A 57,671-nucleotide genomic window follows, 5' to 3' on the forward strand; every position below is an offset into this window, starting at 1 on the left:
ACCCCCATCCTGCACTATGACGACGACCAGGGCTATATCCTGGATCTGGCTCCCCGCAACAACCGCACCACCGAGCAGTATCCCGACGGTATCTTCCATCCCCACAAGGAATACCACAACATCAAGAAAGAAAATATCGGCCTCATCGAGGTCATGGGCCTGGCCATCCTGCCCGCCCGCCTGAAGGATCAGGGTGCCGCCATCGCCGACATCCTCTCCGGCAAGGCTCCCAACACCAGCCGCGAGGAGGGCAGCTCCCTGGCCATCCACGCCGATTGGATCGACTCTCTCGTCGCCAAGTACGGCACCGCCCTTTCTCACGACAAGGCGGAAAAGGCCGTCCGGGACGAGATCGGCATTGTCTTCAGTCACGTGCTGGAGAATGCCGGTGTCTTCAAGCAGGATGCAGCCGGTCAGGCAGCCTTCCTGCGCTTCATGAAGGCAGCAGGCTTCGCTCCCGTCAAATAATCATCATCGCTTTCCAGGCGAAAACGCCCGCAGGGTCCGGCTTCAGCCCCCTGCGGGCGTTTTGTCTGCATGAAAGGATTCGTCTCCAAAGGGCGGTTTCCAGGGAATTTACAACTTCGGAGGCGGTTCCACAGTTTACAATATATGGGAAAAGGTATAAAATGATGGATATCATTTTGCGGGGATTTTGCCCGCTTCACCTCTGACCGTTACGGGAGGACAAACGTCATGTCTTTCAACCGCTTTCCGTCCCAACGCTCACTGTCCCGCCTGGCCGCCGTCGCGCTGGCCGGCTGTTTCCTGCTGACCGCCTGTCAGAAAGAGTCCGCAGGCCCGGCCACAGCAGAGACCGCCACCCGGGAGACCTCCGCCACTGCCGAAACCTCTGTCCCCTCCGGCACGCCCACACCGGCTCAGACGCTGGCCACCCAGGACGGCACCATTCTGGCCGAGACGGAGGACGCCGGACGCAGCTATGTGGACGAGACCCTCTTCATCGGAGACTCCAACACCGCGCGCTATATGATGTATGCCGACGAGACCGGCCGTGCCTTCACCTCGCTGGACAACAACATCGGCGTGGTCAGCATGGGGGCGGGCTCCATCACCACCCTCAAGTGCGAACAGTTTGTGGGATACAGCGACATGTACACCATTCCCGATGCTGTGGCCATGCTCAAACCCAAACGCATCATCATCGGTTTCGGCACCAACAATCTGTCGGGCACTTCCACCGACGCCTCCTCCTTCATCAAGTCCTATCTCACCGGGCTCAAAGCCATCCAGGAGGCCTGGCCCTATGCCGACATCATTGTCAATGCCATCCCTCCCCTGGACAAGCAGCGGGAAAACCAGAACCTCAACATGGTGCAGGTCGATGCCTACAACGCCGCACTCGTGGAAATGTGCGAGGAAAACGGATTCAAGTTCCTCAACTCGGCGGAAGTGCTGAAAGACGCCTCCACCGGATGGGCCAAAACAGACTATACTCTGTCCGACGGCGTGCATCTTTCCAAGACGGCAGTCACCGCCTTCTTTGATTATGTCCGTACCCACGCCTACATCACCGAGGATCGCCGTCCTCAGCCGTTAGGAGACATCCCCAAACCCAACGGTACGCCAGTAGGCCTGATCTCTCAGGACCCCATTGCCGTGCGCGGCGCCAAGGTTCCTGTGGAATTCGTCGCCTCCACCGGCGGCAGTCTGCAGGGCTCCACCAGCCAGCTGGTCAAAAAGGGAGGCACCTGCTCCACCGTCACTGCCGTACCCGACGCCGGCTGGAAGTTCGCCGGCTGGACGGCATCCCTGGGTTCGGCGGGCAGCAGCGCCAGCCTGACCTTTACCGTCCCCTCCAACGCCGATGCGGGCGGCGTGGTCCTCACCGCTCACTTCACCCCCGACGAGCACGAGCACGACTGGGTGGAGATCGAGGGTTCCCGCCGGGAGCCCACCTGTCTGGACGCAGGGTACGCCAAATACCAGTGCAGTATCTGCGGTGCCTACGGGGAGAAAGACCTTGCCGCTCTTGGGCATCAGTGGGATAACGGCGTGGTGACCAAAGAGCCTCAGGCAGGTGTGGCGGGCGAAAAAACCTTTACCTGTACCCGTTCCGGCTGCAACAGCGGTCCAGACGGCGGCCCTGCCCAGCGCACCGAACCTGTCGCTGCGCTGGCCACGCCGACTCCCACTCCGGTCCAGCCCACCCCCAGCCCTACTCCCATTCCCACACCCACTCCTCATCTTCACAGCTACACCCAGACCAGCCATACCCCCGCAACCTGCGAGGTTCCCGGCAGCACCACTTATACCTGCAGCTGCGGTGACAGCTACACCGAGGACGAACCTGCTCTGGGGCACAGCTGGGACGACGGCACGGTTACGCAGGAACCCGGTCCCGGCACGCCCGGCATCCGCACCTATACCTGTTCCCGCTGCCATATCACAAAGACCGCGGGAATCCCCGCGCTTCCAGTCCCTGATCCCACCCCGGAAGTACCTGAGCCACCGGTGGAAGGCGGCGAGAGCGGCGACAGTTCGCAGGTGCAAAATAACACCGAACCCCTTCCGGAAGAAACCGTTCCGGAAAACTGACCTTTTCTTTTACATGACTTCCCCGCCCCGGGGCCATTCTTTGCGGTGCTGCCTGTTTTGCGGGCGGCAAATTCACAGCAACACGGAGGAACCTATGGCAAGCGATACGACACAAACTGCAAAAAAGCCCATGCTGGCACGCTTTCTTCCCTATCTCATGCGGTACCGGGGCATCCTGTTCTTTGATCTGTTCTGCGCGGCACTGACCACTTTGTGCGACATTGTGCTGCCCAAGATCATGAGCTATCTGACCAACGCCGCCACCGACACCACCGTGGCCCTGACGGCAGGCGTCGTGCTCAAACTGGCGGCGCTGTATCTGGTGCTGCGGCTGATCGACGGTGCAGCCAACTACTATATGTCCAGCACCGGGCACATCATGGGAGTCTACATTGAGACCGACATGCGGCGGGATGCCTTTGCCCATCTGCAGCGGCTGAGCGACACCTACTATTCCAACACCAAGGTAGGCCAGATCATGGGGCGCATCACCAACGACCTGTTCGACGTGACCGAGTTTGCCCACCACTGCCCGGAGGAATTCTTCATCGCCGCCATCAAGATCACGGCCTCCTTTGTCATTCTCTGCACCGCCAGCGTGCCCCTGACCCTCATCGTCTTTGCCTGTGTGCCGCTAATGGGCGTCGTCTCGGTGACCCTAAACCTCAAGCTCCGGGCAGCCTTCCGGCGGCAGCGCTACCAGATCGGTGAGCTCAACGCCGCCGTGGAGGACAGTCTGCTGGGTGAGCGGGTCATCAAGGCCTTTGCCGCCGAGGAGCGGGAAAAGGAAAAGTTCGAGGCAGGCAACCGGGCCTTCCAGGAGATCAAAAAAACCACCTATCACTTTATGGCGGCCTTCAACACCTCCACCCGGCTGTTTGACGGCCTGATGTATCTTGTGGTCATTGTGGCGGGCGGCCTCTTCCTGGTCTACGGCCGGATCAGCGCCGGTGATCTGGTGGCCTACATTCTCTACGTTTCCACCCTGATTGCCACCATCCGCCGCATCGTCGAGTTTGCCGAGCAGTTCCAGCGGGGCATGACCGGCATCGAGCGCTTTTATGAGATCATGGATACCCCCGTAGACATCACCGACGCCCCCGATGCCAAGCCGCTTGTGGTAACCGAAGGCGGTATCGAGTTCCGGGATGTCAGCTTTGAGTATCCCGACGACCACAACAAAGTCCTGCGCCACGTGGACCTCAAGATCCGCCCCGGCGAAAATCTGGCACTGGTGGGGCCCTCCGGCGGCGGCAAAACCACCCTGTGCAATCTGATTCCCCGCTTCTACGACGTGACCGACGGCCACATCCTCATTGACGGGCAGGACATCCGCAAGGTGACGCTGGAAAGCCTGCGCAATGCCATCGGCGTGGTACAGCAGGACGTTTACCTGTTCAGCGGCACCGTGGCCGAGAACATCGCCTACGGCAAGCCCGGCGCCTCCCGGGAGGAGATCGAAACCGCCGCCCGCCTGGCGGGAGCCGACGGTTTCGTCAAGGCCCTCAAGGACGGGTACGACACCTATGTGGGCGAGCGCGGCGTCAAACTGTCCGGCGGACAGAAGCAGCGCATCTCCATTGCACGGCTGTTTCTGAAGAATCCCCGCATCCTGCTTCTGGACGAGGCGACCAGCGCTCTGGACAACGAGAGTGAGGTCCTGGTGGGCCAGAGTCTGGACGCACTGGCGAAAGGCCGAACCACCCTGACCATCGCCCACCGGCTGACCACCATCAAAAATGCCGACCGCATTCTGGTGCTGGGCAAAAACGGCATCGAGGAGGAAGGCACCCACGCAGAACTGCTGGCCAAAAAGGGCATTTATTACCGTTTGTGGAATGGGTTGGTATCCGGTCAGACGCTGTAAGGCAGCATTCTTTACGGTACAACATTGATTTTCCTGTTTTTCCCGCGCATGCTTTTCCCGGCCTTGACCGTCGTGGAGTGTGCGCGGATTTGTTTTTGCGCTTTGTTGAACCGTTTCCAACTAGATTGCTTTTTTATTTGAAAATGTGTTCAAAGAATGACAAAAAGGTTGCTCGCAATTGCATAAAATTGCCGGCTTTATTTTATCTATTTGAACAATTCTATAAAAACTTTTCTATTTTTTATTGATTTTTAGGCAAACATACGCTATGATATAGGCACAGAGCAAACGGAAACGGTTCCAATTCATTTTGGAACCGGCACAACAAGAAGAGAAGATCGAACATCCACCATTCAACCCAATTTCAGGAGGAAAAACACAATGAAAGCCAAAAGAATCCTCGCTTTGACCATCGCGTCCGCCATGGCCGTCAGCCTGCTGGCAGGATGCGGCAGCACCTCTTCCACTTCCACGGGGGACAGCTCCACTTCCACCACCACCAAAGAAACCAGCGACACCCCCGCCGCTGCCGGGGAAGTCTACTATCTCAACTTCAAGCCCGAACAGGATAAAGACTGGCAGGCCCTCGCCGCCACCTACACCGAGCAGACCGGCGTCCCCGTCACCGTCGTGACTGCCGCTCAGGGTCAGTACGAGACCCAGCTCATGTCCGAAATGGCCAAGAGCGACGCGCCTACCCTTTTCCAGGTCAACGGCCCTGTGGGTCTTGCCAACTGGAAAGACTACTGCTACGACCTGTCCGGCACCGAACTCTACTCTCATCTGACCAGTGATTCCTTTGCCCTGAAGGACGGCGATACCGTTCCCGCTATCGCCTACGTCATTGAGACCTACGGCATCATCTATAACAAGGCCCTGCTGCAAAAGGCCGGCTACTCTGCCGAGGACATCACCAACTTCGAGTCTCTGAAGAAGGTCGCCGACGACATCCAGGCCCGCAAGGATGAGCTGGGCGTCAAGGGTGCCTTTACCTCCGCCGGCATGGATTCTTCCTCTGACTGGCGCTTCAAGACCCATCTGGCCAACCTGCCCATCTACTATGAGTACAAGGCCGACGGCATCACTTCCACCGATGCCATCAAGGGAACCTACCTGGACAACTACAAGCAGATTTTTGATCTGTACATCACCGACTCCACCTGCGAGCCCACCCTGCTGGCCTCCAAGACCGCAAACGACGCGACCGCAGAGTTCGTCAACGGCGAGGCTGTCTTCTATCAGAACGGCACCTGGGAATACAACAACATCAGCTCCATCGGCGACGAAAACCTGGGCATGCTGCCCATCTACATCGGTGCCGAGGGCGAAGAGAACCAGGGTCTGTGCACCGGTTCCGAAAACTACTGGTGTGTCAACAAGAACGCCAGCGAGGAAGACATTCAGGCTACCATCGACTTCCTGACCTGGGTCATCACCAGCGACGAAGGCCGCAAATCCATGAGCCAGGATATGGGCTTTGTCACCCCGTTCGACACCTTTACCGGCGAGTACGCCGCCTCCAACCCGCTGCTGGAGGATGCCGACGCTTACATCGCCGCGGGCAAGACCCCTGTTGACTGGTGCTTCTCCACCATGCCTTCCGAGAACTGGAAGAACGGCGTTGGTTCCGCTCTGACCGCCTATGCGGCCGGCACCGGCACCTGGGATGATGTAGTGACCGCCTTCGTCGACGGCTGGGCTACCGAATATCAGCTGGCCAACGGCTAAGCCTCATCCTGAACGCCCGACTGCAAGCAAAAGAGTTCACACGGGAGAGGGCGATCACCATCCGATCGCTCTCTCCCCTTTTTTCTGGGTTCCGCTCCCGGGCGGCCGGGGCTTCCTACCATGCATAAGGGGGATCGATATGCAGAAAGCAATCAAAAAATACTGGCCGGTCTTTGTGCTGCCAACGCTGGCTGCCTTTATCATCGGCTTTATCTGGCCGTTTTTGTGGGGCATTTACCTTTCCTTCTGCCAGTTTACCACAGTGCAGGATGTCACTTTTGTCGGCCTGTCCAACTACGCAAAAATCTGGATTGATGACACCTTCACCCACGCCTTTTTCTTTACGGCTGCCTTCACCGTCGTATCGGTGGTGCTGATCAATGCCTTCGGTTTCGGGCTGGCCCTGCTGCTGACCCGCAAGCTGCGCGGCACCAACATTTTCCGCACCGTCTTTTTCATGCCCAACCTGATCGGCGGCATCGTCCTGGGCTACATCTGGAAGACTCTGCTCGACGGCGTTCTGACTCTGTTGAGCAAGCCCCTGCTCTCTCTGGATGCCACGTACGGCTTCTGGGGCCTGATCATCCTCATGTGCTGGCAGCAGATCGGCTACATGATGATCATCTACATTGCCGGACTGCAGAATGTCCCGCTGGACCTCATTGAGGCTGCCCGCATCGACGGCGCCTCCAATGGCCAGATTCTCTTCCGCGTCAAGATCCCCATGGTCATGCCCAGCTTTACCATCTGCCTGTTCTTGACGCTGACCAATTCCTTTAAGCTCTTCGACCAGAACCTCTCCCTCACCGCCGGCGAGCCCGCCAAGGCATCCCAGATGCTGGCCCTCAACATCTACGATACCTTCTACGCCCGCAGCGGCGCCCAGTGGAAGGGCATCGGCCAGGCAAAGGCCGTCGTCTTCTTCCTGCTGGTCGTGGTGATTGCTCTCGTACAGCTTCGTTTCACCCGTTCCAAGGAGGTGCAGCAGTAATGACCTTCAAAGCAAAACGGCGCACCAATACCATCCTGTCCATTCTTTTGGGGATTCTGTGCCTGATTTATATCTATCCCATCGTGCTGATCCTGCTCAACTCCCTCAAGGAAGAACGGGCCATCTCCACCACCCGCGTGTTTGAGCTCCCCACCGCCGAGACCTTTACCTGTTTGACCAACTACATCTACGGCATCCAGGAGATGGATTTCCTCAAATCCTTCGGCTACAGTCTGGTCATCACCGTATCCTCCGTGGTTCTGATTCTGCTGTGCTGTTCCATGTGCGCCTGGTACATCACCCGCGTGGCCGGTACTTTGTCCAAAACCATGTACTATCTCTGCGTGTTCAGCATGGTCGTTCCCTTCCAGATGGTCATGTTCACCCTGGCAAAGACCGCCGACACCCTCAAGCTCAACAATCCCTTCAACATCTGCATCATCTACCTGGGCTTCGGTGCAGGACTGGCGGTGTTCATGTTCACCGGCTTTATGAAATCCATGCCCATTGAGATCGAGGAAGCCGCCATGATCGACGGCTGCGGCCCGCTGCAGATCTTCTTCCGGGTCGTACTGCCCATCCTCAAACCCACCATGATTTCCACCGCCATTCTGGAGACCATGTGGGTCTGGAACGACTATCTGCTGCCCACCCTAGTCCTGGATATCCGGGAATACCGCACCATCCCCATGGCCATTCAGTATTTCCGCGGCAGCTACGGCAGCGTTGAGATGGGCCCCATGATGGCCTGTATCATCATCACCGTCCTGCCCATCATCATCCTGTACCTGCTGTGCCAGCGGTACATCATCGACGGTGTCGTTGCAGGCGCGGTCAAAGGCTGATATACTTGTCTATGCATCATCTTGTTATGAAGGAGTGACCGGCCATGACGATCCGGGACATTGCACGGGAGTCCGGCTATGCCATCGGCACCGTATCCCGCGTGCTCAACAACAGCCCCAACGTCAGCGCCGCCGCGCGGACCCGCATCATGGATGTCGTGCGGCGCCACAACTTTCAGCCCAACGTCAACGCCAAGCATCTGAAGCTGCAATCCAGTTTCGGCATCGCCATTATCATCAAGGGTATCCAGAACATGCTGTTCACCGGTATTCTGGAACACATGCAGTCCCTCGTCGAGGCCCACGGCTATGTCTGCATGCCCTACTATATCGACGAGGAAGCCAACGAAGTGGAGCAGGCCATGCTGATCTGCCAGGAGCGAAAACCCCACGGCATCGTCTTTCTCGGCTCCAACCTGGACCATTTTTCCGATGATCTGGCCGGGCTGGGCGTGCCCTGTGTCCTTGTGACCAACAGTGCCGCCAGCCTCGACCTGCCCAATCTTTCCAGCGTCAGCGTGGACGACGCGGTGGCCGCCGCCAGCATGATCGAGTTTCTCTACGCGCAGGGACACCGCCGCATCGGACTGATCGGCAGCAACCCCGGCATCTCCCGTCCCAGCTTTGCCCGTTTGGCCGGATGCCAGCAGACCTTTCTGCGGCTGAACCTTCCCTTTGACCCGTCCAAACAGTACGCCTACGCGCGTTATTCCATGGAAAGCGGCTACGCAGCCATGGAATGGCTGCTGAAGCACTGTCCCGACCTGACGGCCGTCTTTGCCTTGAGCGACCTGATGGCCGTGGGTGCGCTGCGGGCCTTGAAGGACCACGGACTGCGGGTGCCTGAGGACATCTCCGTTGCCGGATACGACGGCATTGAACTGGGCCGCTACTGCATTCCCAGTCTGACCACCATTCGCCAGAACACCGACCGTCTGGCGTCCCGCGGCATCGAGATCCTTCTGCACTGCATTGAGGAAAACAGTTCGGCGGTGCACGAGATCGTTCCCTTTGAGCTGCTGCAGCGGGAAAGCGTCGGCCTTGCCCACAGCTGACTTTACGTTACCCGCGGTTTTGTGTAAACCGCACCAATCCAAGTTTTTTGAAAAGGTGGAATCACACATGCGAGCCGGCGGTATTTTGATGCATCTGTCCAGCCTGCCCTCCCCCCACGGGATCGGCACCATGGGCGCTGCGGCAAGGGCTTTTGTGGATTTTCTGACGGCGGCGGGGCAGCAATACTGGCAGATCCTGCCGGTCTGCCCCACCAGCTACGGCGATTCGCCGTATCAGTCCTTCTCAACCTTTGCCGGCAATCCTTATCTCATTGACCTGGACGATCTTGCGGCGGACGGGCTGCTCTCCCCCGAGGAATACCGTTCCGTTGACTGGGAAAGTTCCCCCGACCGGGTCAACTTCGGCGTACTGTACCAGAAACGGTATCCCATCCTCCGCCTTGCGGCGGCGCGGCTGCTGGCCGACCCTCCCGCCGGGTATCTGGAATTCTGCCGGGCTCAGGCTGCCTGGCTGCCCGATTACGCCCTGTTCATGGCTCTCAAGGACGACCACAGGGGAGCCCCTTGGTCTGCGTGGGAGCCGGCTCTGCGGCGCCGGGAGCCAGCGGCCCTGGCCGATGCCCGTACCCGCCTGGCCGGAGACATTGCTTTCTGGCAGGCGGTCCAGTATCTCTTTTTCCGGCAGTGGGGCGCGCTCAAACAGTACGCCAACCGCCGGGGCATCCGGATCATCGGCGACCTGCCCATCTATGTAGCGCTGGACAGTGTGGACGTGTGGGCTTCCCCCCAGGAATTCCAGCTGGACGGGGAGCTTCGTCCCATTGATGTGGCGGGCTGCCCGCCGGATGGGTTCTCCGCCACGGGACAGCTCTGGGGCAATCCCCTGTTTGACTGGGATGCCATGGAACAGGACGGCTACCGCTGGTGGATCGAGCGCATCCGCCATGTCTGCGGCATTTATGATGTTGTGCGCATCGACCATTTCCGCGGGTTTGCGGGATACTATGCCATTCCCGGCCAAAGCAAGGATGCCTGCGGCGGGACCTGGCGCACCGGCCCCGGCATCAAGCTGTTTGCCGCGGTGGAAAAAGCGCTGGGCAAGCGCAGCATTATTGCCGAAGACCTGGGTTTTCTTTCTGAGGACGTGTACGCCCTGCTGCGGGATGTGGGGTATCCCGGCATGAAAGTGATGGAATTTGCCTTTGACAGCCGCGACGGTGGGGAATATCGTCCCCACACCTATCCCCGCAACTGCGTGGCCTACACCGGCACCCACGACAATGAGCCTCTGCTGGGCTGGTTTGACACCGCCCCCGCCGACTGTGTGGAGAATGCCGTGGCCTACCTGGGCCTCAACCGGGAGGAGGGGTATCACTGGGGCATGATGCGCGGCGTCTGGTCCAGTGTGGCTGATCTTGCCATTGTGCAGGCTCAGGACATTTTGGGGCTCGGGCACGAGGCCCGCATGAACACTCCCTCCACCCTGGGCGGCAACTGGTGCTGGCGCGCCCTGCCTGATGCTTTCTCCCCGGCCCTGGCCCAAAAGCTCCGCCATTGTATGGAACTGTACCAGCGGCTGGGATGAGTTCCGCGCCATAAAGCCAAAATCAACAAAAGCCCTCTCCGGGCCTGTGCGGAAACAGGTCCCGGAGGGGGCTTTTTGGATTGTATTCAGGGGGATGGTTCTCCCCGCCAGTAGGCCAGACGGGGACTGCCGTCCGCCACATGAATGATGCCGCAGCGGATAAATCCGTTTTTCTCCAGAAGATGCTGCATCACCTGGTTGTCGGCGTGGGTGTCTGCCCGCAGGGTATGACTCTGCCCGGCACACCACCGGATACAGGTTTCTGCAATGCCATGTACCCGCCCCGCCGAAGCCAGGCGATGGATGGTGGCATAGGGGGCATCATCCAGCCAGGCCCCCTCCTCAATCACCGCATAGGTGGGGTCGGGGCCGAAAATCAGGCAGAAGGTCCCCTCCACCCTGCCCTGTTCGGTGCAGACATGGCAGACGCCCCGGGCGATCTGCTGCTCTATCAGAGCCCGGCCCGGGTAATCGGGCTTCCACTGGGTGGGGTTACCGGTCTGTGCCATGAAGCGCCGCGCCCGGGCAAAAATTTCCATGAGCTGCGGCAGGTCCTCTGTTGTTGCTTTGCGGATTTCCACGCGATTTCCTCTCTTTTTTCTCGGATTATTTGCCCGAATCGCCGTAGTTTTTCAGCACGCGGGCGGACGGGTCATCCACATCACAGCCGGGCCATGCACGGTTGGGCATCCAGTAATCCACGATCATCTCGGCCTGACCGGGATAGTACTTTTCAAACAGCTCGCGGTAAAGCAGGCTTTCTTTGGTAAAGGGACGGGCATAGGTGTAGCGGCCGCACTTTTCCGCAAATTCCTGATCGGTGTAAAGGGTGTCCGCATATTCCTTGATGTCATCCACCATGGAGTGCCCCACTGCGTCGGAGAAGGCAGCTTTCTCGCGCCAGAGGATGTTTTCGGGCAGCCAGTCACCTTCAAAGGCCTTGCGCAGCAGATACTTGCCCTTGCCGTAGGTGTTGAGCTTGCGGGCCGGGTCGATGGACATGACATAGCGCACAAAATCCAGATCGCCGAAAGGCACACGGGCTTCCAGACTGTTGACGCTGATGGAGCGGTCGGCGCGCAGCACGTCGTACATGAACAGCTCCCGGATGCGCTTCTGGCTCTCGGCCTGGAAGGCGGCGGCGCTGGGGGCGAAGTCGGTATATTTGTAGCCGAACAGCTCATCGGAGATCTCACCGGTGAGCAGCACCCGGATGTCGGTATGCTCGTGGATATACTTGCAGACCAGATACATGCCCACCGAGGCGCGGATGGTGGTGATGTCCCAGGTGCCCAGCATGGCCACAACCTCCTCCAGGGAAGCAATGACCTTGTCCCGGTCAATGATGACCTCAGTGTGGTCGGCCCCCAGATACTCCGCCGTCTGACGGGCATATTTCAGGTCAATGGCGTCGGTGTTCATGCCGATGGCAAAGGTGCGGATGGGTTTGTTCAGCTTTTTGGCCGCAATGGCACAGACCAGGCTGGAGTCCAGGCCGCCCGAAAGCAGAAAGCCCACCGGGGCGTCGGCGTCCAGGCGCTTGTCCACGCCGGCCACCAGCTTTTCCCGGATGCTGGTCAGAATTTCGGGCATGGAATCCCGGTTGTAGGCGGGGGTGTCCGCAATGTCACAGTAGCGCACAAACCGGCCGTTGCAGTAATAGCTGCCGATGGGGAACGGATACACCTTTTTGACCAGCCCTACCAGGTTCTTTGCCTCCGAGGCAAAGGCAATGGCGCCGGACTCGCTGTAACCGTAGAACAGCGGGCGGATGCCGATGGGGTCCCGGGCGGCAATGAGCCACTTGCGGCGGCTGTCGTACAGGATCATGGCAAACTCGGCATCCAGGTGGGAGAACATCTCCAGGCCGTACTTGTAATACAGCGGCAGGATGATCTCGCAGTCGGAGTCGGAGGCAAAGGTGTAGCCCTCGGCTTCCAGCCCTTTTTTCACCGGGCGGAACCCGTACAGCTCACCATTGCAGGCCACGCAGTCGGCCCCCCGGAAAAAGGGCTGCATGCCCTCCTCCGTCAGGCCCATGATGGCCAGACGCCCGAACCCCAGAAGGCCGAACTCGGTCTCGACGACGCGGTGATCGTCCGGCCCCCGGGAGGCGGTGCGCAGAAGATAGGACTGAAATTGTTCCCTGGACAGATCTCGTCCGGCATACCCCATGATACAACACATATTGGCGGCTCTCCTTCCCATTCTCAGCCCGGTTCTGCGCCGGGCCCACCAAATTCCGGAGAGACGGATATAAAAACAGACAGCCATTCGTCCCTCTTGTAATTAGGACGAATCACTGTCTGACTGATCCGCGGTGCCACCTAAATTATCGCGCGGTTTGGCCGCACGATCCCCTCGATTTTACGTTCACCTTTGAAACGCTGCCGCTCTAACGCACGGCCTGCGGCGCCCATACTGCCGCGCAAAACCTGCGCGGGTTCCGTTTGCAGCTGGCGGGTGTTCTTTCCCGTCAAGGCTCCGTCCCGGCTTGCAGCAGTTGTCGGGCTCTCTGTGCGGCGGCCTGTTTGACGGTACTTTTCCCGTTCATTGCCTTTGATTGCTAAAATATTAGCACTCTAAAGCGCTGCTGTCAAGATGGTTTTTCTTTTCACAGTCCGGATTTTCTTGCCCCGGGCCGCATCCGTCCGCAAAGCAGTTGCCCCATGCGGCACAGAGAGGGCACGGGGAAAAATTATTTCCTACTTTTTTAATATGAATACTTGTACTTTGTCGTCTCCCGTGCTATAATGTCGGTGCCACGAAAAAGCCGTCAGGGCTTTCCCCGCCGTTTCTTCGAATGGGTTTCGTGGCATACTGAATTTGCATATTGCCGTTTCCATGCTGTCACAAACGGCATTTATCATTGTTTCGGAGGGAGATTATGCTTGAACTTCAGCACATCGGTTTCGAAACCGACGATAACAAGGAGATTCTGCACGACATCAGCCTGACAGTCAGCGAGCGTTTTGTCGCCGTGACCGGCCCCAACGGCGGCGGCAAGTCCACGCTGGCCAAGGTCATTGCGGGTATTTACAAGCCCACATCCGGCCGTATTCTGTTGGACGGGCAGGACATCACCGATCTGAGCATCACTGACCGTGCCAATCTGGGCATCAGCTATGCCTTCCAGCAGCCGGTGCGCTTCAAGGGTCTGCAGGTCAAGGATCTTCTGAGCCTGGCCGCCGGCAAGAACACCTCGGTCACCGAGGCCTGCAGCTACCTGAGCGAGGTCGGCCTCTGCGCCCGGGACTATGTGGACCGTGAGCTGAACGACAGCCTGTCCGGCGGCGAGCTCAAGCGCATCGAGATCGCCATGGTTCTGGCCCGCGGCTCCAAGCTTTCCGTCTTTGACGAGCCGGAGGCAGGCATCGACCTGTGGAGCTTCCAGAATCTCATCCGCGTGTTTGAAAACATGTATGAGCAGACCCGCGGCAGCATTTTGATCATCAGCCACCAGGAGCGCATTCTGAACATTGCAGACAAGATCGTCGTTGTCAAAAACGGCGGCATTGACAAGATCGGCACCCGCGACGAGATTCTGCCCGCCATTCTGGGCAGCGCCGACGCCGGTTCCGCTGCCTGCAGCGTCCTGGCCGACAAAGTAGAGGGGGTGCGTGCCTAATGTTGGACGCCATTGAAAAGAATCTGCTGAAAGAAGTCGCCGAGCTGGACAGCCTGCCCGTCGGCGCCTACAACATCCGTGCCAACGGCCAGCTGGACGGCCGTCACACCACGGCAAACATCGACATCGTCACCAAGACCGACAAGCCCGGCATTGACATCTACATCAAGCCCGGTACCAAGAACGAGAGCGTTCACATCCCGGTCATCATCAGCAAGGCCGGGCTGAAAGACCTGGTCTACAACGACTTCCACATCGGCGAAGGCGCCGACGTTACCATCATTGCGGGCTGCGGCATCCACAACTGCGGCGGCGACTCTCAGCACGACGGCATCCACACCTTCTACCTGGCCAAAAATGCACGCCTCCGCTATGTGGAAAAGCACTACGGTGAGGGCGACGAGACCAGCAAGCGGGTCATGAACCCCACCACCATCGTCCACCTGGAGGAAGGTGCCCAGATGGAGATGGAGACCACCCAGATTGCCGGCATCGACGACACCATCCGCAAGACCAGCGGCGACCTGGCCGCAGGCGCCAGTCTGGTGGTCCGGGAAAAGATCATGACCACCGGAGAGCAGAATGCCGTCACCGACTTTGTGGTGGACATGAACGGCGAGGGTTCCTCCGCCAACATCATCAGCCGCAGCGTGGCCAAGGATCACAGCCGTCAGGAGTTCATCAGCCGCATCAACGGCAACTGTGCCTGCGCCGGCCACAGCGAATGCGACGCCATCATCATGGACGATGCCTGCGTCCTGGCCAGCCCTCAGCTGACCGCCAACAGCGTGGACGCCAGCCTGATCCATGAGGCTGCCATCGGCAAGATTGCCGGTGAACAGCTGATCAAGCTCATGACCCTGGGCCTGACCGAACAGCAGGCTGAGGAGCAGATCGTCAACGGATTCCTGAAATAAGATACACAGATGCAGACAGCCCCCGCGGGAAAGATTTCCGCAGGGGCTGTCTTTTATTTGTATGATTTTTGTCCGGCCACGCCGTGGGTGTCAGGCTTCTTCGCTGTTTTGGCCCGCATCCTCATCCCCATGGATGTGCACGGCCTCCAGGTCGTCCTCTTCCCTGACGATACGAACTCCCTCCGAGTCGATGCCGCGGCGGTCCAAACACCACTGAATCAGTTCTCCGGCCAGTCCGTACAGCGTGGCAAAGAGCGGCACACCCATGACCATGCCCACAAGTCCAAACAGATTGGCCCCCAGCACCACGGCAAACAGCACCCACAGTGCCGAAATACCGATGGAGCGGCCGAGGATCTTGGGCCCGATGAAGTTGCCGTCCACCTGCTGCAGGCAGACAATGATGATGAGGAATTCCAAAGCCTGCAGCGGACTGACAAACAGCAGGATCAGCAGGCTGGGAATGGCACCGATAAACGGCCCGAAGAAGGGGATCACATTGGTCACTCCCACCAGTACACTGATGAGCGGCGCAAAGCTGATGCCCAGGATCTGCAAAATCACAAACAGAATTCCGCCCACAATGGCAGAATCAATGACGCGGCCGACATAAAAGCCGGTAAAGTTTTCATTGGCAATGCGGCAGATACGCAGGGTGTTCTCCGCCAGATTCTGGGGCAGAACCGCGTGAACCACTGTGCGCAGCTGGCGCAGCAGCTTTTCCTTGCCGGCCAGCATGTAAACGCTTCCCGCCACCGCGGTAAATACTCCAACCACGTTGGAAACCACCGCCTGAAGGTATGCGACGATTTCAGGCGTGGCTTCCAGGGCCATGGTGTAGGCACGGCCAATCAGCTGCTCGTAATTATCCAGTGCAAGGATCAGTCCCTGCAGATTGATGCCATAGGCTTCCTCCACATACAAAAGGGTCTGCTGCACATTTTCAATGTATCCGGGAAGGCTGGCAACCAGCGTTCCAATGCTGGCTGCCACCTGGGGAACAATGAGCCAGACCAGCAGCACCAGCAGAAGAATAAACAGTATATAGGCACACAGAATGGCAATCCACCGGAGGTTTTTTCTGTCCTTCAGGATAGAATGGGACATCCAGCGGACAAACGGGTCCAGAATATAGGCCAGTGCGATGCCGCCCGCAAAAGGCGACAGCACCGCCATGACCTGCCCCGCGGCCCCTGCCAAAGCATTCAGACTGCGCAGCACTGTATAAAACAGGATACCTGCACAGATAATTGCCAGCCAGTCCCGGTTTGTCTCCGGCTTTTTATCCAACCATACCTTTCCCGCCATCTGTGTTCTGCCTCTTTGCGCAAAGCGCATACTTTCCGGGCCACAGGCCCATATTCCGGATTGATTTCACTTGATACACTATCATTGTAGTAGGCTTACCCATTCTCTGCAAGTAAACTTTTTGTTACCTTTGGGTCAGTTTTTGTTCTTCGGCAAGGGCGGATCTTTTGGCAAAGGGTTTCCCTCTGCGTCAATGCCCCGTCCGGTCAGACCGGCCGCCACCAACTGACGGGTCAATGCATACAGCACGCCGAAAAGCGGTACTCCGATCACCATGCCGGGCAGTCCGAACAGGTCGCCGCCCAGAATAATGGCCATCAGCACCCACAGGCCGGACAAACCGATGGCATCGCCTACAATGCGGGGGGCAATAAAGTTGCCGTCGATCTGCTGTACCACCAGAATCAGGATCACAAACTCCACCGCCTGGATGGGATCGGCAAAGAGTAGGATCAGGGTGCCGGGCACCGCACCGATAAAGGGTCCGAAAATCGGGATAATATTGGTCACTCCCACCAGCACACTGATGAGCGGTGCAAAGTTCAGCCCCAGAATGGACATGAGAACAAAAGTCTCAATGCCTACCAGAAGGGCATCGATCATCTGGCCGCCGATATAACCGCTGAAGGTCTTGTTTGCCATGGAGAAAACGCCCAGCACGCTCTTGGCCACATGCGGCGGGACAGCCGCGCGCAATGCCGCACGCAGGCTGTGCAGAAGCTTTTCTTTGCTGGCCAGCATATAGATGCTGCCCGCCACCGCAGTGAACACGGTGACAACGCTGCCCATGGCATTGGCCGCATAATTGGCTACCGTGGGCATGGTGCTGACCAGAGCACTGAGCACACGGGAGATCATCTCGCTGGAATCGTCCAGAAATTCATTGGCTATGGAGAGGTTCAGGCCAAACTTGTCCTGAAGCATATCGAGAATTCCCTGCAGATTGTCGGCATAGGCGGGCAGATTGGTGCTGAACATCCGAATGCTGGCACCCAGCTGGGGCACCACCAGACTGACCAGCACTACAATGGCCAGGATCGCCACTGCATAGGACAAGATCATGGCCGGGATGCGTTTGCCTCCGAACAGCTTTTGGGCAAAAAAGCGTGTTGGCATATCCAGCAGGTAGGCCAGAACAATCGCCCCCGCAAAGGGAGACAGAATATCCAGCACACGGCCGACGCCGTTCCAGATATCCGGCAAATGATCAAACAAAAAGTAGGCCGCCACGCCGGCTACTATCAGAAAAAGCCAGTCCGAAACCATTTCCGGTTTCCGGCTCAACCATTTTTTCATTCCGTTCCTCCGTTTTTCCGCCGCGCATGGCAGCAGGGCCGGGTACTCCTCCGGCAAGGTTCTGTTAGTGTATACGATTCCGGCAGATAAAATTCCCCGCCTGATTTTCAAAAATCATGCCGGTACGGAAAATTTACACGATCGTATCCGGGCGTGTTCCCGGTACAGCTCTATTGTAATATATTCCGCCGGGTGCCGCAAGGGACAGAACGTTATGCATGTTCAATGCCGTAGGGCCACGCCGCAAGACTGCCCATATCCCACACGTTGCGCCAGCCGTGGCTTTTGAGCCACTGTACCGCCCTGGCCGACCGCGCACCGCTGGCACAGTAAACCACCAATCCGTACTCCTTGTTGGGAAACATGACCGATGCAATATCCGCCAGCTGGTCCAACGGCAGGTTGGTCGCACCGGGCAGGTGGCCGGAAGCAAACTCCTGCGGCTGACGAACATCAATAGCCTCTGCACCGTTTTCCAAAAGCTGCTTTGCTTCGCTGGGCTGAATGATGGGCATGGTTCTCCCCTCCTGTTGCTGTGCGGTTGCGGCGTCTCCGCGGATTCGGAGCGTCTTCTTTCATTGTATGCATCCCGCCTTAGGGATATGATGCCAACTTGCCGCAGGACTTTTCTTTCCCCCAAAATCCTGCTATATTGGATGCAGTGCACCACCTCAATCACTGGAGGCCATCTATGAAACTGCTTGTCAGCGCCTGTCTGCTGGGCATCGACTGCAAATATTCCGGCGGCAACAATCTCTGTGCCGATCTGCTGGAGGCCTTGCGCCGGGCCGGGCATATCCTGATCCCGGTCTGTCCTGAGATATACGGCGGGCTTTCCACGCCCCGTCCCCCTGCCGAGCGCCGGGCCGGGCGGGTGGTCACCGAGGCCGGCACCGATGTGACCGCCCAGTACCGCAAGGGTGCCGAGGCTGCCCTGCGGCTGTATCGCCTGTGCGGTTGCGAGGCAGCCCTGCTCAAGGCAAACAGCCCCAGCTGCGGCAGCGGCACCATCTACGACGGCAGCTTCTCCCATGTCAAAATCGACGGGGACGGCGTGACTGCCCAGCTGCTCAAGGAAAAGGGCATTCCGGTGTATACCGAGAAGGACTGCGGCCCGCTGCTGGGATGAATTTTTCCCCTCCCCCGCTGCAGTTTTGCCCTGGGGCGGGCATTCTGCGCGTTCCCCGAGGTTGGATTGCTTCAGCAGCTTATTTTTATCTTTCCGCATTTCTGCACACAAAAAGGTCCCCGGCATAGTTTGCCGGGGACCTTTTGCTGGTCTGTATCGGAAAAATCAGTTGTTCTTGTAGTAGTTGATGAGGCAGCCGTCGGCCAGAATCTGGCGCTCGTCGCTGGTCATGTCGCCCAGGCGCACGGTGAAGGGCGTGACCTTGCCGTCTGCCGCCACAGCGTAGGCGGTCATCTCGGGGGCTGCATCCAGCAGAGCCTTGCGGGCGCCGGGCACAAAGACGTAATCGCCCAGGGCAAAGACCGAGGGGTCCTCCACCAGGAAGGGCAGCATGCCCCAGTTGATGCAGTTGGAGCGATACCGCTTGGTGGCATACTCCCGGGCAAAGTTTGCCGCGCCGCCCAGCACGCGCTGGCAGCTGGCAGCCTGCTCACGGGCAGAGCCGTCGCCGGGCTTGTTGGCAAACACCGCAGAGCCCACATTGGTGGCCTGGGTGTCGGCCTGGACGCCTGCCTTGGCCAGGGCATCGTAGACAGCCTGGACCTCGGCGGGGACGGTACCGGCCTTGCGCTCCTCATCCAGAGCCTTGACCGCCTTGGCACGACCCACATAGCCGGGGTCCTTGCGGGAGAGGGTGAACTCTGCCAGGCGCAGGGGGTTGGAGCGGAAGGACGAAGTCTCGCCCGAGGGAATCAGCTCGTCGGTGGTGGTGACGGGGTCGGTGATATAGCTGACCACCTTGAGCAGCAGGTCCTCGCTAAGAGAAGGCTGCTCCGGCCAATCCTTGATGTTGGGGCCGAACTTGAGCTCATGCTTCGGCTCGGGATGGCCCCAGCCGTTGTAAACGCGCTTTTCATACACGCCCATGTCGAAGTGATACTCCGGGGTGGGCAGCTGCTCGTTCAGCACCTCGCTGGCCGCGGTGAGCACGCCGCCGTTGGCCGCAGTGGCCGCGATGGAACGGGCATCCATGAGGGCCACCGCCGAAATCTGGCCCTCGCCGGGCTTGGAGCCTTCCCGGTTGGGGAAGTTGCGGGTGGTGTGACGGATGGAGAACTCTCCGTTGGCCGGGGTGTCGCCCGCGCCGAAGCAGGGTCCGCAGAAGCACTCGCGGAAGATGCCGCCTGCCGAGACGATATCGGCCACAGCACCGTTTTTGACCAGTTCCAGATAGGTGGGCATGCTGTCGGGATAGACGCTGATGCGGAACTCCCCTGCCCCGCAGTTCTTGCCCTTGAGGATCTGTGCCACGGCGCAGACATTTTCAAACGTGCCGCCGCTGCAGCCTGCCACAATGCCCTGATCCACACGGATGGTGCCGTCGGCGGCGATCTTGCTCACCAGATCCATATGCACCTTGCCGGAGAGCTGCTCGTTGGCGCGGGTCTCGATCTCATGCAGAATGTCTTTGGCGTTGGCCTTGAGCTCCCGGATGGGATAGGCATAGCTGGGATGCATGGGCAGGGCGATCATGCACTCGATAGTGGAAAGGTCCAGCTCGATGCAGCCGTCGTAATAGGCCACAGGGGCGGGCTTGAGCTCTTTATAGGCCTCGGGACGGCCGTGGATCTCAAAGTATTCCTTGGTGACCTCGTCGGTCTCCCAGATGCTGGACCAGCAGGTGGTCTCGGTGGTCATGACGTCGATGCCGTTGCGGAAATCGGCGGAGAGGCCTGCCACGCCGGGACCCACAAATTCCATGACCTTGTTCTTGACGTAGCCGTTGGCATAGGTGGCGCCCACCAGGGCCAGGGCCACGTCCTGGGGGCCGACGCCCGGATTGGGCTTGCCGGTCAGGTAGATGGCCACCACCCCGGGGTAGGCCATATCATAGGTGCGGCCCACCAGCTGCTTGGCCAGCTCGCCGCCGCCCTCGCCCACTGCCATGGTGCCTAGAGCGCCGTAGCGGGTGTGGGAGTCGGAACCCAGGATCATGCGGCCGCAGCCGGACATCATCTCCCGGTTGTAGCTGTGGATGACGGCCATGCTGGGCGGCACATAGATGCCGCCGTATTTGTGGGCCGCCGAGAGGGCGAACTGGTGGTCGTCCTCGTTGATGGTGCCGCCCACCGCGCAGAGGGTGTTGTGGCAGTTGGTCATCACGTAGGGCAGGGGGAACTTGTCCATGCCCGAGGCCCGCGCCGTCTGGATGATGCCCACATAGGTGATATCGTGGCTGGTCATCGAGTCAAACTTGAGGCGCAGGTTCTTCATGTCGGAAGAGGTGTTGTGTGCCTTGAGGATGCTGTAGGCCATGGTGCCCCGGCTGGCCTCCTCCTGAGAGACCGGCGCGGTATCGCACAGCTTGCCGTCCACAAGGTAGACGCCTTTATCATGCAGTTTCAATGTTGGTTTCCTCCTTTGGGATCACAGGCGGGCAATGAGCGCGTCGGTGAACTCGGTGGTGGTGGCAGTGCCGCCGATGTCGGCGGTGACGGTGGTCCCCTCCTGCACCAGGCTGTGGATGGCATTGGTCAGGCGGTCGGCGGCATCCCCATGATCCAGATCGCGCAGCATCATGGCAAAGGCCATGAGGATGGCGGAGGGGTTGGCCATATTCTTGCCCGCAATGTCGGGGGCGGAACCGTGCACCGCCTCATAGATGCGAACCTTGTCGCCGATGTTGGCGGAAGGGGCAAAGCCCAGGCCGCCCACCAGACCGGCGCACAGGTCGCTGATGATGTCGCCGTACAGGTTGGGCGCCACCAGAACGTCGAACTGTTCGGGGCGCTGGACCAGCTTCATGCACAGGGCATCGATGATAACATCGTTGGCTTCAATCTCGGGATACTCGGCGGCCACCTCCCGGAAGCAGCTGAGGAAAAGGCCGTCGGTCAGTTTCATGATGTTGGCCTTGTGGACGGCGGTGACCTTCTTGCGGCCGTGGCGGCGGGCATAGTCGAAGGCAAAGCGGCAGATGCGCAGGCTGGCGCTGCGGGTGATGAGCTTGATGCCGTTGGCGGTGTTGTCGTCCAGCATATACTCGATGCCCTTGTACAGGTCCTCGGTGTTTTCCCGCACGATGACCAGGTCCACATTGTCAAACCGGGTGGGCACGCCGGGCAGAGAGCTCACCGGCCGCAGGTTGGCATAGGTGGAAAAGCGCTGACGCAGCTGCACATTGATGCTGCGGAATCCCTTGCCGATGGGAGTGGCCGTCGGGCCTTTCAGCGCCCAGCCGCAGCGCTCGATCTCATCGAGAAGGCCGGGCTGAAGCAGCTCGCCGTGGGCGGCCGCATACTCGGCGCCTGCCTCGTACTCCAGCCATTCAATGCCGGTATCCAGTGCCTTGGAAACCGCTTTAACACTTTGGGCGATCTCACGGCCAATGCCGTCGCCCGGAATCAGAACTGCCTTCATTCGTATATTCTGCCCCTTTCCTATTTCCGGGCGCTGTTCCCGCCCGGCAGTATCCGGCCTGCCTACATGACAGACGATATCGTTTTAAGTATATCGGCTTGGCAAGAGCTTGTCAATCAAGTGCTTTTTCGGTTTAGAGCTCTATATCGCAGCATCTTTTCTTTACTTTTTTAAGCCGATTTCCATTTTTTTTACTTTGTTTTAAGTCAAAGCTTGACTTTAACGGTTCACTCCTATAAAATTAAAAGAACCGGTGTATGCGGGGCACCTGAAAAGAGGCTGTCTTTTGCACCGGCAGACACAGAGCGGCGCCGGGTTGACTGTGTGCGCAGTCAGACCGGTCTGCCGGGGCCATGCGGACCGTCCGAATCCCGGCAGAATACTGGTATCTGCCGTTCTGCCAGAGGGAAAGGGGAAGTTTGCCATGTACTATCCTGCTGTAGCGGCACTGGAGCCGGACGACATCCGGTTGCTGTGCGACGAATACCTCCAGAACAACTACATCGATCCTTCGGACTGTGAGCGGCTGGGCGTCAAGCGCGGCCTGCGCAATGCCGACGGCACCGGCGTGCTGGCCGGTCTGACCAACGTCTCCAACGTTGTGGGCTACGATACCCAGCCCGACGGCAAGATCGTGCCCATCCCAGGCCGCCTGATCTACCGCGGCATCGACATCGACACGCTGGTCCAGGAGGCGGACACCCACGACCGCTTCATGTTTGAAGAGACGGTCTGGCTGCTTCTCTTCGGCAGTCTGCCCGACCGCAAGCTGCTGCAGCGTTTCTGCAAGCTGCTGGACGATCACCGGGAACTGCCCCGGGGCTTTGCCGACGATATGATCATGAACTCGCCGTCGCCCAACATCATGAACAAGATGTCCCGCAGCGTGCTGGCCATGTACAGCTACGACGAGCAGGCCGAGGACCGCTCCCTGGCCAACATCCTGCGCCAGAGCATCAACCTCATTGCCGAGCTGCCCACCATGATGGTCAACGCCTATCAGATCAAGCGCCGCGTCTACGACCGGGAAAGCATGTACTTCCATCTGCCCATCGCCGGTCAGAGCACGGCGGAGCATATCCTCTCCACCTATCGCCCCGACCAGAAGTTCACTCACGAGGAGGCCCGGCTGCTGGATCTCTGCCTGCTGGTCCACGCCGACCACGGCGGCGGCAACTGCTCCACCTTCACCTGCCGGGTGCTGTCCTCCTCCGGCACCGATACCTACGCGGCCATCTCGGCGGCCATCGGCGCTTTGAAAGGCCCCAAGCACGGCGGTGCAAACCTCAAGGTCATGCATCAGCTGGACTATATCCTGAAAAATGTCAGCGTCAACGCCGATGACGACGAGGTCCGGGAATTCCTGCGCAAGATCCTGCGCAAGGAGGCCGGCGACGGCAGCGGCCTCATCTACGGCATCGGTCATGCAGTCTACACCCTGAGCGACCCCCGCGCCCAGATCCTCAAGAGCCACGCCAAGGACCTGGCCTACCAGAAGGGCTTTGAGCGGGAATACAACATGCTGTGCGCCATCGAGCGCCTGGCCCCCCAGGTCTTTGCGGAAGAACATCACGGTCCCAAGAAGGTCTGTGCCAATGTGGACCTGTTCAGCGGCCTGATCTACCGTATGCTGGGCCTGAGCGAGGATCTGTACACCCCGCTGTTTGCCATTGCCCGTGTGCCCGGCTGGTGCGCCCACCGGGTGGAGGAAGTCATGTTTGCCAACCGCATCATCCGTCCCGCCTACAAGTATCTGGGCGATCCTCAGCCTTATATCACGCTGGACGAGCGCGCCCCCCACGAGACGGTGGGATAAACGGGATATCTCATAAAAAATTGCCGGAGACGGGGAACTTCCCTGTCTCCGGCTTTTTTGTTCATGCTCTTTGTCTCCGCGGGAAGGAACCGGCCGTCGGTGCGCGATGGCCCGCAAGTAAGGCAAATCCGGGGGCAAGGGACGAAAAATGCCCGCCTCAAAGAGGCGGGCATTGTTTCTTTGCTGTTTTCGGCAGATTTACTGCGCGGAGGCCTTGTTGTTACGCTTGGCCATGCGGCTGATCTTGCGGGCAGCGGTGTTCTTATGGATGACACCCTTGCTCTTGGCAGAGTCAATGGCGGAGACAGCGGCCTTGATGACGGCGGCTTTGTCCGCAGCGTTGCTGTCGATGGCAGCGTCTGCCTTCTTGATCACTGTTTTCAGGTTGGACTTGATGGCCTTATTGTGCAGAGCCTCTTTCTTGGCCTGGACAACGCGGTCCTTCTGAGATTTAATGTTAGGCATTCGTTCCACCTCCTTGGTTCCCCATAACAGTATTACCTATGTTAGCATAATCGGCGCGATGTTGCAAGTGGTTTTTTACAAATTTGGCGAAACTTTTTTGTCGGATTTTCATTTTTGCCTTTTTGGCGCTCCTAAATGCGGTCCGCTGCGCATAGATATGGCCTTGGGGCGCGGCATGCGCCTCAATTCCGGGAAGGGAGGCGCGGTGCCTTGAAATACTTCTACCGGCTGCTGGGCCGCATGCTGTTGGGAGGCCTGTCCGTGGGCTTCGGCGCGGCAATGCTGGCGGCAGCCCTGCACCTGGCCCCCGGAGGCTGGCTGACTGCCGCTGCCGTATTTGTGGCCGAGCCCGCCGGGGCGGCAGAAATCCTGAGGGAGAGCGTTTTCCCGGCCGCCGGGAAGGCAGCCTCTCTGCCCTCCATCGCGGAAGCCTCCGCCGCTGCGCCCTCCCCTGCTCCCTCCGCGCTCCCGGCATCGGAGTCGCCCGCCTCTTCGGCGGAGGCGGGCAGCAGTGAGAGCGGCTCCTCCCCCGAACCCTCTCCGGAGCCCTCCCCCACCCCGGTCCCCGAACGCCCTGACGATGCCGGGGACATTGCGTCGCAGACCTACCGCCAGGGCAGCGGGAACGGATACATCACCCTGGAAGCGGGCAGCATCAAGAACAGCACCTCCAACGACGATTCCGTTCTGGCAGAGGCCACAGCGGCCGGTCTGCCTTTCTCCATTGAACTGAACAGCGAAGAACCTCAGGTGCTGATTCTGCACACCCATGCCACCGAATGCTACCAGCCCTGGGACGACCTGTGGTATGACCCGGACTTTGCCGCCCGCAGTCTGGATACCTCGGTGAACATGTGCGCGGTGGGGGCCGCAATGACCGATGTACTCAACCAGGCAGGCATCAACACCCTCCACGACGAAACGCTCCACGACTCCCCCAGCTATACCGAGAGCTATGGCCGCAGCGCCCAGACGGCGCGGGACTATCTGGAGCGTTATCCCAGCATCAAGGTGATTCTGGACGTTCACCGGGACGCCATTGAGCAGGACGGCACCCGCATCAAGCCCCTGACACAAATCGACGGGGAGGACACCGCCCAGGTCATGATCATTGCAGGCTGCAACAACGGCTCCACCGTGGTGCTGCCCGACTGGGAGAAAAATCTGGGCTTTGCCGCCGCCTGGGAAACCGAGATGGAAACCCTCTACCCCGGGCTGACCCGGCCGGTTCTGTGCGGTTACCGCTTCTACAATCAGGATGTCACCACCGGCAGCCTGCTCATTGAGATTGGCGGCCACGCCAACACGCTGGAGGAGGCCATTCGCGCCGGGGAATATGCCGCCCGGGCGTTGGCATCCCTGTTCGGGGCGGCGTAAAACGGGCAGGCTTGCATCCCTTTGGGGCAGCGCATATAATATAGGAGTCAAAAGAGAGAAAAAACGCTGCCGGGCGTCTCCTTTGGTAAGGGCGCGCCGATTTTCTGCCCGCCGGGCAGCGCAACATACAGGAGAGTAAACAACTATGGGAGACATCTTGACCCTGCCCCGACGCCTTAACCGCAAACACCCCCGCATTGCCCTGTGGCTGGCATTCACCGCCGTCTTTGCCGTGCTGTGCGGCGTCTGGATCGGGATTTTTGCGGCGAACGGCAAGAGCTTTATCTGGTATGCCGATACCATCAAGCAGCATTACCCCGCCCTTGTCTATTACGGCCGCTGGCTGCGGGAGGCTGCCCGCTGCCTGCTGTCCGGCGCCGCCATCCCCACCTGGGATATGAGCATCGGCTACGGCGGCGACATCGTCTCCACCCTGAGCTATTATGTCATGGGCGACCCTCTCAATCTGCTGGCCGCCTTTGTGCCCAGCCAGTACGGGGAGCAGCTTCTGGAAGGGCTGATGCTGCTGCGCATCTATCTGGCGGGTCTGGCCTTCATGCCTTTCAGCCGTCACCACGGCAACAGCCGCTTCGGCACCCTGCTGGGTGCGGTGGCCTATGCCTTCTGCGCCTGGACCGTCCAGACGGCCCTGACGGAACCTTTGTTCATCATCCCCATGTACTGCTTCCCCCTGGTGCTTCTGGGGGCCGATTATCTCTTTGAGGGCCGCCGCCCCACCCTGTATATTGCGGCCATCGCCCTGTCGGCACTGTCCAACTTTCTGTTCTTCTATATGATCGCCCTGCTGCTGGTGCTGTACGCGGTGGTCAAGTATTTCCGCAAGTACGGTGTCGGCCAGCTGCGCACCCTGTGGCCGCTGCTGGGCAAGTTTGTGGGATACAGTCTGGTGGGCATCGCCATTGCCGCGGTGACCATGCTGCCCACTGTCTTTGAGATGTTCGGCAGTGCACGGTTCTCCCTGGACCGACAGGTGACCAGCTACCCCTTCACCATGTACTGGAACCTCATTGCCAACCTGACCACCGCCGGCAAGGTGGACGAGTATTCCACCTACTGCGGCATCACTGCCGTGGCTGTGCTGGCCGTCATGATCCTGTTTGCCCGGCGCCGGCAGAACACCGTCCTCAAGGCGGCGTGGCTGGTGATGCTGGCCTTCATGATGCTGCCCTGGGCGGGCAAGATCCTCAACGGCTTTTCCTATATGCAGAACCGCTGGGTCTGGGCCTTCGCCATGCTGGAAGCCTTTATCCTGGCCCGGGTCTGCCCCGGTATGACAAAGCTGTCCGGCCGGGAAAAGCTGACCCTGTGGGCGCTGCTGGCCGTCTACTGCCTGCTGGCCTTCTGGAACCGGGATGTCCGCACCGAGTGGACGGTGCTGGGCAGTGTGCTCATGCTGCTCCTTGCGGTGTTTGTGCTCTCGGCAGAGAAAGCCTCCCGCGGCGTCACCCGGGCCGTGCTGCTGGTCGGATGCTGTCTGGGCATCGTCATCAACATCGGCTACCAGTACGGCGCCGATGAGAGCTCCACCCTGGTGGAATATGAGCCCGCCGGGTTTGCCTGGGATGCCACTGTGGCCAACAATCCCGCCAACCTCCTCAAACAGCTGGACGACGACAGTCTGTGGCGGTACGATACCTCCATGAACGTCTATGTCAACAGCGCCATGCTCATGGACCTGCACGGCGTCAGCTACTTCTTCAGCCTCAACAACGGCTACCTCTCCCAGTGGATGGCTGAGATGGGCTACAATACCCCGGAGGAATACAACTACGTGGGCCTGCACGGCCGCAGTGTGCTGGATTCCCTGCTGGGCGTCAAGTATTTCCTCTGCGGCACCGACTCCACCTCCACCCTGCCCCAGGGCTACGACACCGAGCCCGCCCTTGCCATGGATGTGGCCGGCGTCAACGTGGGCGCTTACGAAAAATCCGACGCCCTGCCCATCGGCTACACCAGCGCCGCCCGCATCTCCCGCAATGACTATGACGCCATGACACCGGTCCAGCGTCAGGATGCCCTTTTGAACGGCGTTGTGCTGGAGGATGGCGACGGCGAGCATTTGACCGCTGCTGCCGCCCAGAGCGATGTGGTTTTCCCGGAGGCGGAAATCACGCTGAACGGCATCGAGATGGTGGACGAAAACACCTATTATTCTCCCCAGGACGGCGGCACCATCACCTTTACCATTCCACAGCCGGTCACCGACTGCGAGACCTATCTTGTTGTGGAGGGCATGGACTACGTTGCCACCAATCCCCTGGACGCCATGAGCGCGGAGGAGCTGAACGCCATGTCCCCCGCCGACCGGCTGGCGACCAAAAAGCAGTACTCCAATTTCTGGTGCAAGGAAAAGGTCTATCTGCGCCTTGTGTCCGACATCGGAGAAGGCCGCATCGACTACGCCATGCGCAACAACCAGTACTACTGCGGCCGCCACGACTTTGCCTACAACTTCGGCTATACCGAGACCGGCATGACCACCCTGACCGTGGTGCTGCCCTACGCAGGGTACTACACCTTTGACCGCATCGACGTGGAATGCCAGACCTTTGACTCCGTCGCCGACCGGGCTGCCGTCCTCAGCGAGGAAGCACTGGAAAACGCCGTGCTGGGCACCAACTCGCTGACCGGCACCGTCACCGTGAGCGAGCCGAAAGTTCTGGTCATCCAGATCCCCTATTCCACCGGATGGAGCGCCACCGTGGACGGCCAGCCGGCCGAACTGCTGCGGACCAACACCGCCTTCCTGGGTCTGGAGCTGGATGCCGGGGAGCACGTCATCAAGCTGCACTATGAGACGCCGGGCCTGAAAGTGGGCATTGCCCTGTCCTGTGTGGGCGTGGTCGCCTTTTTGGGCATCGCAGTGTGGAACCGCAGACGCCGCAGTCCTGCAAATGTCAACGCCAAATAAGCGCTTTGACGTGTGGAAATCATTTACAACCGAAGCAAAACAGGATATAATAAAAAAATACCTGGCGGCATTCCCGGAATGGGATACCGCCGACTGTGAGGGAGTGGACTACAATGGAAAGAACTGAGATTGCATCCCTTTACACTCAGACCCCCGCCGACGGCATCGAAGTCAAGGTGTACGGCTGGGCCAAGACTGTTCGGGATTCCAAAAACATCGGCTTCATCTCGCTGACCGACGGCAGCTGCTACAAGCCGGTGCAGATCGTCTTTGAGGCTGCCAAGCTGGCCAACTATGCCGAGATCGCCAAGAGCGGCCTCTACACCAGCTTTGAGGTGACCGGCCGTCTGGTGCTGACCCCCCAGGCCAAGCAGCCCTTTGAGATCAACGCTGACACCATCACGGTGCTGGGCCCCTGCGGCCCCGAGTACCCCCTGCAGAAAAAGCGCATGAGCGTGGAGTACCTGCGCACCATGCCTCATCTGCGCCCCCGTACCAACACCTTCAATGCGGCGTTCCGTGTGCGCGGCGAGGCAGCCTATGCCCTGCACAGCTTCTTCCACGAGAACGGCTTCACCTATGTGCATACCCCCATCTTCACCGGTTCCGACTGCGAAGGCGCCGGCGAGATGTTCCAGGTGACCACTCTGGACCTGAACAACGTCCCCAAGACCGAGGACGGCAAGGTGGATTACACCAAGGATTTCTTCAAGCGTCAGGTCAACCTGACGGTCTCCGGCCAGCTGGAAGCCGAGGCCATGGCCATGGCTCTGGGCAAGGTCTACACCTTCGGCCCCACCTTCCGCGCGGAGGAGAGCTATACCCCCCGTCATGCGGCAGAGTTCTGGATGATCGAGCCCGAGATGGCCTTTGCCGATCTCAACACCTATATGGACACCGCCGAGGCGATGATCAAGTATGTCATCCGCCATCTGCTCAACACCTGCCCCGACGAGCTGGCTTTCTTCAACCAGTTCTTCGACAAGGGTCTGGTGGAGCGCCTGCAGCTGGTGGAGAGCAGTGAGTTCGGCCGCATCAGCTACACCGACGCGGTGGAGATCCTGAAAAAGAACAACGACAAGTTCCAGTACAAGGTGGAATGGGGCACCGACATCCAGACCGAGCACGAGCGCTATCTCACCGAGCAGGTCTTCCACAAGCCGGTCTTTGTCACCGACTACCCCAAGGAGATCAAGAGCTTCTATATGCGCATGAACGACGACGGCAAGACCGTTGCCGCTGCCGACATGCTGGTGCCCGGCATCGGCGAGCTGATCGGCGGTTCTCAGCGTGAGGAGCGTCTGGATGTGCTGACCGCCCGCATGGACGAGCTGGGCATGCGCCGCAGCGACTACGAGTGGTACCTTGACCTGCGCCGTTTCGGCAGTGTCAAGCATGCCGGCTACGGTCTGGGCTTTGAGCGGCTCATCATGTATGTGACCGGCATTCCCAACATCCGCGACGTGCTGCCCTTCCCCCGCACCTGCGGTGGTTTCTGATGCAGCGGTTTTCAGACGCGCTGCTGGACTGGTTCTATGAAAATCGTAGGCTCCTGCCTTTCCGGCAGGAGCCTACTCCGTATCATATCTGGATCAGTGAGATCATGCTCCAGCAAACGCGCATGACGGCTGCCGTGCCTTACTACGAGCGCTTTGTGGCCGAGCTGCCCGACCCCGCCGCTCTGGCCGCCTGCGACCCCGACCGGCTGCGCAAGCTGTGGCAGGGGCTGGGCTACTACAGCCGTGCCGCCAACCTGCAGAAGGCCGCCCGGGTGATCTGCGAGCAGTACGGCGGGGAGCTGCCTGCCGACTACGACGCTCTGCGGGCTTTGCCCGGCATCGGGGATTACACAGCCGGGGCCATTGCCAGCATCGGATTTGGCATGGCGGTGCCTGCGGTGGACGGCAACGTGCTGCGGGTGTTTGCCCGCCTCTATGACGACGATTCCGACGTTACCCGCCCCGAGACCAAGCGGCTGTTCACCGAACGGGTGTGTGAGCAGCTGCCCGCCGATAACCCGGGAGATTTCAACCAGGCATTGATGGAGCTGGGGGCGCTGGTTTGCCTGCCCAACGGCGCGCCCCTGTGCAAGCGCTGCCCGCTGGCGGCTGTCTGCCTGGGCAGGGCATCCGGACGGGCTGCGTCGCTGCCGGTCAAACCCGCCAAAAAGCCCCGGCCGGAGCTGCCGCTGACGGTGGTGGTTGTGCGGGGGCCGCAGGGTGTGCTGCTGCAAAAGCGGCCGGACAAGGGCCTTCTGGCAAGGCTGTGGCAGCCGCTTCTGTTGGAGGGGCGGCTATCCGCCGACCAAGTCCGCGCCGTGCTGGATGGGATGGGACTGCCTGTCCGCGGTCTCTCGCTCCTGGGTCCGGCAAAGCATGTCTTTACCCACAAGGTCTGGCAGATGGAGGGCTGGCTGGCGGAGACGGATGCCTCCCCCGCCCTGCCCGGCAACTGCGTCTGGGCCATGCCGGAAGAGCTGGCCGCCGATTACTCGGTGCCCAGTGCCTTCGCGGCCTATCTGCCCGCCATGGAGGGCAAAGCAGGGGCTGCACGCTGAGCGCTGCGGCGCTTCTTGAGGGAGCCGGTTTCGGCAGGATATGACACCGAAAGATTTTCCACTTTTTCACCAACAGATGACAAAAAGGCGGATGCCCGATTTTGACCGGGCATCGCCTTTTATCGTTTGTGTCGCTGTGGAGTTGAACACCGGGCTTACAGGCCGTTCTGACGGGCAGCCGCCTGGACGGTGTTCTTCATCAGCATGGCGCGGGTCATGGGGCCGACGCCGCCGGGCACCGGGGTGATGTACGCGGCCTTCTCGGCGGCAGCGGCAAAGTCCACATCGCCGTGGAGCTTACCGTCCTCACCGCGGTTGATGCCCACGTCGATGACCACCGCACCGGGTTTGACCATATCGCCGGTGACAAAGCCGGCCTTGCCCACCGCGGCCACCAGAATATCCGCGCCTGCGCACAGTTCCTTGAGGTTGGCCGTGCGGGAATGGCAAATGGTGACGGTGGCGTTTTTGGCCAAAAGCAGCAATGCCGCAGGCTTGCCCACGATGTTGGACCGGCCGATGACCACCGCGTGCTTGCCCTCAATAGAAGTACCGGTGGACTCGATCATGCGGATACAGCCCGCCGGGGTACAGGGCAAAAAGCAGGGTTCTCCGATCTGCATCCGGCCCACGTTGACCGGTGAAAAACCGTCCACGTCCTTCTCGGGCGGGATGGCATTGATGACCGCCTTCTCGTCGATCTGAGCGGGCAAAGGCAGCTGCACCAGAATGCCGTTGACGGCCTTGTCAGCAGCCAGCTCCCCCACCAGCTTGAGCAGTTCCGCCTGAGTGGTCTGTTCCGGCAGGCGGATGACCCGGCTGTCGATGCCGCAGTCACCGCAGTCTTTGGCCTTGCCGCGGACATAGACCTGGCTGGCGGGATCCTCCCCCACCAGAATCACGGCCAGGCAGGGGGTGACGCCTTTGGCTTTCAGGGCAGCGGTCTCGGCCGCAGCCTCCCCCTTCACCTGGGCGGCAAGGGCTTTTCCGTCAATGATCTGTGCCTGCATGGGGTGCCTCCTCTTCTGTGTCGCGGGATTTGTCCGCTGCTGCAGAGGCAGTATCCTCTGCGCTGTCGGCGGGCTCGGTGTCTGCCGGGGTTTCGGGAGCTTTCTCCTCCGCCGGGGCAGGTTCTTCGTCAGGCTGTGCCGCCGCTTCTGCCACGGAGGCTTTTGCCTCCGTGTTGTCCCCGTCGGCCTTTTCGCCGTGGTCTTTCTCCGCCATTTCCGCGATGGTCCGGTTCATCTCAGCAGTTGCCTTGACAAACTCTGCATGGCTGGCGGAAGCCGGCAGGCTGCCCGGAATCACCGCTATGGGGCCGTCGGCCATCTTGATGCTGGCCACTGCCAGCGGAACCGTCAGCTGTTTGCCCTTTGCATGGTTCAGCCCCGCCACCATCAGGATGACGGCTGCCGCCACCGAGATCAGGGCCACCAGCTGGCTGGTGCGCAGGGTGTCGGTAACCATAAGGGAATCGGTGCGCAGGCCCTCGATCCAGAACCGGCCGATACCGTACCAGATAATGTAGGACAGGAAGAGCTGTCCGTGGAAGCGGCGGCGCTTCATGAACAATGCCAGAATCACAAAGCCGGCCAGACACCAGAGGCTTTCATACAAAAACGTAGGGTGCACCGGCAGAGACGGGTCCACCGTGATGCCCTCGGCGGCAAGGGTAGACTGCACACCGGCCAGGTAACGCTCGGTTCCCTCACTGTACATGCCCCAGGGCAGCGTGGTGTTGGTACCGAAGGCCTCCTGATTGATAAAGTTTGCCCAGCGGCCGATGCCCTGCCCGATCAAAAAGCAGATGCCCACCAGGTCAAACATTGGCAAAATGGGTACCTTGCGCCATTTGGCGGCCAGGCCGCCGAAGATAAAGGCGCCCAGCACACCGCCGTAGATAGCAAGGCCGCCTTCCCGGATGTCGATCATCTGCCAGAAGCTCTCATACTCAAACGGGGCGAAGATCACATAGTAGGCACGGGCGCAGATGATGGCCGCCACCGTACCGACGAGTACCACATCCACCAGACGGTCGGCGTCAATGCCGAAGTCCACCGCATACCGGAAGGCAAACAGCATGGCCAGCAGCATACCGGCCGCAATGATGATGCCGTACCAGTAAACGTCAAAACCGCCGATGCTGAACGCCACGCGGTTGAGGGTCAGCTCCAGGCCAAGGCCCGGAAATTGCACATGATAGGTCATTGTCATTCCCACCTCTCGGGGCTGCCGGGCTGCGGCAGCCCTTGTTGTATGTTTTGCGGCAAACTGCCGCTCTGTCCAAAGTTACTGCTGCGGAGTGATCTCCACATAGGCTTCGTTTTCCGGCAGCATCATGGTCTGGAGGGCTTCATTGGCGTCGGCGGGGGTCAGGCTTGCCAGCATGGCGATCTGATCCTCCAGCGTGGTGCCTTTCAGGAAGGCCAGGGCGATCTGTCCCGCGGCGTCCTCCACCCCCTCCAGCACGGCCAGCAGCTCGCCGTACATCTGGTTCTTGACCAGGGTGAACAGCTCCGGGTCAACGCCCTCCCGCCGCTGCCGGGCAATTTCATCCCGCACCATCTGCACAACCTCCTGGGGACAGGAACTCTCCCCCGTAAAGGCGATGGAACAGGAACTGCGGGTCAGGATATAATCCCCGCTGAACTCCGGGTTGACCAGGGCCTGATCATAGAGCTTGCGGTAGAGGTCGGTCAGACCGCCGCAGATGAGATCGGGCAGCATGTCGCAGAGGATCTCCCGCTTGATGTCACCCCGGGCAATGGGCTGTTCCCGGTAGCCAAGGGCAAAGCAGGGACGGGTCACCGGCATGGAAAACTGCAGTTCCCGCCGGGCAATGGGGCCCTCGGGAGCGGGCGAAGGCAGTTCCACCGTATGGGGCTGCACCGGCTTGTCCAGTCCGGCACGGCGGCAGGCGTCCAATACCTGGTCCATCTCAATGTTGCCCGCCACGGCCAGTACCATGTTTCCCGGATTGTAGAAGGCATCGGTGCAGGCGTAGAGCAGCTCCGGCGTGAGCTGGGCGATACTCTCCACCGTGCCTGCGATGTCGTCGCGGATGGGGTCGGTGGGATAGAGGCAGCGGAACAGTCCCGTCAGCAAACGCCAGTCCGGGCTGTCGTCGTACATCTTGATCTCCTGGCCGATAATGCCCTGTTCCTTGGCAATGGTTTCTTTGGTAAACCAGGGCTTGCCCACCATGTTGAGAAGAATATCCAGATTTTCGTCGATGCAGCTGGTGGCCGAGAAGATATAGCAGGTGCGGTCCCAGCTGGTGAAGGCGTTGGCGGAGGCCCCGGTCTTTGCATACAGGGCAAAGGCGTCGCCTTCCTCCGATTCAAACATCTTGTGTTCCAAAAAGTGCGCGGTCCCCGCGGGCAGCGTGATCTTCTTGCCGTCCAGGACAAACTCCCGCGTCGTGGAGCCGAAGGCTGTGCCGTACATGGCATGCACCGTACTGTAGTCCGGCATGGTGCGGCAGAGAACGGTCAGACCGCTGGGGAGGACCTCCTTGCGGCAGCGCACCGCAGCAGCAGCTTTTTCCCGAATGGAACTCATGCGTCCGCCTCCTCTCCCTGCCCGGTCAGCGCGTAGCAGACCGAGTAGCTGTAGCTTTGCAGGATCTCCTGCACCTGGCCCGGGGTGACGGCGCACATCTGTGCCTTGCCCTCCTCGGGTGCGGTGAGGGGCTCACCCCGCATGATCTGGCCGTAATACCAGCCTGCCAGGCCTGCCAGACTGTCTCCCACCGAGTCCATGCCCGCCAGCAGGGTGCGGCGGCACTGTTCCATCTCCTCCTCGTCCACGGGACGGGCACAGAGGTCGGACAGTTCTTTCAGAATGGCGGCTTCCGCCTTTTCAATGTTGGCCGATTCCACGCCGGAGTCCACCATCATGACTCCCGCGGCTCGCAGGGCGCTGGAGCCGCAGTAATAGCAGAGGCTCTGCTTTTCCCGCACATTGCGGAACAGCCGGCTGGTGGCCGTGCCGCCGAAAATGCCCATGGCCATGCGCAGCACATGGATGGAGGGCAGTTCCCCCGCCGCATCCCGGGTGAACAGCATACAGAGCTTGCCCTGGGTCAGGCCGGAGATCTCCTCGGTATAGTGGCGCACCGGCGCGGCGGGCACCGGGCAGAGCTGGGTGATGGGAGCCGGTGCCCGGCGGATGTCTGCCAGACGGGCAAGCAGGCGCTCCGCCACCGGCGCCGCGTCCGCGCCCTGCACCATGACATCAATGGTGGCCTGGGCGAGAATGCGGTCATATTCCGCCTTGACTGTCTGAGGCGTGACCGCGTCGATCTCGTTCAGATAGCCGTACAGCTCGATGCCCGCCGGGTTGTCCCCGTAAAAGCGGCGGCGGGCCTGACGCACGCAGTAAAGGCGCTTGTCGTTGTACTCCCCCTGCAGGCGGCGGCGCAGGGATTCCTTCTCAATGCGCACCGCCTCAGGGTCAAAGCTGCCATCCACCAGATAGGGCTCAAACAGGATGCCGAACACAATGTCGGCATAGGAGGCCACCAGGTCCTCCCCGGCCAGGGCAAACTGCTGCTTGATGCCGCAGATGTCCGCCGAGAGCACCCGGTCGCCCCCTGCACTGCCCAGGTCCACGCCCAGGTCCGCGCCGTATAGGGCGGCAAGCCGCCGGGACAGCTGAGTCATATCCGGGCAGCCCGCATAGCCCCGCTCCAGCACCATGGACAGCACGGCCGCATCGGTGGCACTCTGACGGCGGGCCGGGTAGCGCAGATGAATGGCAATGCGGCATCGGTTGAATTTTTCAGCGTCCAGCTCCGTGAGGAACACGCCGGGCGCAAGTTGTTTTCGTTGCAAAGAACTACCTCCTGCAATGGGGATTTGGAGCCGCGGAGGGCAGGGCGGACTTTCTCTGAAATCGGCGCTGCCGCGCGGCAAAAGAGTTACGCTTCATTATATGACTTTTCCTACAGGGTGTAAAGAACGCCGGATATTTTGTGCAGCCTGTGTCAAACGGCCAGACTGCCCACAGATGCCCCCGAACACCGCACCGGCCACGACCGGCAGCAAGGCAACTTTTACTTTTTCCGGATGCAAGTTTCCGCTCTTGCCCGCAGGCTGTGCGGTGCTTTTGCCTTTACGGCTGAATGGCCACCTTGATGACACCGTCCCGGCGCTGTTCAAAGAGGTCGTAGGCCTGAGCGATCTGTTCCAGCGGATAGGTATGGGTGATGAGGGGTGTGGTGTCGATCTTTCCCTCCTCGATCAGCCGGAGGATCTCGGCGCAGTCGCAGCCGTCCACACCGCCTGTCTTGAAGGTCAGATTTTTGCCGTACATGTCGGGCAGAGGCAGCGTCTGGGGACCGTCGTACAGGGCGACCACCGTCACAACGGCGTTGGGCCGGGCACACTCCCATGCCAGGCGGAAAGTCTCCGGCACACCGGCCACCTCCAATACCACATCGGCACCGCCGTGCTCCGAGGTCTGTGCCACCAGTCCGGCCACCTCCTCGGGCCCCACGGTGAGGACTTGCGGGTAATGGGTCCGGACAAATTCCCGGCGGTCGGGGTCCTTCTCGCAGACAATGATGTGACGGGGATGCTTGAGCAAAGCGCAGGCCAGGGTACAGACGCCCGTGGGCCCGGCTCCAAGGATCAGCACCGTATCCTCAGGCCCGATGTCCGAGATGCGCACCGCCCAGAAACCGGTGGCCAGAATATCCCCCACAAACAGGGCCTGACGGTCGGTGACCGAATCCGGGATACGGGTCAGACCCTGGTCGGCGCAGGGCACCCGCACATAGGGCGCCTGGCCGCCGTCGATGCGGCAGCCCAGCGCCCATCCGCCGTCCGGGTCGGTGCAGTTGTTGACCCAGCCGTGGCGGCAGAAAAAGCACTCGCCGCAGAAGGTCTCCACATTGACGGCCACCCGGTCTCCCGGTCGGACGCTGTGCACTTTGCTGCCCACCTGCTCCACAACGCCCACCATCTCATGGCCCACGGTGATGCCCGGTACCGCCCGGGGCACCGACCCGTGCTTGATGTGCAGGTCACTGGTGCAGATGCTGGCCAGCGTTACCCGGACAATGGCGTCACGGTCATTCTGCAGGACTGGTTTCGGCCTTTCCATCAGTTGAAAATTTCCCTTGGAAAGATAGGTATATGCGAGCATACTGCTGCCTCCCAGCGCGGCGCGCCCGAAATTTTCCGGGTCGCGCCATATGGTTTTGCTCTATTATAACACAGGCGGCGCCGATTGTATCCTTTCCGGAATGAGCATGATGCATCCCGGAAGCGAGGAAATCAAAGGCCGGCGCCTACACAAAACAACGCTCAGACGATTTTTGTTCAATCTTCTTCCGGCTGTTCCCGGCACTTGAATTTCCCATGCCGGCGTGGTAAAGTGTATATTGAATACAAGAAAGGTACGGTTTTATGAGTCATTCATCCCAAAGCACCGCCCAGGGACAGCCTTTCTGGCGGTTTCTGGTTTCCTCAATGAGTTCCAGCGTGGTGGACCTGGCGGCCTTTGCCCTGCTGTGTGTGCCCTTCCAGCCGCTGTTCGGCGACCGGATGTATATTCTGGCGGCCACCATCGCAGCCCGGGTCCTGTCGTCGCTGTGCAATTATCTCCTCAACTATTTCCTTGTTTTCCACAGCCACGCCACCCACACCCGGTCGGCCACGCTGTACACCACCATCACTGTGCTGAAAACGCTGGCCAGCGCCCTGCTTGTCTCGCTGCTGGTGGGGCTGTTCCCTGCCGGAATGCCTGAGCTGGCGGCCAAAATTCCGGTGGATTGCCTGCTGTTTTTCCTGAACTATCTGCTTCAGAAAAAATTTGTATATTGAGACGGCCATGACCGCTCGCCCGAACGGATGTTTTTCTGTCCGTTCGGGCGTGTTGTGTCCCGGCCGAATGTTAGGAGGTTTTTTCCATGAATGATCCCCGTTGGGCGTCCATTGACGCCTTTGCTGAAGCCAACCGCGACGCCATTCTGCGGGATGTGTCCCGCCTGTGCGCTGTCCCCAGCGTGGAGGGTACCCCTGAACCGGGCGCGCCTTTCGGCAAGGGTCCCCGGGCTGCACTGGACAAAGGTCTGGAGATTGCCGCTGAGCTGGGGCTCGATACCCATAACGCCGACGGCTACATCGGCTGGGCACAGACCGGCCCCATCGCCGACGGCCAGAAGTTCCTGGCCACCATCACCCACGTGGATGTGGTGCCGGAAGGCAACGGCTGGGATGCCGATCCCTACACCGTCCGTGTCCGGGACGGCTGGCTGCTGGGCCGCGGCGTAGCCGACGACAAGGGCCCCGGCATCCTCTGCCTGTACGCCCTCAAATACCTCAAGGACAGCGGCGCTGCTCTGCGCTACCCCGTGCGCGCTCTGCTGGGCGCCAACGAGGAAACCCATATGCAGGATGTGGAATACTACGCTGAGCATTTCGCCATGCCCGCCTTCTGCTTTACCCCCGATGCCGAGTTCCCCGTCTGCAACGGCGAAAAGGGCGGCTTCTCGGGCGAGCTGGTCTCCCCCGTGCTGACCGACGGCGTGATCGTGGATTTTGCCGGCGGTGTTGCCAAAAATGCGGTGCCTGACCGTGCCTTCTGCGTGGTGAAGGCAGCTCCTTCCGCCTTTGCCGCCAGCGAGCAGGTCACTGTGGAGGACAACGGCGACGGCACCGTCACCCTGCGCGGCTGGGGCAAGAGCGGCCATGCGGCCATGCCGGAAGGGACCGTCAACGCCATCGGCCTGCTGGTCAACTACCTGCTGGACAGCGGCGTATGCTCCCCTGCCGAGGCCGCGTACCTGAAAGTTCTGCAGAAGCTGCACGCCTCCACCGACGGCAGCGCTCTGGGCATTGCCGCCGATGACGGCCTGTTCAGCCCGCTGACCATTGTGGGCGGCACCATGGAGTGCAAGGACGGCAAGCTCCGTCAGAGCTTCGACTGCCGCTACCCCACCAACACTGACTGCGACAAGCTTACCAAAGCCATGACCCAGGTCTGCGGCGACGCCGCCACACTGGAGGACATCAGCAGCCGCGTTCCCTTCTATATTCCCGCCGACAGCCCTGCCATCCGCACCCTCATCGACACCTACAATGAGGTCACCGGAGAAAACAAAGAGCCCTTCACCATGGGCGGCGGCACCTATGCCCGGCACTTCCCCTTTGCCGTCAGCTTTGGCCCCGAGCACACCGACCTGCCTCTGCCCGACTTTGCCGGTCCCATGCACGGTGCCAATGAGGGTGCCAACTTCGACAAGATGATCGAAGCGCTGAAGATTTATATTCTGGCTCTGCTCCGCCTGCAAGAGCTGGAGTTCTGAGGGGTCGGCCTGCTTCCATCCCGTGAAAAAACAAAAGCGCGCGCCTGAGATGCTCTCTCAAGCGCGCGCTTGTTTTTTGTGCGATAAACTTACTGGTCGTCGCCCGTGTCTTCGGGACCGCCGTAGATCGAAATATAGTCAGGATCTTCCTCCTGATCCAGCCACGAGAAAACCAGGTAGCAGATCCCGGCCAGAGCGGCCAGTGCGACCAAAAGCTTCAACAGCGATTTCATGCGCAATACCTCCCTGCCCGCCGCTGCGGGCCAGTCAAAACAAGATTTGTTTTAGTATAGCACACCGCTGCGAAAAGTACAATCTTTACCCGATGGGAAGTCCTATCCACAATGCATAAAATTCAGTGCTTTGATTGGTAAAACTGCTCAAAATGCACGGAATGTTCTCTTCTGACCTGCCGGCCGTGCCCGTTCAGAATACATTCCGAACGTTCCCCTTTCCATAGGGGACACAGCCGGTCGCCTGCCGTCCATGACCCGGGCAAAGCTTTGGGTTTTGCACAAAGAGAGCCTCCCCGGACACAACAGACCGGAGAGGCTCTCTTTTCCCTGTATTTTCCTGATGAACGGTATACAGATTACAGCATGGCCAGGATCTGGCTCTTCGGCCGGGCTCCCACCGAGCGCTGAACTTCTTTGCCGTTCTTGAGGACAACCAGCGTGGGGATGCTCATAACGCCGAACTGCGCCGCAAGCTCACGCTGCTCATCCACATTGACTTTGCCCACTAGAATATCACTGCGCTCGTCCGCGATCTCGTCCACCACAGGGGAGACCATGCGGCAGGGGCCGCACCAGCTGGCCCAGAAATCCAGCAGAACCGTACGGTCGCTCTGCAGAACTTCGGTATTGAAATTGTCTTTTGTAATATGAACAGCACTCATGGAAAGTACCTCCTTCGCGTCTTGGGTGATTTCTATGGTTAGAGTATACCCATTTTTCACTGCGGCGTCTGTGATATTGTCACCAAAGTGGAAGATCTTATGTCCGTCCCTTCCGAACTGTTGCCGGGCAGGCTGCGCTTTGCTGTGGACACTGTCCGTTCCGGCACGGCCAGACAGCCCCCTGTCATTTCACACATATCCTGCCAGAACCGTCTGGGGCAGTGGGTACGCTGGCAGCGTTCGTTGCGGCGCTGCTCGATGGTCAGAGCCTTGAAAAAGCGTTTCCACATACTCTGCCATTCCAGCTCTTCCGGGTCCGATACCGGATCATAATCAGTCATTTCCAAATACCGCACCGTATCCCCGCGGCGCATCATGGCCACTCCGTGGGATGCATCATAAATCAGAAAAGACTCATCCGGCAGGCGGCTGCAGAAATGCCCGCGCAGCAGCGGCAGCACCATGTTTTTGGGATGGATCACCGCACCCAGCATGCCGCCGCGCTCCTCAAACCGCAGGAACTCGATAAAATGGTGCGCTTCCCCATTGACCGCCCGCTCCAACTGCCAGGCCGCCGCCACATCCGGGTCTCCCAGCATTTGATCAACGCCTCGCCCTGTATTGAACGCAGTGCGCAGATATCGGAGCAGAATCCGCTCTTTCTCCGGGTCTGTACTCAAAAAAGCCGTGGTAAACCGCTGCTTCACACTGCCGCCCAGCCGCTCTATGCCCGCCAGTACCCTTTGGGCTCTTTGAGAATCGGTGAGAATTTCCCGGTCCGGATACAGCGTCAGGCGATCCTCTGCCGGCGAACAGATCTCCGCCGGCAATTCCTTGCGGCAAAAGCTTTCAAACACACAGCAGAGAAAGCCCTGCATGCTGCCGTCATAGCGGTAAACCACGTCTGCTACATCTGCCTGGTAATGCATGTGACTGCCTCCTGTCGCAAAAGAGCCGCCGCCTGCAGCACATCCATGCCCTCTGCCGTCAGCTGGTGCAGCTCGGGGGCGGCATCCGGCAATGCCTTGGGCATACAGTCGTCCAGGCTCAGCTGCTGTACCCCCACGCCGAAGGCCTTGGGGTCCAGCAATGCATTGGCGATCTCTGCCCGGGTGCCGTGTGCCCCCAGATATCCGTTGCAGGTGATAAAGTACTGTGCCCGCTTGAGCACTACCCCGATGCGCTTGAGCTCCGCCAGGCCCAGGTGCTGCATTCTTCTGGCTTTGATGATCCGCTGCGCGCTTTTGGGACCGATGCCCGGAACGCGGAGAAGTTCCTCCTTGGATGCGGTGTTGACTTCCACCGGGAAGCAAGCGGGATTGCGGAGCGCCCAGCAGCATTTGGGGTCCAGGTAAGGGTTAAAATTGGGTTCTTCCTCGCTGAGGAGTTCCGACGCAGAAAAATGATAGTAGCGAAGCAGCCAGTCCGCCTGATACAACCGGTGTTCCCGCAGAAGGGGCGGCCGGGTTGTGAGAGCCGGCAGGCGGGAGTCCTCCACCACAGGCAGATAGGCAGAGTAAAACACACGCTTGAGCGAGTATTTTTTATACAGTGCTTCTGTCAATCCGATGATATGACGGTCGGTTTCGGGGGATGCGCCAATGATCATCTGTGTACTCTGACCAGCAGGGGCAAAAGGCTTTGCCCCTCGATACACCTGCATTTCTCGCCGGCTTTGCCGGGATTCATCCGCAATCTGACGCATGGGGGCCAGCACTGCTGCTTTCTTTTTATCGGGTGCAAGACGCTGCAGGCTGACCTCACTGGGCAGTTCGATATTGACCGACATGCGATCGGCCAGCAACCCCAGACGTCGTACCAGCAGAGGATCGGCTCCGGGGATCGCCTTGGCGTGAATATATCCATGGAAACGATATTCCTCCCGCAAAATGCGCAGAGCTTCGATCATTCGTTCCATCGTCAGGTCGGGGTTACCCATCACCGCACTGGACAGAAACAGGCCTTCAATGTAGTTGCGGCGGTAAAATCCGATGGTCAGCTCCGCCAGTTCCCGGGGGATAAATGTGGCACGGCGGATATCGTTGGATCGCCGGTTGACGCAGTAGCTGCAATCATAGCTGCAGCTGTTGGAATACAAAACTTTCAGCAGAGAGACGCAACGTCCGTCCGGTGTGAAGGCGTGGCAAATCCCCGGTGCTGCGCAACTTCCAATTTTGCCGTGCTGCCCCGGCCTGTCCACTCCACTGGAGGTACAGGCAACATCATACTTGGCGCTGTCTGCCAGGATTTCCAATTTTTCCGCCAAATCCATGTTAGGTTCCTCCCTCCCGTGCAGCGGTTTCCGCCATTTGGTCTGTTCTCCGCGGACGAATACCGTCAGTCAAACGGCAAAAATGGAGTCCGCTCTTATATATAGGAATAATTATCAGTTAAAAAGGTGTCAAAAAGAAAGCCCGCCGAAACATCGGCATCCCGCGGGCTGTCTTAAGATACATGCTCCGGAGCCTCTAAACTGCTCTGTAGAGATTTTTCAGGCTATGGAGGGCAGATGATTGAGGAGTAGGTCAAATGTCCAAATTATGGGACAAAAGTATCTGTATACTGAATACAGACACGAAAAAGCAAGCCTCTTTCACAGAAGGACAGGCCTTTACCACTTGGTTTTGGTCTCCACTACTTTGCCGGCTATGTACAGATGATCCAGGTCTTCTCCCTTGATGACAAGATCCTCGTAATCGGGATTAAAGGGATGCAGCACAACCGCGTTACCCCGCCGGATATACTTTTTCAGTGTCCCTTCCCCGTCGGTTCCGTATACCATGACACCGAGCTCACCGTTTTCCAAAGTAGACTGCCGATGCACCAGCGCCAGATCTCCGTCCGAAATGCGCGGTTCCATGCTGTCTCCTTTTACAACAAGGTAAAAATAACTGGACGGGTCCTTGACGCAGGCATACTCCGTGCCGTAATCCTCCTCGAAGGCAAGCGCCCCGTAGCCGGCGCGTACCGTACCTACCACGGGAATGGGGCTCTCACCGTAGGAGACAAAATGATCTCCCACCGGCTGCGTAAACTCCGGCTGCTGCAATCCCAGAAGCGCGTCGGCCGTTGTACCCAGAATCTCCGCCAGTCGGGCAACGGTACCGGGGTCCGGTGTGGAACGCCCCGTTTCCCATTTTCCCACCGCCTGCTGGGTCACCCCCAAAAGACGGGAAAGTTCAGCCTGACTGAACTTTTTGCTCTTTCTTGCCTGTTTCAAACGCTCAGAAAACATAAGGTCCCCCAATCTTCTCTGCAAAAGCAGAATGTCCCTGCTGTATTTCTGTTTTCATTATACAACCAAAGGTGGTGCATGTAAAGAGAATTTTAAAATTTCACCAACCAAAAGTTGTAAATAGGCTCTTGACAACAACTGTTAGTTGTTATATAGTGAATTCATCAAACAACCATATGTTGTTTCAAGATGTTTGCGGTATTGTTTTTCCTGTCACATCGTTTTGCCAGAGGAGGCTACTACTATGAATCTTACCAACATCAAACAAGCTGTCTGCAAATTCCTGTTTCTGGTGGAGGCCGCTGCTCTGTTTATTTTACTCTCCGCTGCAATCCAGGGCAGCATTGCTCTGCCTGCTGCAGTCGGATATGCCATTGCCTCTTTTGTGGGGGTCAACCTGCTCTCCTGCCTGATTCTTCCCACAGAGGAGATCCAGCCGTCTCCTCGCCGCACAGTAGCCCCTGCAGTAAGGCAGCCTGTCTCTCTGCGCGTAGTGCCGGGTGGACGCCACGCAGCATAAACTTTGCCGATACTGCTCCTTGTATCAAAATAGCTGATACATGAATTCCATTCGTCAAACCGAAATCCATTGCCGGTTCACTGTTTGCGTTAGTCCATTCCTATCTACTCCACAGTTTCCTTCCGCCTTGTCTGCCTGCGCAAGCGAAATGAAAGAGTCTGGCAGATTTGGCTGCCTTTTCGGCCGAATTTTGTTGCTTCTTTTTTGTTTCTTCTGTGCATGGTCCGGATACATCCATATAACTGCACAATTCTCCTTGCAGCTGCCTCCCCCATCCAAGCAACCCCTGTTTTGTATTCCGGCATGCTGCAGGGGGTTTTGTGTTTTCTTGCCTCGTCGAGTGTGATATAGTAGAGATACAGAAAATTGTGATTACCTTACATCCCGGCAAAGCCAAGAAAGGAACCGTTGTATGAATCAAAATAGCTTTCGCCTGCTGGAAGTATGCGTGGACAGTTACGCTTCCGCCATGGCCGCGATCCGTGGCGGCGCCGATCGCCTGGAACTGTGCAGTGCACTGTCTGTGGGTGGCCTGACGCCCTGGACAGAGCTCCTTTCTCAGATTCGCGCTGTCAGCGAAATTCCCATTCGTTGCCTGATGCGCCCACGGCCCGGGGATTTTCTGTACTCTTCTGAGGAGATTGCGCTGCTTTGCGCCCAGATCAGAGCACTGCATCGAGCCGGAGCCGACGGATTTGTCGTTGGTGCTCTGTGCCCCGACGGAAGCCTGGACGCACAGGCAACGCGACGTCTGTGTGACGCCGCCGACGGAGCCGGGCTGACATTGCACCGGGCGATTGATGTCAGTCGAGACCCGCTGCAAACCTATCGGGATGCGGCAGTTCTTGGCATCGATACGGTCCTTACCAGCGGTGCCGCAGCAAATTGCCTGGCCGGACGGCAAACTCTCGGCAGACTCCTTGCCCTGCGGGATGCGATAAGCGGCCCGGAAATCCTGATTGGTGCGGGTGTCAGTGTGACGGTTATCACCACGCTTCGCACAGAGCTCCCCTCGGCCCGGGCCTTTCATATGAGTGGCAAAACCGAGGTGGAAAGTGCCATGCTGTTTCGCCGGGAGGGTGTCCCCATGGGATTGCCCGGTCTGGACGAATGGCATCTGCAGTACACCAGCGAAGAGGCTGTCCGTGATGCCCGTCTGGCCCTGGACCGGGAGGCCGCGCCATGAAAACAGTGACCATCTACGGAAGTATGCGCTTTTCGGATGAAATGAAGCGCATTGCCTTTCTGCTGGAAAGCAGCTTCGGTTTTAACGTTTTGCAGTGTACCTACAACGAATCCGGCCTCGCGCTTACCCAACAGATGCTGCAGCGGCTGGAAAATGCACATCTGCGGAAAATCGACCTGAGTGACTTTGTCTATATTGTTGACGTTGATCACTACATCGGGGATTCCGTCCGTCTGGAGATTGACTATGCCAGGGAAAAGTGTAAACCGGTTTTGTACCACAGCGACTTCCCGGACAATCTGAACAGTCTCTCCTGACCTGTCCATTTCGCCGGATACCGGATTGCCGGAGAACCCCTGTGCCGTGTGTTTTATTTCCGGCAGATCAAGGGGAATTCCTGATCTGCCCGGCATAAAATTTCAGCTTTCAAAATAATTTTTAGCAGCAGGAGTTTTCTCCTGCTGCCTTTTATTTTTTGTTAGATTTTCAACGATTCTGAAAAGTATCCCCCGTTGAAAAATGAACGTTTTTTTCATGTCAAAGCGTCATTTTTATCAATTTCATAGAGATATCCACCAGTACTTTTCGTACTTTTTTGTAATGTTGACCAATCTTTCGTAATATCCCTTTCTTTTTTGTTACGAATGTGTTAATATTTGTTTAACAAAGTGTACGGGCTGCCGGGAACCAGAGCAGCCCGTCGGTTGTGTAAGCAAACGCGAGAGATTTTAGGAGGAATGCTTCTTATGATGAAACAATTGCAGAAGCTCGGCAAAGCATTGATGCTTCCCGTAGCCGCGCTGCCGATCTGCGGCATCCTGATGGGCATCGGCTATGCGCTGTGCCCGTCCACCATGCAGGGCGGCGAAGTCACCGGTCTCATTGAAATGATCGGCTTTTTCCTGGTCAAGGCCGGCGGTGCCCTGATCGACAACATGCACATTCTGTTCGCAGTCGGCGTTGCAGTCGGCCTGGCTGATGACCACGACGGTACCGCTTCTCTGGCCGGCATGGTCTCTTACCTGATGATCACCAAACTGCTCAACACCACTGTCGTCACCACTCTGATGCCCGCGGTCGCCAATGACGAGATCAAGACCCTCGCCTTCGGCAAGATCGAGAACGCTTTCATCGGCATCCTGGCCGGCATCATCGGTGCTGTCTGCTACAACAAATTCAAGGGCACCCAGCTGCCTGACGTTCTGGCATTCTTCAGCGGCAAGCGCTGCGTAGCCATTGTCACCGCTCTGGCTTCCATCATTGTCGCAGCAATTCTGCTGTTCGTCTGGCCTCTCATCTTCTCCGGTCTGGTCTGGCTGGGCGACGCCATCGTCAGCATGGGCGGCATCGGCGCCGGCATCTACGCCTTCCTGAACCGTCTGCTCATCCCCACCGGTCTGCATCACGCTCTGAACAACGTCTTCTGGTTTGATACCATCGGCCTGGGCGACCTGTCCAACTTCTGGGCCGGCAAGGTCACCGGTGACATCGGCACCATGGGCACCGAAATCAACTGGGATCTGGGCATGTACATGTCCGGCTTCTTCCCCTGCATGATGTTCGGTATTCCCGGCGCTGCTGCTGCTATGATCCTCAACGCCAAGCCCGAGCGCCGCAAGGTTGCCTTCGGTCTGGTCGGCTCCGCCGCCATCTGCGCTTTCGTCTGCGGCGTTACCGAGCCCTTTGAGTTCGCCTTCATGTTCCTGGCCTTCCCGCTGTACGTTGTCTACGCTCTGCTGTACGGCATCTTCACCGTCGTCACCTACTACGTCGGCTTCCGCGCAGGCTTCAGCTTCTCCGCCGGTCTGACCGACCTGGTCTTCTCCGCTTCTCTGCCCGCTGCGAAGAATACCCTCCTCATCATTCCTCTGGGCCTCGCTGCTCTGGTCGTCTTCTTCGTCGTCTTCTACTTCGCCATCAAGGTCTTTGATCTGAAGACCCCCGGCCGTGAGGACGAGGACACCTCCGCTGAGGCTCCTGCCAAGCTGGCCAACAACAGCTTCACCGACATTGCTTCCGGTGTTCTGGCTGCTATCGGCGGCAAGGACAACGTCACCAACGTTGACTACTGCGCCACTCGTCTGCGCTTCGACGTGAAGGACAGCGACAAGGTCGATGATAAGGCCGTCAAGGCTGCCGGTGCTGCCGGTGTCATCAAGCCGGGCAAGAACGCTTGCCAGGTCGTCATCGGACCCAAGGTCCAGTTCGTCTACGATGAGCTGAAGAAGATGCTGTAAAAGCTTCTTCCCTCCTTGCTTCCCAGCGGGAGTTCTGGTTCCTCCCGCATGTTTCCGCCTTGGGCGGGCGCTATCGCCTGCCCAGGGCGATTTTTTTAGCCGCCCTGTGAATTGCCCGCAGACACAGGCCGTTCACAAATATGTATTATAATAAAGTTACACACTCTTCCCTGTTCCGTTTTTCCGGACCCGCGTAAGAAAAAGGAGTTGCATTCGTATGAAAATCATCCGTGCAAAAGATTACTATGACATGTCCCGCAAGGCTGCCAACATCATTTCCGCTCAGGTCATCATGAAGCCCAACTGCGTGCTGGGTCTCGCCACCGGCGGCACCCCCGTGGGCACCTACAAACAGCTGATCGACTGGTACAACAAGGGTGATGTGGATTTCTCTGAAGTCACCACCGTCAACCTGGACGAGTACCGCGGTCTCCCCCGCGAGAACGAGCAGAGCTACTGGAGCTTCATGCACGAGAACTTCTTTAACCATGTGAACATCGATCCCGCCCGCATCAATCTGCCCGACGGCACCAACATGGACGCCGAGGCCGAGTGCAAGCGCTACGACGAAGTTATCCACAATGTGGGCGGTATTGATCTGCAGCTGCTGGGCATTGGCCATGACGGTCACATCGGCTTCAACGAGCCGGGCTCTGCTTTTGAGCTGGGCACCCATTGCGTCGATCTGACCGACGAGACCATCGAGGCCAACAAGCGCTTCTTTGACAAGAAAGAGGATGTTCCCCGCCAGGCCTACACCATGGGTATCAAGACCATCATGCAGGCCCGCAAGGTGCTGATGGTCGCCAACGGCGTCGGCAAGGCGGAGATCATCAAGAAAGCCTTCTTCGGCCCGGTCACTCCTGAGGTTCCCGCTTCCATCCTGCAGATGCATCCCGACTTCATTCTGGTCGGTGACGCCGAGGCTCTGAGCCTGATCTGAGCGCTTTGCCCTTGAAAAGAGGAAATTTGCCATGATTATCAAACATGCAAAGGTGTATACCCCGCAGCATGTCTTTGCCGAAGGGGATATCATCATCCGGGACGGGCGCATCGTCTTTGGCGCCCAGCCTCTGCCCGATGAGGAAGTTATCGACGCCGAGGGTCTCTACGCCCTGCCCGGTCTGGTGGATGTGCATTTTCACGGCGCAGTGGGTCATGACTTCTGCGACGCCACCGAGGAATCCATTCAGGCGCTTGCCGACTTCGAAGCCAGCAAAGGTGTGCTTGCCATCTGCCCCGCCACCATGACCTACAGTGAGGAAATCCTCAACGGTATCATGGATGCGGCGGCTGCCCACAAAAACGGCAAGGGCGCCGACCTGGTGGGCATCAATATGGAAGGCCCTTTCATCAGCCCGGACAAGATCGGCGCACAGAATCCCAAATATCTTGCCCCTGCCGATGTGGAAATGTTCCGCCGCCTGCAGGCCCGTTCCGGCGGACTGATCAAGCTGGTGGACGTTGCCCCGGAAGAACCCGCCTCCATGCCCTTCATTGAGTCCTGCCATAATGAGATGCGTATTTCCATTGCTCACACCTGCACCGACTATGACACCGCCAAAAAAGCCTTTGCCGCCGGTGCCTCCCACATGACCCATCTGTACAACGCCATGCCGGGCATCACCCACCGGGAACCGGGGCCCATCATCGCAGCGCTGGAAGAAAAGGCCGAGGTCGAGCTCATCACCGACGGTGTGCATATTCACCCGGCAATGGTCCGCTTCACGTTCAATACCTTCGGGGATGACCGTGTCATCCTGATTGCCGACAGCATGATGGCCTGCGGCCTGCCCGACGGTGAGTACAGTCTGGGCGGCCAGGCCGTCACGGTAAAAGGCCCCCTCGCTACGCTGACCGAACACCCCGGCGTCATTGCGGGCAGCGCAACCTGCCTGTACGATTGCATGCGCCGCGCAGTGCTGGACATGGGCGTGCCGCTGGAAAGCGCCGTCCGCGCCGCCAGCGAGAATCCCGCCCGCAGCATCGGCGTTGATTCCGACTACGGCTCCCTGGCCGCCGGGCGCTACGGCAATGTGATCCTGGCCGACAAGGACCTGAACATCTGCAAAGTTGTTCAAAAAGGTCGTGTGATCGTAGGGTGATTGCCGGACTTTCGCAAAATAGCCGGAATCTTTTGACAATTGCTCCAAAAAAGGCCGGTTTCCACTTGCGAAACGCCGTGTTCTCGTATATAATAGGCAACATAAGGTTCCATTTCACGGCGTCCCTGCGATGAACGCCGTTGTCAAAGGGGGTTATTGCATGGCTATTTCGGAGCCGACCGCAATTTTTTCCATTCGGGATGAAAAGGACGCGGAGATCAAGAAAGTGGTTCTTCAGGTGTACAGCGCACTGGAGGAAAAGGGCTATAACCCCATCAATCAGCTTGTGGGCTACATTCTGTCGGAAGATCCCACCTACATCACTACATACAAAAATGCCCGCGCTTTGATTCGCCGCATCGACCGCGACGATTTGCTGCAGGCACTGGTCCGTGATTACGTCCGCCAGTAACTCCGTTTCATCCGGCCCCTTTGCAGAAGGCTGTATTTCTGCAAAGGGGCCTTTTTGTATGCCGCCTGTTTTGATCTTTCAGAACAATCCCGCGGCAGCCACGGAACAAAGGAGCCTCTCCAAGACACAGGAATACTCTTGCCTGATATTTTACCTTAAAAAATTTGAAAATCGGCAGTTTTTGTAACAATTCGGATACATGCATACACGAATATTATAGATAACAGAGGAACATCCTAACTTTGCGTCTAAATTTTACCGGGAGGTCCTGTTCATGCCCAATACCAGCAAGCACACCATTGATATCCCTGTCACTGCTCCCATTCCCCGTCAGGCGCTGCGCCATGGGGAAGACGCCTTTGCCATGGTCAACCGCCACCATGAGGAGGTCAAAGCCCTCTACCGTGCTGCTCAGCAGCGCGCCGAGGCAAAGATCCGGTAATGCCGGATTTTTTGAAGCAGTAAAAAGCACCGCCGCTTCCCTGCCCCATTCTGAAGGGCCTGGAAGCGGCGGTGCTTGTTTATGGTCAGTTTATCATGTCGCAGGACAAACGGCCGTCTCAGTCGCGGAAAAAGGCATTCTGGACGGCGTTGAGTACGGCAGCGCGTCCCGCGGTAAAGTTGACGCCACCCTGCAGGTAGCAGGTATAGGGCGGACGCAGAGGACCGTCGCAGGAGATCTCGATGGTGCTGCCCTCAGTAAAGCTGCCCGATGCCATAATGACCTTGTCGGTGTAGCCGGGCTCATCGGCGGGCTCAGGGGTGACGAAGCTGTCGATGGGGCTGCCCTTCTGGATGCCGGTGCAGAACCCCTGCAGAGCCTCCGCGCTGCCGGAATCGAAGCAGGTCACGATATCGTTGTGCTCGTCGGTATAGCGGGGCACCGGATGGACGCCGGACAGTTCCAGCAGGCACTGGGCGTAGATGGCCGTCTTGACCGCCTCGCACACAACGCCGGGGGCATAGTAGAAGCCCAGGAAGGTGTCCCTCAGCGAGTCCTGGGTGCAGCCCAGCTCCTTGCCGATGCCGGGGGCGGTAAACCGGTGGCTGACTTTCTCCACCAGATCTGCCCGGCCGGCAATATAGCCGCCGGTAGGAGTGATGCCGCCGCCGGGGTTCTTGATGAAGCTGCCCGCCATGATGTCAGCCCCTACTGCCAGAGGTTCCCGGGTCTGGGTGAACTCGCCGTAGCAGTTGTCCACAAAGACGATGACATGGGGGTTGACGGCGCGGGCGGTGCGGATGACCTTCTCGATGGTCTCCAGGGAGAAGGCGTTGCGCTGGGTGTAGCCGCGGCTGCGCTGGATGTGCAGCACCTTGGCGGCGGGCGCCTTTTTGGCGATGCCCTCATAATCCGGCTGCATGTCAGCGGTCAGGGGGACTTCGTCGTAGAGCACACCGAACTCCCGCAGAGTACCGCAGCCTTTGCCCGCCTCCCCGATGCCGATGACGCCTTCCAGCGTGTCGTAGGGGCGGCCGGTGGCAGCCAGCAGGGTATCCCCCGGCCGCAGCAGGCCGAACAGGGCCACCGCAATGGTGTGGGTGCCGCTCATGAACTGGGGTCGGACCAGGGCATCCTCCGCCCCCATGGCACGGGAGAAAACCTCCTCCAGCTTGTTGCGGCTGTCATCCCAGACGCCGTATCCGCTGGAGCCCCAGAAGTGCCGTGCCTCCACGCCGCAGTCGGTGAAGGCCCGCAGCATCTTGATCTGGTTGTAATCCCGGATGCGCTCGGTGGCGGCAAACTGCTCCTTGCAGAGCTCCATGGCCTTTTCATCCAGGGCAAGCACCTGGGGCTTGATATCGTAAAACTGTTCGATCATAAAATTGCCAAATCCTTTTCTGGTTTGCTGTTATCTTGTGGTTGGATTTCATTGGGGCAGGGTGCACAGCTGAAAGTCGGGGCCGCGGTGCAGTCCCATCCGCTCGTAGAAGCCGCACAGGGACGGTTCGCACAGAAGCAGGGCATCGGCGGTCCGGGCCTTGTAAGCCATCATGGCGGCAATGAGCCAGGCCCCCAGTCCCCTGCCCTGCCAGTCCGGCGCGGTCATTCCGGCGGCCACGTAGGCTTCCCCGCCATAGTCGGCGCAGCAGCTCACCGTGGCGGCCAGCGCCCCTTCCGGGGTGCGCAGCGCCCAGGTCTGCCCCATGCCGTGGGCTATGGCCGTGCAGCTGTCCGAGTAGAAGCTCTCCTGCTCCTCCCGGTGGGCAAAGAGCAGATGGGCTGCCTCCCATACCCGGGGAGCCGGGTCAAACGCCATACCCCGGGGTGCTGCCTGGCGGAGGGTATCCAACTCCGGCCGGGGCGGGATGCCGGGAAGGCTCTCCCCTCTGGGCAGCCGGAAGGCGGCACGTGTCTGAGGGGAAGGCCAGTACGTGGGAAGGTTGTCCCCTGCCCGGCAGAGGAGCGTCTCCACGCCGCAGAAGCGCAGAAAGGAGGCAAGCTCCTCCCCCTCGTCGGCATCCCGGCAGGCACCGCAGAGCTGGGCGGAATTTCCCCGCAGCATGAGGCCCCCGCCGTCGGTGAGGCAAAAGCGCCACCCCGAGCCGGGCTTTTGGCCGAACAGGACCATCCGCATGCCCATGGCAGATTGAAAATAGAGCTGCCCCTGGATCCGTGCGAAAAACGCCCGTGCGTCCTGTTCTGTCTGGACGGTCCGAATCATTTCAGGGCGTTGACAATGCGCTTGTAATCCCGGCCGCGCACCTCAAAGTTGGGGTACATGTCAAAGGAGGCCGATGCGGGCGACAGGCTGACGATATCCCCGGGCCGGGCGCTCTGGCGGGCCAGCTCCACCGCCTGCTCCATGGAATCCGCATGGAGGATAGCAAGACCGCTGGCGGCAAAGTCGGGATGCTCCCGGACGGCCTTCTCGATGCGGGGCCCGGTGGCTCCCATGAGGACCAGCACCTTGACGTGGGCCAGAATTTCCGGGGCCAGAGGCTCATAGGGGATTTTCTTGTCGTAGCCGCCGGCGATCAGGATGATCTTCTGGTCAAAGCTGCGCAGCCCCGCAATGGTGCGGGTGGGGCTGGAGGCGATGGAGTCGTTGTAATACTGCACGCCGTCCAGCATGCGCACCGGCTCGATGCGGTGCTCCACGCCGGTAAAGGTAGCCCCCACCCGGCGCATGGCCTCCACAGGAACGCGGCCCCACACGGCGGCAATGGCTGCCAGCAGGTTTTCCACATTGTGCAGGCCCCGGAGCTTGACCTCGGCGCGGGGTAGAACCGGCGTGACCACGCCGTTCTCGGCGTAGCAGAGGGTATCGTCCTCCTTGCGCAGGAAGGCGCCCTTGTCAGTATCGTGCAGGCGGGTGAACCAGACCTGCTCGCCTTTGCAGTCGGAGGCCATGCCGCGGGTGATATCGTTCTCGTAGCCCAGGACCGCACGGCAGGGCGGGACCTGCCACAGCAGGATGTTGCGCTTGGCGTCGATGTACTCCTGCATATCCTTGTGATGGTCCAAGTGGTTGGGGGTCACATTGGTGACCACCGCCACCGCGGGAGAACGGCGCATGCTGATGAGCTGGAAGCTGGACAGCTCCACAACGGCGACGGCGTCCGGAGTAACTTCGGCCAGCTGGGGCAGCAGCGCCGCGCCGATGTTGCCGCCCAGAAATACCTTGCGGCCGGCAGCCTCAAACATCTTGGCGATGAGGGTGGTGGTAGTGGTCTTGCCGTCGGAACCGGTCACCGCCACGATCTCGCAGGGGCAGAACTCAAAGAAGAGCTCCACCTCACTGGTGACCATGGCGCCCGCCCGGATGGCGTCCTGCAGCGCCGGCTTGTAAAACTCATAGCCCGGCGTGCGCATGATGATGTCCTGGCCCTGGAAGCCGTCGGTATACTGCTTGCCCAGGCTCAGATGGACGTTGAGGCGGCGGAGGGTATCGGCGTAGTCGCCAAAGTCCTCCAGAGAATTTTTCTGGTCGCAGAGGGTCACGTCGGCCCCCATCTCCACAAACTGCTCGATGCAGCGCTTATGGCTGACACCGGCACCGATAAAGGCAACCTTTTTGCCCTGAATCAGTTCTTTCAATCGATCCATGGGATACATAGCAGTTCCTCCTCCCAAATTGCGGGATATGCTCCCGGCAGGCATGCCGCGCCGGGCGGCATTTTCCCTGCTGCGGGCAGGGCATACCCTTCCATCTATGATTATATATGCCATTGGATGCAAAGTAAATCGCTGCGCAAAAAAAGCGGCCCCTGCGCGGGGACCGCTTTGCAGTTTTTGGGAAAAAGGCTCAGGCTTCACCGCCCATGGGGATGCCGTGCTTGGTGAGCAGGGCACGGATCTTGACGATGGGATCGATGATGCTGCTGACCGATTTGTCGTGGTTGATGGCCGCAATGAAGTATGCGGTGTACTTGGAGACATCCACGTCGAAGTACCAGTCACGCTTGAGCAGCTCGGGGGTGCGGTAGGTCAGGTTGGTGCCCAGCACAGCCGAGATGATGCCGTCGGAGTAGGCCTTGTCGAACTTGTCCAGGCCGGAGGTGAACAGCGGGAAGGTGGCGCAGGTGAAGATCTTGCTGGCGCCGCGCATCTTCAGCTCGTAAGCGATGTCCAGCATGCTCTCGCCGGAAGCGATGATGTCGTCGGCAATGAAGACATCCTTGCCTTCCACGCTCTCGCCCAGGTACTCGTGAGCAACAATGGGGTTGCGGCCGTTGACCACACGGCTGTAGTCGCGGCGCTTGTAGAACATACCCAGGTTGCAGCCCAGCACGCTGGAGTAGTACATATTGCGGTTCATGGCGCCCTCATCGGGAGAGACGATCATGAAGTGCTCCTTGGAGAAGTTCACATCAGGCACGTGATGCAGCAGGCACTTGAGCACCTGATAGGTGGGCATGACGTTGTCAAAGCTCATGAGAGGGACAGCGTTCTGCACGCGGGGGTCGTGAGCATCAAAGGTGATGACGTTCTTGACGCCCATGCTGCGCAGCTGCTGCAGGGCATAGGCGCAGTCCAGACTCTCGCGGGAGATGCGGCGATGCTGACGGCCGCCGTACAGGCTGGGCATGATGACCGTGATACGGTGTGCACGGCCGGAGGATGCCTGGATCAGGCGCAGCAGGTTCTGGAAGTGGTCGTCGGGAGAGAGGTGATTCTCGTATCCGAACAGCTTGTAGGTGACGCTGTAGTTGCCCGGATCCACAAAGATAAACAGGTCGTCGCCGCGGGTGGAAGCCTTGACCAGGCCCTTGGCGTCACCGGACTGGAAGCGGGGGCAGTCCGACGGAATGATGAAGGTATCCACATCCATGCCGACTTCCCTTGCCCAGCGGACCAGGTGGCCATCCACCAGTTTTGCCAGTTCTTCCGCACCGGGACATGCGATCAGGCCAAGGTCTGCAATTGCGTCCTCCTTGGCGAAAAAGTCGCGGGGGCCCAGATTCTGTTCGTCCATAGTTTGTACTCCTTCTCTGTGTTGCACCGTTTTACAGCGGCTGTCGCCTGCCGCGGCATGCTGCAAGGTTCCCATCATATTTTTACCTTTATACAGATACCAACCGGCTCTTTTAGGTTGCCGCAAAGGGACGCAGCATACCCGTCAGTCAAATCTATTGTAGCACAGCCAGGGCGTAAAATCAGCAATCCGGCGAAGAATTTTCCCCGAATTTCGACATTTTGTCACCTTGCACATCCGGCTTTCCGACTGTCTTGACCATTTCTGTCTGCTTTTAACAAATTGTTCAAATTCGTCTTTCTGCAAAAGGCAATCAGGACAATAAACCGTGCTTTATCGCACCAAATTGCCACCTTTTCCCGGTTCCGTCACAGCCCCTCCCGGCCGCAGAAACCATTATGCACCGCCGAACAGACGAAACGCCAGCGCAATCGCAAGCACAATTGCCAGAACGGCATAAATGATCCTGACCGTCCGGTCGGTGTTCTGGAAAAAAGCCCAGATGGAATGGATCAGCCACATTGCAAAGACCACTGTCAATCCGATCTCCGGCAACAAAAAGACTATCAACACCGTGGCCATGGTACAGGCAGAGGCGCGCTTCTCCGTATCCTGTATCCAGGAGAGCAGTTCTTTTATAAAATACATCCGGAATTTCCCCTTTCTCTTCTGCCCCGCAATGCAGGACAGCTTTTCCCTATTCAGAATAGCATATTTTCCCTGCCCTGTGCCATCCGCACAATGCACAAACCGGGCACGATGCCGTCCGTCCCGCCCGGTTTTCTGCCCTACAGTCAGGCAAGCAGAACATACAAAAAGGGCGCCGCCAAAAGGCAGCGCCCCGATCTGCCCGCAGGGGGCAGTTCTCATATGATTGAGAAGATCAAGCGGTCAAAATCAGACCAGCTCGATGATGGCCATCTCGGCAGCATCGCCGCGGCGCATACCCGTCTTGATGATGCGGGTGTAGCCGCCGGTGCGGTCAGCATACTTCGGGCCGTACTCGTCGATGACCTTCTTCGCCACGTCCTCCTTGGTGATGTAGGAGAAGATCTGGCGCTTTGCGTGCAGGTCCTCCTTCTTGCCAAGGGTGACCATCTTCTCGGCCATGGAACGAACTTCCTTGGCACGGGCGACGGTGGTCTCGATCTTGCCGTTCTCAAACAGATAGGTCACCATCGCGCGCAGCATCGCTTTGCGGCTGTCGGTGGCGCGGCCAAGCTTTCTAGTACCGGGCATTCCGTTTCACTCCTTTTTGTAGATCGCCAGCCCCGGAAAGGGCGGCTCCGGCTTAATCGCCGTTATTGCGGGACACCGCGCAGGCGTCCGCAGTCGGCCAACGGGCCGAGGTTCTCAGTTATCGTCCTCATGGGTAAGCGTAAAGCCCAGGCTGTCCAGCTTTGCCATGACTTCTTCCAGGCTCTTGCGGCCCAGATTGCGGACCTTCATCATCTCGTCCTCGCTCTTGCTGACAAGATCGCCGACGGTGTTGATGCCGGCGCGCTTGAGGCAGTTGAAGGAACGAACCGACAGATCCAGCTCCTCGATGGTCATCTCCAGTGCCTTTTCCTTACCCTTTTCGTCGTTTTCGACCATGATCTCAGTCTCGGCCGCCTCATCGCAGAGGTTGACAAACAGGTTCAGGTGTTCGGTCAGCACGCGCGCAGCCAGGCTCAGGGCCTCCTGTGCGGAGATGGTGGCATCGGTCCAGACCTCGATGGTCAGCTTGTCGTAATCCGTGATCTGACCCACGCGGGTATTCTCAACGGAATAGTTTGCCTTGAGAACCGGGGTGTAAATGCTGTCCACAGGCAGAGTGCTGATGTCGTTTTTCTCAACGATCGCCAGCTTGTTGCGCTCTGCGGGGACATAACCGCGGCCTTTGTCGAAGCTGATCTCCATCACGAG

General features: G+C 59.2%; 51 protein-coding genes (2 of these 51 cut by a window edge). 26 read left to right on the forward strand and 25 right to left on the reverse strand.

What is annotated here, in order from left to right:
- From INF35_RS09485 to malQ, 8 genes are all read left to right on the forward strand, one after another.
- Window positions 1-468: the final stretch of a UDP-glucose--hexose-1-phosphate uridylyltransferase gene (locus INF35_RS09485; RefSeq protein WP_235983199.1), read on the forward strand. The gene continues 1,128 nt to the left of window position 1, outside the view; the window shows 468 of its 1,596 coding nt (coding positions 1,129-1,596); its start codon lies beyond the left edge, outside the window; its stop codon occupies window positions 466-468.
- Window positions 469-696: 228 nt separating this feature from the next.
- Entirely contained in the window at window positions 697-2,559 is a 1,863-nt protein-coding gene (locus INF35_RS13990) for an SGNH/GDSL hydrolase family protein (RefSeq protein WP_193501892.1), read from the forward strand.
- A 94-nt stretch (window positions 2,560-2,653) separates the two neighbouring features.
- On the forward strand, window positions 2,654-4,426 hold the full coding sequence (locus tag INF35_RS09495) for an ABC transporter ATP-binding protein (RefSeq protein WP_193501893.1): 1,773 nt from the start codon (window positions 2,654-2,656) through the stop codon (window positions 4,424-4,426).
- 381 nt (window positions 4,427-4,807) lie between these two features.
- A complete protein-coding gene (locus tag INF35_RS09500) occupies window positions 4,808-6,154 on the forward strand; it encodes an ABC transporter substrate-binding protein (RefSeq protein ID WP_193501894.1) in 1,347 nt (448 codons plus the stop codon).
- Between the two features lie 139 nt (window positions 6,155-6,293).
- Complete coding sequence (locus tag INF35_RS09505; protein ID WP_193501896.1) at window positions 6,294-7,145, forward strand: carbohydrate ABC transporter permease; 852 nt, start codon at window positions 6,294-6,296, stop codon at window positions 7,143-7,145.
- Window positions 7,145-7,990 carry a carbohydrate ABC transporter permease gene (locus tag INF35_RS09510; RefSeq protein ID WP_193501898.1) on the forward strand — a complete coding sequence of 282 codons (846 nt, stop codon included), beginning with the start codon at window positions 7,145-7,147 and terminating at the stop codon, window positions 7,988-7,990. Before INF35_RS09505 ends, INF35_RS09510 begins: the two co-directional genes overlap by 1 nt.
- 44 nt (window positions 7,991-8,034) lie before the next feature.
- Window positions 8,035-9,045, forward strand: coding sequence for a LacI family DNA-binding transcriptional regulator (locus tag INF35_RS09515; protein WP_193501900.1), 1,011 nt, complete (start codon window positions 8,035-8,037; stop codon window positions 9,043-9,045).
- Window positions 9,046-9,064: 19 nt separating this feature from the next.
- A complete protein-coding gene (gene malQ, locus INF35_RS09520; protein WP_268885744.1) occupies window positions 9,065-10,591 on the forward strand; it encodes a 4-alpha-glucanotransferase in 1,527 nt (508 codons plus the stop codon).
- Window positions 10,592-10,677: 86 nt separating this feature from the next.
- On the opposite strand, the gene INF35_RS09525 is transcribed toward malQ, so the two are convergent.
- A complete protein-coding gene (locus INF35_RS09525) occupies window positions 10,678-11,172 on the reverse strand; it encodes a GNAT family N-acetyltransferase (protein ID WP_328740678.1) in 495 nt (164 codons plus the stop codon).
- Window positions 11,173-11,197: 25 nt separating this feature from the next.
- Window positions 11,198-12,778 (reverse strand): asparagine synthase B, encoded by a 1,581-nt coding sequence (gene asnB / locus INF35_RS09530; RefSeq protein WP_193501904.1) that lies wholly within the window; start codon window positions 12,776-12,778, stop codon window positions 11,198-11,200.
- Between the two features lie 700 nt (window positions 12,779-13,478).
- Between asnB and INF35_RS09535 the strand changes: the two genes are divergently transcribed.
- Complete coding sequence (locus INF35_RS09535) at window positions 13,479-14,219, forward strand: ABC transporter ATP-binding protein (RefSeq protein ID WP_193501906.1); 741 nt, start codon at window positions 13,479-13,481, stop codon at window positions 14,217-14,219.
- Window positions 14,219-15,136 (forward strand): SufB/SufD family protein, encoded by a 918-nt coding sequence (locus tag INF35_RS09540; RefSeq protein ID WP_407925640.1) that lies wholly within the window; start codon window positions 14,219-14,221, stop codon window positions 15,134-15,136. Before INF35_RS09535 ends, INF35_RS09540 begins: the two co-directional genes overlap by 1 nt.
- A gap of 90 nt (window positions 15,137-15,226) precedes the next feature.
- Here the strand turns inward: INF35_RS09540 and INF35_RS09545 are convergent, their stop codons facing one another.
- The 3 genes from INF35_RS09545 to INF35_RS09555 all read right to left on the reverse strand — a co-directional run bounded on the left by INF35_RS09545 (window position 15,227) and on the right by INF35_RS09555 (window position 18,255).
- On the reverse strand, window positions 15,227-16,444 hold the full coding sequence (locus tag INF35_RS09545) for an AI-2E family transporter (RefSeq protein WP_193501909.1): 1,218 nt from the start codon (window positions 16,442-16,444) through the stop codon (window positions 15,227-15,229).
- Window positions 16,445-16,579: 135 nt separating this feature from the next.
- Window positions 16,580-17,740, reverse strand: a complete 1,161-nt coding sequence (locus INF35_RS09550; protein WP_193501911.1) for an AI-2E family transporter — start codon at window positions 17,738-17,740, stop codon at window positions 16,580-16,582.
- 212 nt (window positions 17,741-17,952) lie between these two features.
- Window positions 17,953-18,255 (reverse strand): rhodanese-like domain-containing protein, encoded by a 303-nt coding sequence (locus tag INF35_RS09555; protein ID WP_193501913.1) that lies wholly within the window; start codon window positions 18,253-18,255, stop codon window positions 17,953-17,955.
- A 176-nt stretch (window positions 18,256-18,431) separates the two neighbouring features.
- Here INF35_RS09555 and INF35_RS09560 point away from each other — a divergent pair, with 176 nt between their 5' ends.
- The gene (locus INF35_RS09560; RefSeq protein ID WP_193501914.1) at window positions 18,432-18,869 is read left to right on the forward strand and encodes a DUF523 domain-containing protein; all 438 of its coding nucleotides are present in this window, start codon (window positions 18,432-18,434) and stop codon (window positions 18,867-18,869) included.
- Between the two features lie 165 nt (window positions 18,870-19,034).
- Here the strand turns inward: INF35_RS09560 and INF35_RS09565 are convergent, their stop codons facing one another.
- Both INF35_RS09565 and INF35_RS09570 read right to left on the reverse strand, forming a co-directional pair.
- Window positions 19,035-21,275 (reverse strand): hydratase, encoded by a 2,241-nt coding sequence (locus INF35_RS09565; protein ID WP_193501915.1) that lies wholly within the window; start codon window positions 21,273-21,275, stop codon window positions 19,035-19,037.
- A gap of 21 nt (window positions 21,276-21,296) precedes the next feature.
- A complete protein-coding gene (locus INF35_RS09570) occupies window positions 21,297-22,289 on the reverse strand; it encodes an isocitrate/isopropylmalate dehydrogenase family protein (protein ID WP_193501916.1) in 993 nt (330 codons plus the stop codon).
- Window positions 22,290-22,713: 424 nt separating this feature from the next.
- On the opposite strand from INF35_RS09570, the gene INF35_RS09575 reads away from it, so the two are divergent.
- Window positions 22,714-24,105 carry a citrate synthase gene (locus tag INF35_RS09575; RefSeq protein ID WP_193501917.1) on the forward strand — a complete coding sequence of 464 codons (1,392 nt, stop codon included), beginning with the start codon at window positions 22,714-22,716 and terminating at the stop codon, window positions 24,103-24,105.
- Window positions 24,106-24,303: 198 nt separating this feature from the next.
- Here the strand turns inward: INF35_RS09575 and rpsT are convergent, their stop codons facing one another.
- Window positions 24,304-24,570 (reverse strand): 30S ribosomal protein S20, encoded by a 267-nt coding sequence (gene rpsT / locus INF35_RS09580; protein ID WP_193501918.1) that lies wholly within the window; start codon window positions 24,568-24,570, stop codon window positions 24,304-24,306.
- Between the two features lie 210 nt (window positions 24,571-24,780).
- Here rpsT and spoIIP point away from each other — a divergent pair, with 210 nt between their 5' ends.
- The 4 genes from spoIIP (at window position 24,781) to INF35_RS09600 (ending at window position 31,436) form a co-directional block, all read left to right on the forward strand.
- The gene (gene spoIIP / locus INF35_RS09585) at window positions 24,781-25,947 is read left to right on the forward strand and encodes a stage II sporulation protein P (protein WP_235983200.1); all 1,167 of its coding nucleotides are present in this window, start codon (window positions 24,781-24,783) and stop codon (window positions 25,945-25,947) included.
- A gap of 145 nt (window positions 25,948-26,092) precedes the next feature.
- The gene (locus INF35_RS09590) at window positions 26,093-28,879 is read left to right on the forward strand and encodes a YfhO family protein (RefSeq protein WP_193501919.1); all 2,787 of its coding nucleotides are present in this window, start codon (window positions 26,093-26,095) and stop codon (window positions 28,877-28,879) included.
- A gap of 113 nt (window positions 28,880-28,992) precedes the next feature.
- Window positions 28,993-30,378, forward strand: coding sequence for an asparagine--tRNA ligase (gene asnS, locus INF35_RS09595; protein WP_193501920.1), 1,386 nt, complete (start codon window positions 28,993-28,995; stop codon window positions 30,376-30,378).
- On the forward strand, window positions 30,378-31,436 hold the full coding sequence (locus INF35_RS09600; protein WP_193501922.1) for an A/G-specific adenine glycosylase: 1,059 nt from the start codon (window positions 30,378-30,380) through the stop codon (window positions 31,434-31,436). The genes asnS and INF35_RS09600 overlap by 1 nt, the downstream gene beginning before the upstream one ends.
- 155 nt (window positions 31,437-31,591) lie before the next feature.
- Here the strand turns inward: INF35_RS09600 and folD are convergent, their stop codons facing one another.
- The 5 genes from folD to INF35_RS09625 form a co-directional block, all read right to left on the reverse strand.
- The gene (gene folD / locus INF35_RS09605; protein ID WP_193501924.1) at window positions 31,592-32,446 is read right to left on the reverse strand and encodes a bifunctional methylenetetrahydrofolate dehydrogenase/methenyltetrahydrofolate cyclohydrolase FolD; all 855 of its coding nucleotides are present in this window, start codon (window positions 32,444-32,446) and stop codon (window positions 31,592-31,594) included.
- A complete protein-coding gene (gene lgt, locus INF35_RS09610) occupies window positions 32,427-33,644 on the reverse strand; it encodes a prolipoprotein diacylglyceryl transferase (protein ID WP_193501926.1) in 1,218 nt (405 codons plus the stop codon). Before lgt ends, folD begins: the two co-directional genes overlap by 20 nt.
- A gap of 81 nt (window positions 33,645-33,725) precedes the next feature.
- Window positions 33,726-34,997: an EF-P 5-aminopentanol modification-associated protein YfmH gene (gene yfmH, locus INF35_RS09615; RefSeq protein ID WP_193501928.1), complete on the reverse strand. Its 1,272-nt coding sequence runs from the start codon at window positions 34,995-34,997 to the stop codon at window positions 33,726-33,728.
- Window positions 34,994-36,271 carry a M16 family metallopeptidase gene (locus tag INF35_RS09620; RefSeq protein ID WP_193501930.1) on the reverse strand — a complete coding sequence of 426 codons (1,278 nt, stop codon included), beginning with the start codon at window positions 36,269-36,271 and terminating at the stop codon, window positions 34,994-34,996. Before INF35_RS09620 ends, yfmH begins: the two co-directional genes overlap by 4 nt.
- 280 nt (window positions 36,272-36,551) lie before the next feature.
- Complete coding sequence (locus INF35_RS09625; RefSeq protein ID WP_193501932.1) at window positions 36,552-37,586, reverse strand: alcohol dehydrogenase; 1,035 nt, start codon at window positions 37,584-37,586, stop codon at window positions 36,552-36,554.
- A gap of 263 nt (window positions 37,587-37,849) precedes the next feature.
- On the opposite strand from INF35_RS09625, the gene INF35_RS09630 reads away from it, so the two are divergent.
- Together INF35_RS09630 and INF35_RS09635 are read left to right on the forward strand one after the other, a co-directional pair.
- On the forward strand, window positions 37,850-38,266 hold the full coding sequence (locus INF35_RS09630) for a GtrA family protein (protein WP_193501934.1): 417 nt from the start codon (window positions 37,850-37,852) through the stop codon (window positions 38,264-38,266).
- Window positions 38,267-38,352: 86 nt separating this feature from the next.
- Window positions 38,353-39,750, forward strand: a complete 1,398-nt coding sequence (locus INF35_RS09635; RefSeq protein ID WP_193501936.1) for a Sapep family Mn(2+)-dependent dipeptidase — start codon at window positions 38,353-38,355, stop codon at window positions 39,748-39,750.
- 89 nt (window positions 39,751-39,839) lie between these two features.
- Here INF35_RS09635 and INF35_RS09640 read toward each other — a convergent pair whose 3' ends face one another.
- The 5 genes from INF35_RS09640 to INF35_RS09660 form a co-directional block, all read right to left on the reverse strand.
- Window positions 39,840-39,983 carry a hypothetical protein gene (locus tag INF35_RS09640; RefSeq protein ID WP_193501938.1) on the reverse strand — a complete coding sequence of 48 codons (144 nt, stop codon included), beginning with the start codon at window positions 39,981-39,983 and terminating at the stop codon, window positions 39,840-39,842.
- Window positions 39,984-40,342: 359 nt separating this feature from the next.
- Window positions 40,343-40,648 carry a thioredoxin gene (gene trxA / locus INF35_RS09645; RefSeq protein ID WP_193501940.1) on the reverse strand — a complete coding sequence of 102 codons (306 nt, stop codon included), beginning with the start codon at window positions 40,646-40,648 and terminating at the stop codon, window positions 40,343-40,345.
- 56 nt (window positions 40,649-40,704) lie between these two features.
- Window positions 40,705-41,577: a TIGR03915 family putative DNA repair protein gene (locus INF35_RS09650; protein ID WP_193501942.1), complete on the reverse strand. Its 873-nt coding sequence runs from the start codon at window positions 41,575-41,577 to the stop codon at window positions 40,705-40,707.
- Window positions 41,556-42,920: a putative DNA modification/repair radical SAM protein gene (locus tag INF35_RS09655; RefSeq protein ID WP_193501944.1), complete on the reverse strand. Its 1,365-nt coding sequence runs from the start codon at window positions 42,918-42,920 to the stop codon at window positions 41,556-41,558. The genes INF35_RS09650 and INF35_RS09655 overlap by 22 nt, the downstream gene beginning before the upstream one ends.
- Before the next feature lie 339 nt (window positions 42,921-43,259).
- Entirely contained in the window at window positions 43,260-43,883 is a 624-nt protein-coding gene (locus tag INF35_RS09660; protein ID WP_193501945.1) for a LexA family protein, read from the reverse strand.
- A gap of 244 nt (window positions 43,884-44,127) precedes the next feature.
- Between INF35_RS09660 and INF35_RS09665 the strand changes: the two genes are divergently transcribed.
- The 8 genes from INF35_RS09665 to INF35_RS09700 all read left to right on the forward strand — a co-directional run bounded on the left by INF35_RS09665 (window position 44,128) and on the right by INF35_RS09700 (window position 50,785).
- Window positions 44,128-44,403, forward strand: a complete 276-nt coding sequence (locus INF35_RS09665; RefSeq protein WP_193501946.1) for a hypothetical protein — start codon at window positions 44,128-44,130, stop codon at window positions 44,401-44,403.
- Window positions 44,404-44,815: 412 nt separating this feature from the next.
- Window positions 44,816-45,589: a copper homeostasis protein CutC gene (locus INF35_RS09670; protein WP_193501947.1), complete on the forward strand. Its 774-nt coding sequence runs from the start codon at window positions 44,816-44,818 to the stop codon at window positions 45,587-45,589.
- Window positions 45,586-45,906, forward strand: a complete 321-nt coding sequence (locus INF35_RS09675; RefSeq protein WP_193501948.1) for a hypothetical protein — start codon at window positions 45,586-45,588, stop codon at window positions 45,904-45,906. The genes INF35_RS09670 and INF35_RS09675 overlap by 4 nt, the downstream gene beginning before the upstream one ends.
- 429 nt (window positions 45,907-46,335) lie before the next feature.
- A complete protein-coding gene (locus INF35_RS09680) occupies window positions 46,336-47,826 on the forward strand; it encodes a PTS transporter subunit EIIC (RefSeq protein ID WP_235983201.1) in 1,491 nt (496 codons plus the stop codon).
- Between the two features lie 217 nt (window positions 47,827-48,043).
- Window positions 48,044-48,769: a glucosamine-6-phosphate deaminase gene (gene nagB, locus INF35_RS09685; protein ID WP_193501949.1), complete on the forward strand. Its 726-nt coding sequence runs from the start codon at window positions 48,044-48,046 to the stop codon at window positions 48,767-48,769.
- A gap of 31 nt (window positions 48,770-48,800) precedes the next feature.
- Window positions 48,801-49,931, forward strand: coding sequence for an N-acetylglucosamine-6-phosphate deacetylase (gene nagA, locus INF35_RS09690; protein ID WP_193501951.1), 1,131 nt, complete (start codon window positions 48,801-48,803; stop codon window positions 49,929-49,931).
- Window positions 49,932-50,097: 166 nt separating this feature from the next.
- Entirely contained in the window at window positions 50,098-50,343 is a 246-nt protein-coding gene (locus INF35_RS09695; protein ID WP_407925645.1) for an IreB family regulatory phosphoprotein, read from the forward strand.
- Between the two features lie 274 nt (window positions 50,344-50,617).
- Window positions 50,618-50,785 (forward strand): hypothetical protein, encoded by a 168-nt coding sequence (locus INF35_RS09700; RefSeq protein WP_193501955.1) that lies wholly within the window; start codon window positions 50,618-50,620, stop codon window positions 50,783-50,785.
- Window positions 50,786-50,903: 118 nt separating this feature from the next.
- On the opposite strand, the gene INF35_RS09705 is transcribed toward INF35_RS09700, so the two are convergent.
- From INF35_RS09705 to INF35_RS09735, 7 genes are all read right to left on the reverse strand, one after another.
- Window positions 50,904-52,166: a methionine gamma-lyase family protein gene (locus tag INF35_RS09705; RefSeq protein WP_193501957.1), complete on the reverse strand. Its 1,263-nt coding sequence runs from the start codon at window positions 52,164-52,166 to the stop codon at window positions 50,904-50,906.
- A 48-nt stretch (window positions 52,167-52,214) separates the two neighbouring features.
- The gene (locus INF35_RS09710; protein WP_193501959.1) at window positions 52,215-52,850 is read right to left on the reverse strand and encodes a GNAT family N-acetyltransferase; all 636 of its coding nucleotides are present in this window, start codon (window positions 52,848-52,850) and stop codon (window positions 52,215-52,217) included.
- A 155-nt stretch (window positions 52,851-53,005) separates the two neighbouring features.
- Window positions 53,006-54,403 (reverse strand): UDP-N-acetylmuramoyl-L-alanine--D-glutamate ligase, encoded by a 1,398-nt coding sequence (gene murD, locus INF35_RS09715; protein WP_193501961.1) that lies wholly within the window; start codon window positions 54,401-54,403, stop codon window positions 53,006-53,008.
- Between the two features lie 190 nt (window positions 54,404-54,593).
- A complete protein-coding gene (locus INF35_RS09720) occupies window positions 54,594-55,763 on the reverse strand; it encodes a ribose-phosphate pyrophosphokinase (protein WP_193501963.1) in 1,170 nt (389 codons plus the stop codon).
- Between the two features lie 396 nt (window positions 55,764-56,159).
- The gene (locus INF35_RS09725) at window positions 56,160-56,411 is read right to left on the reverse strand and encodes a hypothetical protein (RefSeq protein ID WP_193501965.1); all 252 of its coding nucleotides are present in this window, start codon (window positions 56,409-56,411) and stop codon (window positions 56,160-56,162) included.
- Between the two features lie 249 nt (window positions 56,412-56,660).
- A complete protein-coding gene (gene rplQ / locus INF35_RS09730) occupies window positions 56,661-57,002 on the reverse strand; it encodes a 50S ribosomal protein L17 (RefSeq protein WP_193501967.1) in 342 nt (113 codons plus the stop codon).
- Between the two features lie 114 nt (window positions 57,003-57,116).
- A protein-coding gene (locus tag INF35_RS09735; protein WP_193501969.1) for a DNA-directed RNA polymerase subunit alpha crosses the window boundary here: on the reverse strand, window positions 57,117-57,671 show its 3' portion. Its footprint extends 405 nt past the window's final position; 555 of the gene's 960 nt are visible here — the last part of the coding sequence; the start codon falls outside the window, past its right edge; it ends in the stop codon at window positions 57,117-57,119.

The organism is Gemmiger gallinarum, assembly GCF_014982805.1.
Classification (GTDB): Bacteria; Bacillota; Clostridia; order Oscillospirales; family Ruminococcaceae; genus Gemmiger; species Gemmiger gallinarum.

Excerpts from the sequence above, each read along its gene's own strand:
- INF35_RS13990 (WP_193501892.1), top strand. The coding sequence starts at position 697 with ATGTCTTTCAACCGCTTTCCGTCCCAACGCTCACTGTCCCGCCTGGCC.
- INF35_RS09495 (WP_193501893.1), top strand. The coding sequence starts at position 2,654 with ATGGCAAGCGATACGACACAAACTGCAAAAAAGCCCATGCTGGCACGC.
- INF35_RS09500 (WP_193501894.1), top strand. The coding sequence starts at position 4,808 with ATGAAAGCCAAAAGAATCCTCGCTTTGACCATCGCGTCCGCCATGGCC.
- INF35_RS09505 (WP_193501896.1), top strand. The coding sequence starts at position 6,294 with ATGCAGAAAGCAATCAAAAAATACTGGCCGGTCTTTGTGCTGCCAACG.
- INF35_RS09510 (WP_193501898.1), top strand. The coding sequence starts at position 7,145 with ATGACCTTCAAAGCAAAACGGCGCACCAATACCATCCTGTCCATTCTT.
- INF35_RS09515 (WP_193501900.1), top strand. The coding sequence starts at position 8,035 with ATGACGATCCGGGACATTGCACGGGAGTCCGGCTATGCCATCGGCACC.
- asnB (WP_193501904.1), bottom strand. The coding sequence starts at position 12,778 with ATGTGTTGTATCATGGGGTATGCCGGACGAGATCTGTCCAGGGAACAA.
- INF35_RS09535 (WP_193501906.1), top strand. The coding sequence starts at position 13,479 with ATGCTTGAACTTCAGCACATCGGTTTCGAAACCGACGATAACAAGGAG.
- INF35_RS09540 (WP_407925640.1), top strand. The coding sequence starts at position 14,219 with ATGTTGGACGCCATTGAAAAGAATCTGCTGAAAGAAGTCGCCGAGCTG.
- INF35_RS09545 (WP_193501909.1), bottom strand. The coding sequence starts at position 16,444 with ATGGCGGGAAAGGTATGGTTGGATAAAAAGCCGGAGACAAACCGGGAC.
- INF35_RS09550 (WP_193501911.1), bottom strand. The coding sequence starts at position 17,740 with ATGAAAAAATGGTTGAGCCGGAAACCGGAAATGGTTTCGGACTGGCTT.
- INF35_RS09555 (WP_193501913.1), bottom strand. The coding sequence starts at position 18,255 with ATGCCCATCATTCAGCCCAGCGAAGCAAAGCAGCTTTTGGAAAACGGT.
- INF35_RS09560 (WP_193501914.1), top strand. The coding sequence starts at position 18,432 with ATGAAACTGCTTGTCAGCGCCTGTCTGCTGGGCATCGACTGCAAATAT.
- INF35_RS09570 (WP_193501916.1), bottom strand. The coding sequence starts at position 22,289 with ATGAAGGCAGTTCTGATTCCGGGCGACGGCATTGGCCGTGAGATCGCC.
- INF35_RS09575 (WP_193501917.1), top strand. The coding sequence starts at position 22,714 with ATGTACTATCCTGCTGTAGCGGCACTGGAGCCGGACGACATCCGGTTG.
- rpsT (WP_193501918.1), bottom strand. The coding sequence starts at position 24,570 with ATGCCTAACATTAAATCTCAGAAGGACCGCGTTGTCCAGGCCAAGAAA.
- INF35_RS09590 (WP_193501919.1), top strand. The coding sequence starts at position 26,093 with ATGGGAGACATCTTGACCCTGCCCCGACGCCTTAACCGCAAACACCCC.
- asnS (WP_193501920.1), top strand. The coding sequence starts at position 28,993 with ATGGAAAGAACTGAGATTGCATCCCTTTACACTCAGACCCCCGCCGAC.
- INF35_RS09600 (WP_193501922.1), top strand. The coding sequence starts at position 30,378 with ATGCAGCGGTTTTCAGACGCGCTGCTGGACTGGTTCTATGAAAATCGT.
- folD (WP_193501924.1), bottom strand. The coding sequence starts at position 32,446 with ATGCAGGCACAGATCATTGACGGAAAAGCCCTTGCCGCCCAGGTGAAG.
- lgt (WP_193501926.1), bottom strand. The coding sequence starts at position 33,644 with ATGACCTATCATGTGCAATTTCCGGGCCTTGGCCTGGAGCTGACCCTC.
- yfmH (WP_193501928.1), bottom strand. The coding sequence starts at position 34,997 with ATGAGTTCCATTCGGGAAAAAGCTGCTGCTGCGGTGCGCTGCCGCAAG.
- INF35_RS09625 (WP_193501932.1), bottom strand. The coding sequence starts at position 37,586 with ATGCTCGCATATACCTATCTTTCCAAGGGAAATTTTCAACTGATGGAA.
- INF35_RS09630 (WP_193501934.1), top strand. The coding sequence starts at position 37,850 with ATGAGTCATTCATCCCAAAGCACCGCCCAGGGACAGCCTTTCTGGCGG.
- INF35_RS09635 (WP_193501936.1), top strand. The coding sequence starts at position 38,353 with ATGAATGATCCCCGTTGGGCGTCCATTGACGCCTTTGCTGAAGCCAAC.
- INF35_RS09640 (WP_193501938.1), bottom strand. The coding sequence starts at position 39,983 with ATGAAATCGCTGTTGAAGCTTTTGGTCGCACTGGCCGCTCTGGCCGGG.
- trxA (WP_193501940.1), bottom strand. The coding sequence starts at position 40,648 with ATGAGTGCTGTTCATATTACAAAAGACAATTTCAATACCGAAGTTCTG.
- INF35_RS09650 (WP_193501942.1), bottom strand. The coding sequence starts at position 41,577 with ATGCATTACCAGGCAGATGTAGCAGACGTGGTTTACCGCTATGACGGC.
- INF35_RS09655 (WP_193501944.1), bottom strand. The coding sequence starts at position 42,920 with ATGGATTTGGCGGAAAAATTGGAAATCCTGGCAGACAGCGCCAAGTAT.
- INF35_RS09660 (WP_193501945.1), bottom strand. The coding sequence starts at position 43,883 with ATGTTTTCTGAGCGTTTGAAACAGGCAAGAAAGAGCAAAAAGTTCAGT.
- INF35_RS09665 (WP_193501946.1), top strand. The coding sequence starts at position 44,128 with ATGAATCTTACCAACATCAAACAAGCTGTCTGCAAATTCCTGTTTCTG.
- INF35_RS09670 (WP_193501947.1), top strand. The coding sequence starts at position 44,816 with ATGAATCAAAATAGCTTTCGCCTGCTGGAAGTATGCGTGGACAGTTAC.
- INF35_RS09675 (WP_193501948.1), top strand. The coding sequence starts at position 45,586 with ATGAAAACAGTGACCATCTACGGAAGTATGCGCTTTTCGGATGAAATG.
- INF35_RS09680 (WP_235983201.1), top strand. The coding sequence starts at position 46,336 with ATGATGAAACAATTGCAGAAGCTCGGCAAAGCATTGATGCTTCCCGTA.
- nagB (WP_193501949.1), top strand. The coding sequence starts at position 48,044 with ATGAAAATCATCCGTGCAAAAGATTACTATGACATGTCCCGCAAGGCT.
- nagA (WP_193501951.1), top strand. The coding sequence starts at position 48,801 with ATGATTATCAAACATGCAAAGGTGTATACCCCGCAGCATGTCTTTGCC.
- INF35_RS09700 (WP_193501955.1), top strand. The coding sequence starts at position 50,618 with ATGCCCAATACCAGCAAGCACACCATTGATATCCCTGTCACTGCTCCC.
- INF35_RS09705 (WP_193501957.1), bottom strand. The coding sequence starts at position 52,166 with ATGATCGAACAGTTTTACGATATCAAGCCCCAGGTGCTTGCCCTGGAT.
- INF35_RS09710 (WP_193501959.1), bottom strand. The coding sequence starts at position 52,850 with ATGCTGCGGGGAAATTCCGCCCAGCTCTGCGGTGCCTGCCGGGATGCC.
- murD (WP_193501961.1), bottom strand. The coding sequence starts at position 54,403 with ATGTATCCCATGGATCGATTGAAAGAACTGATTCAGGGCAAAAAGGTT.
- INF35_RS09720 (WP_193501963.1), bottom strand. The coding sequence starts at position 55,763 with ATGGACGAACAGAATCTGGGCCCCCGCGACTTTTTCGCCAAGGAGGAC.
- INF35_RS09725 (WP_193501965.1), bottom strand. The coding sequence starts at position 56,411 with ATGTATTTTATAAAAGAACTGCTCTCCTGGATACAGGATACGGAGAAG.
- rplQ (WP_193501967.1), bottom strand. The coding sequence starts at position 57,002 with ATGCCCGGTACTAGAAAGCTTGGCCGCGCCACCGACAGCCGCAAAGCG.